This window comes from Faecalibacterium sp. An122, assembly GCF_002160895.1.
Classification (GTDB): Bacteria; Bacillota; Clostridia; order Oscillospirales; family Ruminococcaceae; genus Faecalibacterium.
On the sequence record NZ_NFLL01000010.1, the window covers coordinates 55905 to 96720 of the forward strand.

Genomic DNA, 40816 nt, shown 5'->3' on the forward strand with positions numbered 1-40816 from the left:
ACGTGATGGACGTACAGGCCGGACGGGGTGACAGATGGGTTACATGCCGTAGGCGGTGCGGGGGAAGGGCAGCACGTCCCGGATGTTCTGGATGCCGGTGAGGTACATCAGCATCCGCTCGAAGCCCAGGCCGAAGCCGGCGTGCTCCACGGTGCCGAAACGCCGCAGGTCCAGATACCAGTCGTAGCTGGCCTTGTCCAGGCCCAGCTCGTCCATGCGGGCGGCCAGCTTGTCGTAGTCTTCCTCACGCTGGCTGCCGCCGATCAGCTCGCCGATGCCGGGCACCAGCATATCGGCTGCGGCCACCGTCTTGCCGTCGGGGTTCTGCTTCATGTAGAAGCTCTTGATCTCCTTGGGGTAGTCGGTGACAAAGACCGGCTTCTTGAACACCACCTCGGTCAGATAGCGCTCGTGCTCGGTCTGGATGTCCACGCCCCACTCCACCGGGTACTGGAACTTCTTGTTGTTCTCCTTCAGGATCTCGATGGCCTCGGTGTAGGTGATGCGGCCGAACTCACTGCCGGCCACCAGCTCCAGGCGCTCGATGAGGCCCTTGTCGATGAACTTGTTGAAGAAGTCCATCTCATCGGGGCAGTTGTCCAGCACATAGCGGATGACGTACTTGGTCATGGCCTCGGCCACGTCCATGTAGCCGGACAGGTCGCAGAAGGCCATTTCGGGCTCGATCATCCAGAACTCGGCGGCGTGGCGGGTGGTGAAGCTCTTCTCGGCGCGGAAGGTGGGTCCGAAGGTGTACACCTTGCCGAAGGCCATGGCCATGGCCTCGGCCTCCAGCTGGCCGGAGACGGTCAGGTTCACCGGACGGCCGAAGAAGTCCTCGCTGTAGTCGGTGCGGCCGTCCTCGGTCTTGGGCAGGTTGTCCAGGTCCAGGGTGGTGACGCGGAACATCTCGCCGGCGCCCTCGCAGTCCGAACCGGTGAGGATGGGCGAATGGGAGTAGACAAAGCCGTTCTCCTGGAAGAAGCGGTGGATGGCGTAGGCGGCCACGCTGCGGACCCGGAAAGCTGCGTTGAAGGTGTTGGTGCGGGGGCGCAGGGTGGGCATGGTGCGCAGATACTCCATGCTCATCTTCTTTTTCTGCAGGGGATACTCCTCCGAGGGGCAGGCGCCCAGCAGCTGGATGGAGTCGGCGTTCAGCTCAAAGGGCTGCTTGGCGCCGGGGGTGAGGATCAGGCGGCCGGTGACCTGCATGCTGGTGTAGAGGCCGGCGTGGGCCACTTCCTCGTAGTTGGCCAGCTTGGCGGCCTCAAAGACCACCTGCAGGGTCTTGAAGCAGCCGCCGTCCGACAGGGCGATGAAGCCGATGTTTTTGCTGTCGCGGATGTTCTTGGCCCAGCCGCAGACGGTCAGGACGGTGCCGTCGGCAGGGGTCTCGCGGTAGAGGGATGCAATCTCGGTGCGTTCCATAAAGATACCTCCTGAAAAGTAAAAAGACAGCTTTCTCCCCGTACTCCAGGGCGAACAAGCTGTCTTGTAATGTCCGCGGTGCCACCTGAATTCACCGGCCGGCGGCCGGTCTCGTATGCTCGCGCCGCCCCATGCGGCGAAGCACTCCCCTGGTAACGCTGGGGTGGGCGGCGCACCTACTGCCCGCGGGGCGGGGTTCAGTTTGCAGCTCCCGGGTGTTCGTTCCCTTCCCCTGCGGGCAGGCTCTCAGCAACGCCTGCTCTCTGTGCCGTCGTGGGGGGAGGTACTTTTCCCGATCAAGGCTTTTCAGATAGTGGCACTATAGCATAACTGCGTACGTTTGTCAACCCGCGCCGCCAAAAAGGGACACCAGCGCGTTGGCCGCCAGCTGTCCGGCGTAGAGGGCCTCGTTGAGGTTGTTGCCGTGGGTTCCGATCTCGATCAGCAGGCTGCCGGTGGTCAGGTCCTGGTTGTAGAACCGGTAGCTGAACAGCACCGGCCGGGTGAACCCGGGGTACATCCCCTCCATGGCGGATTCCCAGGCGGCGGCAAACCGCAGATTCTGCCGCCAGTTGGGCAGCGAGACGGTGGAGCCGTTGTCGCAGCCGCAGATCAGCATGACCTGGGCGGCCTTGCGGCCGTTGATCTCCACCACCGGGGCCATCCGGGCCCCGGCGTCGTTTTCGATGGCGTCCCGGTGGACGTCCAGCACCACCTTGATGCTGGGGTACTGGGCCAGATACTGCTGCACCACCGCCCGGCTGTTGGAATAGCTGCCGGTGTAGCTGGGATAGTCGTTGAGGGATTCGTCGTGAAGGGTGTTGATGCCGGCGGCGTTGAGGGTGTCGGCCATCACCCGGCCCACCGCGCACATATTGTTGGCCCGGTCGGTGGTGCGGGCCCCGTCCCCGGGGGCAAACCACAGCCCCGACGCCGGCCGGTAGCACTCGGTGGCGTGGGTGTGCATGATGAGAACCTGGGGCTGGGCGCTGTTCAGCTCCACATTGAAGGGCAGCGGGTTCTGGATCTCGGCGGCCACCTCCGCCGAGGAGACGCTGGTGTTGTTCTTGATGGTGCCGGCGTCGCAGGCGATGTACTTTTCGCCGCTGCCCTGGCCGTAGGATGTCTCGATGACGGTGCCGGCGTCGGCGGGCTTCTGGTCGTCGGGGGTCAGCTCCACCAGATACTGCTCGATGGAGGTGTCGGGGACAGCTTCTGCCGCTGAGGAGGCCGCCATGCTGTCCGCCGTGCTCCCGGCGGAATCGGCCTGCCCCGCCGGGCTGAGGGCAAAGGCGGTGCGCAGGGCGGGCACCGGCCCCACCAGGGTTCCCGCCAGCGTCAGGGCAATCCCCCGCCCCCACAGGGTCAGGGCCAGCATCACCGCAGCCGCCCCCAGCGCCGCCCAGCCTGTCCCTGAACCGGCGCGGCCGCCCTGGGGGTCATGGTGGTTTTCCTGCATCCGTTTGCCTCCCTTCCCGCATGACTTACTATCTGTTCTATGCGGGCGGGGCGGCGGTTATGCCTGACTGGACAGCCAGCAGAGCTGATTGACGGTGAGACGGGGCTGCAAAGCCCGGTTGATGGCGGCCCCCAGCAGGGCGGCCCCGTGGGCAATGACGCTGTCCAGGGCCCGGGGGATGACCACCAGGTCCTTGCTCTCCTCCGCCTCCATTAAAGTGGGGATGCCCGCCGCAATCACCGGCAGGCCCAGGGCGGCGGCGTCCAGATGGCGGGGATTGTCGGGGCTGGCCGGCGCCAGCCCGGTGTCGGAAAACTGAATGGTGCGGCCCAGCCGTTCCGGCTCGGAGGAACAGAGGCTGTCCACGCAGATCAGGGCGGTGGGGCGGACCGCCCGCACCAATGCCCCCGCCAGGGCCTGAAGGCTGATGCCCGCCGCCTGGGATACCCCCGGCGCCATGGCCGCCACCGGCCGGATGCCCCGGATGGGCAGGCCGTGGCCCGCCCCCATGGTGACCAGAACGTGCTGGACGGTGCGGGGGCCCAGGGCGTCGGCGGTGACCTGGCGGTTGCCGATCCCCAGCACCAGCACCGGCCCTTCCGGGGGCAGCAGGTCGGCCAGCTCGGCCGCCGCCAGCTCGATGACGGTGTTGTCCCGCTCGTCCAGCAGGCTGACGCTGGGGGTCTCCAGGGTGACGTAGCGCCCCCGGGGCCGGGCCAGGCCGTCCCGGGCAATCTCCACCCGGGTCACCACCACCCCGCCCTGTCGCATGGTGGCCAGACGCACCCCGGCGGCGCTGCCGGCCTCCTGCCGGGCGCCGAACAGCTCGTCCGCCATGTCGGTAGATCGCATATTGTGTCCTCCTTTGGCCCTCTGGGAGGCCTTGTTCTGGCCAAAGTGTGGGCAAAAAAATTTTTTTCAAACAAAATTTCAAAAAAAGCTTGCGCAGATGCGGCGAATATGGTATCATAAGATGCGCTGTTATAGGTAGCCAAGGAGGTGGAACGAATTGCCTAACATCAAATCTCAGAAGGACCGCGTCGTGCAGGCTGCTGCAGAGCAGGCTCACAACAAGGCCATTAAGACCAACCTGAAAACAGTCGTCAAGAAGGCAAACGCTGCCATCGATGCCAAAGCCGCTGACAAGGACGCAACTGTCCTGGCTGCTGTTTCCGCGATCGACAAGGCCCGCGCCAAAGGCGTGCTGAAGAAAAACACCGCGTCCCGCAAGATCAGCCGTCTGGCCAAGCGCGCCAACAAGGCCGTCTAAAGCCGTTCACGACTGGTTCGATACGATTGACGAGCAAAGCTCTCCGCGCCATGTATTCGGCAGGAGGGCTTTTGTTGTTTGTGTGGGGTTTTCCAGCAGGCCGTCGGGCCCGGCCGGAACGGCGGTTTCGGGGCAAAACAGCCAGCCCAGAGCGTACCCCAGGCAGACCAGGCCGGCCAGCAGCAGAGCGGCAGGCCCAAAGCCCGGTTCCCCTCCCCCAAAGGCCCGGGCCAGTCCCCCGGCGGCCCAGTACAGGGAGGGCAGACAGGGCAGCGCCCCGGCGGCATAACGGCAGACCGAACGGATGTTTCTCATATGTAAAAACCCCCTTTTTCCTCCCAGCATAGCGCAGCCGGACGGAAAAAAGGGGCGCTGTATGTCGATGCTGTGATTAGTTTTGGTCGTGGCTTTTCCCGATGAGGGAAAAGACCAGTCCGCAGAGGAGGCTGGCGGCGATGCCGGCGGCCCCCGCCTGCAGGCCGCCGGTGAGGCAGCCCAGCAGGCCCTGTTCCTCCACCGCCTGGCGGACGCCCTTGGCCAGCAGATGGCCAAAGCCCAGCAGGGGGACGGTGGCGCCGCTGCCCGCCAGCTCGGCCAGAGGGCCGTACAGCCCCAGAGCCGACAAAATCACTCCGGCCACCACATAGCCGGTGAGGATGCGGGCGGGGGTCAGGCTGGTGCGGTCGATGAGGATTTGCCCGATGACGCAGAGACTGCCCCCCACCAGAAAGGCCCAGACGTATTGCATGTTCATTCCTCCTGTGCTGCGGCGGGGGCGGCCAGCTCCACCAGATGGGCGATGGCGGGGATGCTCTCCTTTTGGAGAAAGGTGGTCTGGCTCATGAGGGCCCCGGTGGCGATGAACACCACCCGTTTCAGCTCGCCCGATTCCAGCCGGGGCAGGATGTGGGCCGACAGGACGCTGGCGCAGCAGCCCGGCCCCGAGCCGCCGCTGTGGACCTGGGGGTCCGATCCGTAGAGCAGACAGCCGCAGTCCTCGTGATGGTAGGGGCCGATGCCCTCGGCTTCCAGCAGCTGGGCCAGCAGATCGCTGCCCACCCGGCCCAGGTCCCCGGTGTAGATGCAGTCCAGGGCGGCGGGCTGGGTGTGGGTGTCGGCCAGATAGTGCAGCAGGGTGGCGGCGGCAGCCGGGGCCATGGCGGCCCCCATGTTGTTGATGTCCCGCACCCGGTAGTCCTGGACCCGGCCAAAGGTGGCGGCCCGGATCAGAACCCCCGGCCCCGCCGGCCGCAGCAGGCAGCAGCCCGCGGCGGTGGCGGTCCACTGGGAGGTGGGGGTGCGGACGGCGCCGTAGCTCAGAGGGGTGCGGAACTGCCGCTCGGCGGCGCAGAAATGCCCCGACGCCATGGCCAGGATTCCCTCGGCCATCCCGCCGGCGCAGAGGGCGGCCCCCAGACCCAGGGCCTCGGCCATGGTGCTGCAGGCCCCAAACACCCCCGCAAAGGGGATGTCCAGCTCCCGCATGGTGTAGTTGGAGGCGGTGCATTGGGCCTGCAGGTCCCCCGCCAGAACCAGGTTCACCGACCGCTCGGCGGCCCCCGCCTTTTGCAGGCAGAGCCGGCCGGCCCGCAGCTGCAGGACCTTTTCGGCCGCCTCCCAGGTTTTCTGGCCCAGGCGGTTGTCCCGGCTCAGCTCGTCAAAGCCCTCGGCCAGAGGGCTGCGGCTCTCCTTTTTGCCGCCCACCGCCGCGTGTGCCGCGATGACCGGCGGCGCGGAGAAAATCAGGGTGTCGCCGTGCCGCTGCGCCATGGAATGCCCCACTCCTTTCGGATGTTTCCCAGGGCGGAGAAAATCAAATCTCTCGCCTTGTTTTTGCAATATTTTCCATCCACTGGACGTATCCTCTATATGAGGCCCGCCAGCCACAGAATGAGTCCGTACACCGCCGAGGCCGCCGTGCCGTAGACAATCACCGGCCCGGCGATGGTGAACATCTTGGCCCCGGTGCCGGTGACCCGGCCCTCGGACTGAAACTCAATGGCCGCGCTGACCACCGAGTTGGCAAAGCCGGTGATGGGCACCAGACTTCCCGCCCCGGCCCGGGCCGCCAGCTTCTGGTACCACCCCAGGGTGGTGCACAGCCCCGACAAAAGGATCAGGGTGCAGCTGGTGAGGGTGCCGGCGGTGTCGGGGTCGGCCCCCGCCGCCAGATACCGCTGGCGGAACCATTCCCCCAGCAGACAGATGCCTCCGCCCACGCAGAAGGCCCACAGGCAGTCCCGCACTATAGGGGACGGCGGCCCGGCCTGCTGAACCCGGCGGGCGTATTCCTCGCTTGACAGATGCATAAAACCGTTCGCCTCACTCGTCTGTTTGGCAGATAGTCTGCCCGAGGTGCGGCGTGATTATACCAGATTCTACATTTCAGAACAGAGAGGTCTTTTGTATGCAGCAGCAGCCTATGGCTCCTATGCCCAATGATCCGTCCCACCGCCCGCGCCGCAAACTGACCCGGGCCGAAATCCGCCGCCGTCGCCGCCGCCGTGCGGCCCGGCGCCTCACCGTCTTTTTCTGTGCCCTGGCCCTGGTGGCGGGAGGCGTCTCCTTCGCCGTCACCCGGATGCAGGCCGCCGCCTCCAGCGCCTCCACCACCACACCGGCCAGCAGCACCCAGCCCGCCGGCTCGGCGGCGTCCGGCTCGAACAACAGCCCGGCGGCGTCCTCCTCTTCCCAGGCCGCTTCTTCGGCCCCGGCAGTGCCCCAGAACGCTCTGGGCCTCACCGCCGCCGAGGCCCAGGCCATGCTGAATGATTCCCGGATGGTGCTGGTGAACCACGACTCCCCCACGCCGGAGGACTACACCTTCGACACCAAGGAGTGCGGCTCGGCCACCGCCATCAACAAGACCCTTCAGACCGAGGCCGCCGACGCCTTCCTGGAGATGCAGGCCGCGGCAGCCGCCGACGGCGTCACCATCTGGATGCAGAGCGGCTACCGGAGTGTGTCCTACCAGACCACCCTGTACAACAACAAAACCCAGCAGTACCTGAACCAGGGCTACGATGAAGCCACCGCCCGGGAGCTGGCCGCCGGCATCGTCAACCCTCCGGGATATTCCGAGCACAACTGCGGCCTGGCCGCCGACCTGAACTGCCCCGACTTCACCGACCTGGACACCGGCTTTGAGAACACCACCGCCTTTGCCTGGCTGTGCGAGCACGCCGAACAGTACGGCTTCATCCTCCGCTACCCCAAGGGAGAGGAGGCCGAGGCCGTCACCGAGATCACCTATGAGCCCTGGCACTGGCGCTATGTGGGCCCCGAAAACGCCGCCCGAATCAACGAAAGCGGGCTGATTTTTGAGCAGTATATCGCCGAGCTGCAGAAGATCGCCGCGGCGGTGTAAAGACCCTGGAAACGGGGTGTGAAAGTTTTGGCCCGGATTGCATTTTGCAGTTTGATATGATAAGATAGTCATGGTTTGCAAAAACCTGTATGCGTAGCGCTGCGCCCCGGGCGCACCAACGATACAATCGAGAGAAGGAAAAGGAAATATTATGATGAAACGTAATTTCTTGTTTTCGTTGACTGCACTGATTCTCTGCGCTGCCCTGCTGGCAGGCTGCGGCGGATCTTCCGATGATGCCAGCAGCACCGCCAGCTCGGCGGCGTCTGCCCCCGCCTCCGCCGCCGCCGGCGAGACCCGCACCGATGATGCGGGTACGGCCGCTCCGAACAATGCGGAAAACGGTTCCGACCAGCTGTCGGCCATTGCGGACCAGCTGCTGGAGGCCAACCCCATCTCCAACCAGTTTGAGATCTCGGCCATGAACATCGAGTACGACTTCGGCCTGGCGGCCGAGGACGTGGCCAGCTACAAGGGCATCAAGAGCAATGACAACGGCGACGCCGGCCTGGTGCTGGTGATTCAGCCCGCCGCCGGCAAGTCCGAGGCCATCTGCGAGCAGCTGCAGACCTACAAGGAGGACCAGGTGGCCTTCTACGGCAACTACTCCGAATTTGCCCAGGCCCAGAGCAACGTGGAAAACGCAGTGATCTCGGGCCGGGATAACCTGGTGGTCATGGTCATCGCCTCCAACGAGGCCACCGCTGACCTGGGTCAGGCCGTGGACGACGTGATGAACGAATACGCACAGTAAGATTTTGCCCCCGCGATAGGGTTCGAGCCGCCGTGACCGGCGCCCGGGCCCTGCCCGGCGGGAAATCTGCTGCAGTCCCTGAGTCAATGCCCCCGCGGCATCGGCTCTTATTTGACCCAGGCGTTCTCACGAGAATGGCCCCACACCCACCCTGCTGGTAAGGAGATACGGCCTTGATATTCAGTTCGATCATCTTCCTGTTTCATTTTCTGCCCTTTACCCTGGCGGCCTATTATATTGCCCCCGCCCGGGCCAAGAACACCGTCCTGTTTTTGTGCAGCCTGGTGTTCTACTGCTGGGGCGAAGTCCGGTTTTTCCCGGTGATGCTGGGCCTGATCCTCATCAACTACCTGTGCGGTTTGGGGATCGCCCTCTTTGACCGCCGCCCTCTGGGGCGGAAAATTCTCCTGGCGGTGGCCCTGGTGGGCAGCCTGGGGATGCTGTTCTACTTCAAATACACCAACTTTGTGCTGGAAAGCGCCAACGCCCTGCTGGGGACAAGCTTTGCCCCCATCGAGGGCATCAGCGTCCTGCCTCTGGGCATCAGCTTCTACACCTTCCAGACGTTGTCCTATACCATTGACGTCTACCGGCGGAACGTCCTGGCCGAAAAGAACATCATCGACTTCGGCGCCTATGTGGTCATGTTCCCCCAGCTGATCGCCGGCCCCATCGTCAAATACCGGGATGTGGCCGCCCAGCTCCACGTCTACAAGCACCGCTATTCCCTGGCCCAGATTGAGGAGGGCGTGACCATCTTCACCTTCGGCCTGGCCAAAAAGGTGCTGCTGGCCGACGCCATCGGCACCCTCTGGACCGACATCATCGGCATCGCCGATGACGCCTCGGTGACCTTTGTGGGCCTGGCCAACGCCTCCACCCCGCTGGTGTGGCTGGGTATCCTGGCCTACAGCTTCCAGCTGTACTTTGACTTCTCGGGTTACTCCATGATGGCCATCGGCATGGGCAAGATGATGGGCTTTGAGTTCCCCCAGAACTTCAACTATCCGTATATTTCCGCCTCCATCACCGAGTTCTGGCGGCGGTGGCATATGACCCTGTCGGGCTGGTTCCGGGAGTATGTGTATATCCCCCTGGGCGGCAACCGCAAGGGCCTGCGCCGCCAGATCCTCAACCTGTTCATCGTGGAGTTGCTCACCGGCATCTGGCACGGCGCCAACTGGAACTTCATCTGCTGGGGCCTGTACTATTTCGTCCTGCTGGCGGTGGAAAAGCTGTTCCTCCTGAAATACCTGCAAAAGGGCAAAATCTGGCCCCACATCTACACCCTGTTTTTTGTGGTGGTGGGCTGGGCCATGTTTGTGGGCAATGACGCCGGCGTCCAGTTCGGCCTGCTGTTCCAGAAGCTGTTCATCCCCTCGGGCGGCGTGTCGCCGGTGTACTTCCTCCGGAACTACGGCGTCCTGCTGGTGGTGTCGGCCATCTGCTGCACCCCCCTCATCGAGAAGGTCTGGGACCTGCTCAAACGGCGGAACTGGACAAGGGTGCTGACGGTGGCCCTGCTGCTGGTGGTCTCCACCGCCTATGTGGTGGGCAGCACCAACAGCCCCTTCCTCTACTTCAACTTCTAAGGAGGCCGCACCATGGAACAAAAGAAAAAACGCGGCGGGCTGATCCATTACCCAGTTTTGATCCTGTTCAGCGTCTTTTTTGTGGGCGTGTTTGTGCTGGACCTGCTGACCCCTGACCGTCAGGTCAGCGAGCTGGAAAACACCACCCTGACCCAGCGCCCCGCCATTACCACCCAGCTGCTGACGGCCAAGGGCCTGAACCAGTTTTTCAACAATTACACCCAGTACACCAAGGACCAGATTCCCGGCCGCGACGGCTGGATCAGCCTCCAGAGCTTTGTGGAGACGGCCCTGTTCCAAAAGACCCAGAGCGGCGGCGTTCTGCTGGGGGACGAGGGCCAGATGATCAACCGGACCTTCGGCCTGGTGTCCAGCGAGGAGCGGACCCTGCCCCGGAACATCGCCGCAGTGACCTCCCTGGCCTCCCGCTATCCCGGCAAAGTCTACACCATGGTGGTGCCCTCGGCGGCCACCATCTACCCCGAGCGGGTGCCGGTGGGCGCTCCCCTGCTGGACGAAACGGTCTACCTGAAGCAGATTCAGACGGCGGTGGAGGAGGCCGGCGGCACCTTCGTGTCGGTGGCGCAGACCCTGTCCGACCACCGGGACGAGTATATCTACTACCGCACCGACCACCACTGGACTACCCAGGGCACCTACTATGCCTACAGCCAGCTGTGCAGCCTGCTGGGCCTGACGCCCTTTGACCTGTCGGCCCACCAGGCGGTGGAAGTGCCTGACTTTTACGGCACCTTCTATTCCCGGGCCCGCACCTGGAACGCCCAGCCCGACACCCTGACCTATTACCAGCTGGACAACCCCCTGACCATCTATACCGTCACGGGGCCCGGCATGCCCGAGGCGGGCAACACCACCGGCCTGTACGATCTGTCCAAGCTGGAGGTCTACGACAAATATGCGGCCTTCCTCCACGGCAACAACGGCATGAGCCGGGTGGAGGGCGACGGCGAGGGCAGCATCCTGGTCATCAAGGACAGCTATGCCAACTCCTTTGTCCCCTTCCTGACCGCCAACTATGCCGACATCGACGTGGTGGACCTGCGGAACTACAACTACGGCCTGGATACCCTGATTGACCAGAACGACTATGACCAGATTCTGGTTTTGTACAGTTTTGACAGTTTCAAGAGCGATCCCTACCTGTACCGGGCCGGGATTGAAGGGTGAAAAAATCGAGATGGGGCGTCTTTCCACAAAGAATGCTATACAATATTATGAAAACCGCCTAAATTTCACACTTTTTTCAAGGAAACTCTTGAGCATTCTCTCACAATGTGGTAAAATGGGATTGAACCCAAAAGGTGTGGGAGAATCTGTTTTGCGGGCAGGTGAAAACCCGCCGGTATCCGATCAGCAAAGGAGATTTGACCTATGAAAGATGCGATCCGTTACCCGGAACATTTCGCCCCGGTTGCACAGGACGAGATGGTCTATCTGACTGGCGGCGGTATTGTGGACAGTGTCGGCAACGCCGTGGACAGCGTGGTGGACACCACCGCCTCTGCCATCAATGCCATGGGCACCATTGCCACCATTGTGGGCGTTGCTGTGCTGGCGACCAGCTACATTTGGGGCATTCAGCAGGCCAACCGCTGGCTGGATGACAACGCGGAGGGCAACATCTTCACCATTTTGGGCAAGGCAGTGGATGACCTGGGCGCGGATATGTCCAAGTCGCTGTCTTACTTTACCCGTGATCTGGTGGCGGCCGTTGCGGTGGTGGGCCTGTGGCCCCTGAGCATCCCGCTGCTGATCTTCACCTGATTTGGTTTGCAAACGGTTGCATTTCTGCTGGAACTCTCATCCAGTCGAAGGCTGGAATGTACCGTTCACAATAGCCTAATCTTTGCAAAGAAAAGGAGCATCATTATGGAAATGACCGTTCGTATGCCCGCTAATTACAACCTCATGACGGAAGACGAGATGACCTATACCACCGGCGGCGCTGACGCTGGTAGCGTTGCTGCTCTGATCAGCGGCGGCATCTCCCTGGCTGTTAGCGGCCTGCTTCTGTACAACTGGATCGATCAGCTGCTGGGCGCTCGCCGCTGGTATGCTGCCAACAAGACCGGCAACATCGGCACCGACCTGGAGAAGGGCGTTGACACCTGGCTGAACTACACCACCACCTCTGTCCTGAACTGCGTCCGCAGCGTTCTGGCTACTGCCGCTTCCATCGGCAGCCCCCTGGGCTGGGTTGTGTCGGCTGTCGCATTCGCCACCGTCTAACCTCTGCAATTCCACCAAAGACCTAAACAGGCGGCGGTCCTCCCTTTGGGGCGGGGCCGCCGCCCTCTTTTTATGCTTTCGATTCCCCGGTGCCGCCGCGCTGCAGCCGCCGCAAAGGGCCGGCATAGGCCTCCGGTTGTGCTGCTGGGGCCAGCCCCCTTCCCTGCGCCCTGTCCGGCGGCCTGGAGGGGCGCTTTGGTTTGGACGGGAAAAAAGTCCCGTCCCTGAACCAAGGGCCTCTCCAGAGCCTGTAAACTCCTGCAAAAAAGACCCCGAAGGGCAGCGCTGCCTTTCGGGGTCTTTGCGATTTTGGGGGATTACTTGTTGAGGATGTCTTTCAGCTTGCGGAAGAAGCCCTTCCGCTTTTCGTAGTTGTCCTCCTTCAGGGTGCCCTCGAACTTCTTCAGGGCCTCCCGCTGGGTCTTGTTCAGCTTCTTGGGGATTTCCACGTCGCACTTGACGTACATATCGCCCCGGCCGCGGCCGTTCAGGTACTGAATGCCCTTGCCCCGCAGCCGGAAGGTGGTGCCGCTCTGGGTGCCTTCGGGCAGGTTATACTCCACCTTGCCGTCGATGGTGGGGACGGTGATGTTGTCGCCCAGAACCGCCTGGCTGAAGGTGATGGGGATGGTGACCCAGACGTCGTAGCCGTCCCGCTGGAACAGATCGTCGGGCCGGACGGTGACCATCACGATGACATCGCCGGCGGGGCCGCCGTTGGTGCCGGCGTCGCCCATGCCCCGCAGTGCAATGCTCTGATCGTCGTCAATACCCATGGGGATATTGACCTCCAGAGTCTTTTTGGTGGCCACACGGCCGCTGCCATGGCAGACCTTGCAGGGGGTCTTGATGAGCTTGCCCTTGCCGCCGCAGCGGGTGCAGGGCTGCTGGCTCTGCATCACGCCGAAGGGGGTCCGCTGCTGCTGGACGGTGTAGCCGCGGCCGTTGCAGTCGGGGCACACCTCGGGGGTGGTGCCGGGGGCTGCGCCGGAACCGTTGCACTCGGTACAGGTCTGCTGCCGGGTGATGGTGATGTTCTTCTTGCAGCCGTGGACCGCCTCGTCAAAGCTCAGGGTGATCCGCACCCGGATGTCCTGGCCCTTGCGGGGGGCGTTGGGGTTGGAGCGGGCGCCGCCGCCGGCGAAACCGCCGAAGCCGCCGCCGAAAATATCCCCAAAGATGTCGCCCAGGTCCACCCCGCCGAAGCCGCCGAAACCGCCTGCGCCGCCCTGGCTGGCTGCGTAGTTGGGGTCGACGCCCGCAAAGCCGAACTGGTCATAGCGCTTGCGCTTGTCGGGGTCGGACAAGACCTCGTGGGCCTCGTTGATCTCTTTGAATTTTTCCTCGGCGGTCTTGTCGCCGGGGTTGTAGTCCGGGTGGTACTTCAGGGCCAGCTTCCGGTAGGCCTTTTTGATTTCCTCGTCCGTGGCCGTCTTGGACACACCCAGGACCTCGTAATAGTCACGTTTCTCCTGTGCCATTTCCACTCACCTCTCGCCTGCCAGCCGCGCTGGCTCTAAAACCGGCAAATGCCGCCCCGGGGAAAACCGGAGCGGCTTTGCCATGTCCAGGGGCTGCGGCCAGAGGCCGCGCCCTCCTTTCAGCCTGTGCACCCCGCCGGTTTGGCCGGGGTGTCAGTGCATTTTATTCTCAGACTTCCTTGAAGTCGGCGTCCACGACGCCGTCATCGTTGGCCTGGTTGTTGCTGTTGCTGCTGCCAGCATCGGGGCCGGGGTTGGCGCCGGCGGCCTGCTGGGCGGCTGCGGCGGACTGATACATCCGCTCGAACACCTGGCTCAGAGCCTCCTGCTTGGCCTTGATGTCGTCGATGCTGCCGGACTGCAGGGTGTTCTTCAGGTCGGCCAGCTTGCTCTCGGCCTCGCTCTTGACGTCGGCGGGCAGCTTGTCGCCGTTCTCCTTCAGCATCTTCTCAGTCTGGAAGACCATCTGGTCGGCGCCGTTGCGGATGTCCACTTCCTCGCGCTTCTTTTTGTCCTCAGCGGCATACTGCTCGGCTTCCTTGACAGCCTTGTCGATGTCGTCCTTGGACATGTTGGTGGAAGCGGTGATGGTGATGTTCTGCTCCTTGCCGGTGCCCAGGTCCTTGGCGCTGACCTTCACGATGCCGTTGGCGTCGATATCGAAGGTGACCTCAATCTGAGGCACACCGCGGGGAGCCGGTGCAATGCCGTCCAGGTGGAACACACCCAGGCTCTTGTTGTCGCGGGCAAACTCACGCTCGCCCTGCAGGACGTTGACCTCAACCGAGGGCTGGTTGTCAGCGGCGGTGGAGAAGACCTGGCTCTTGTGGGTGGGGATGGTGGTGTTGCGCTCGATGATCTTGGTGCAGACGCCGCCCAGGGTCTCAATGCCCAGGCTCAGCGGGGTGACATCCAGCAGCAGCAGGCCCTTGACGTCGCCCTGCAGAACGCCGCCCTGGATGGCAGCGCCCACGGCCACGCACTCGTCGGGGTTGATGCCCTTGAAGGGCTCACAGTTCAGTTCCTTCTTGACGGCATCGTAGACGGCGGGGATACGGGTGGAACCGCCCACCATCAGGACCTTCTTCAGGTCGGAAGCGCGCAGGCCGGCGTCAGCCAGAGCCTTGCGGACGGGGGTCATGGTGCGGTCAACCAGATCTGCGGTCAGTTCGTTGAACTTGGCGCGGGTCAGGGTCATATCCAGGTGCTTGGGGCCGGTGGCGTCGGCGGTGATGAAGGGCAGGTTGATCTGGCTGGTCATGGCGCTGGACAGCTCGATCTTGGCCTTCTCAGCGGCCTCCTTCAGGCGCTGGGCAGCCATCTTGTCCTTGCGCAGGTCGATGCCGTTCTCAGTCTGGAAAGCGTCTGCCATCCAGTCGATGACGCGCTGGTCGAAGTCGTCGCCGCCCAGGTGGGTGTCGCCGTTGGTGGACAGAACCTCGGTGACGCCGTCGCCCATCTCAATGATGGAGACGTCGAAGGTGCCGCCGCCCAGGTCGTAGACCATGATCTTCTGGTCCTCTTCTTTGTCGATGCCGTAGGCCAGAGATGCGGCGGTGGGCTCGTTGATGATGCGGCGGACGTTCAGGCCGGCGATGGTGCCTGCGTCCTTGGTGGCCTGACGCTGGCTGTCGTTGAAGTATGCGGGAACGGTGATGACGGCCTCGGTGACGGTCTCGCCCAGGTAAGCCTCGGCGTCAGCCTTCAGCTTCTGCAGGATCATAGCGCTGACCTGCTGGGGAGTGTACTCCTTGCCGTCCAGGGTGACCTTCTCGTTGGTGCCCATCTTACGCTTGATGGACGAGACGGTGTTGTCGGGGTTGGTGATGGCCTGGCGCTTTGCCACCTGGCCCACCAGGCGGTCGCCGGTCTTGGTGAAGCCCACCACAGACGGGGTGGTGCGTGCACCTTCCGCATTGGGGATGACGACGGGCTCGCCGCCTTCCATCACGGCAACGCAGCTATTCGTAGTACCAAGGTCGATACCAATAATCTTGCTCATAAAAATGGCTCCTCTCTCAAAGCTCAGCTTGAAATGTTTTTTTGTTGTTTGTTTATCAGTGATCGCAATGTGTTACGGGATTGATTCTATCGGGACTCCCGCCGGGGCGGGAGCTGCGGCAGACTATTCGGCCACCACCACGGTGGCGTGACGGACGATCTTGTCGCCCAGCTTGTAGCCCTTCTGGTAGACGGTGACCACCGTGCCGCTCTCCTGGCCCTCCTGGGCGGGAACCTGCTGCACTGCGTTCATGAAGTTGGGATCGAAGGGCTTGCCCAGCACCTCGATTTCCTCCACCCGCAGGGTCTGGAAGGCTTTGGCGGCCTTATCCAGGGTCATGATAACGCCCTTCTTGTAGTTCTCATCGGTACAGGGGGCGTTGGCGGCCATGTCCAGGGTGTCCAGAATCGGGATGATCTGGTTGACGGCGTAGGAGATGCCGTCGTTGAACTTCTGGTCGGCCTCCCGGGTGGAACGCTTGCGGTAGTTGTCGTACTCGGCAGCCACCCGCAGCAGCTGATCCTTGGCCTGGGCGGCTGCCTTCTCGGCGGCGTCCAGCTTGGCCTTGAGGGCCTCGGTGTCCCGGTTCTTTTTGCCGAACCAGCCGTCTTTCTTTTTGGGCTCCTCTTTGGAGCTGTCGGTTTCGGCCGCAGGGGCGGTATCCTCTGCGCCGGGAGCGGCGGCTTCCTGGGCCGCTGCCTCCTCGCCCACCGGCTGCTGATCGGTCTGCTGGGATGCAGAAGTCTCAGCCTCGGGGGCCTTCTTGGTTTCTTCGCTCATCTGCGCGCCTCCTTATGCTTTACGGCCTGCCCGGGGTACGGCGGCCTGGGGTGTATCTTTTCGTTTGCCGGCCATGCCTTCGCCCAGTTCGTCGGCAAAGGCTTCCAGCAGCGGGATGACTTTACTAAAGGGCATCCGGGTGGGGCCGATGAGGGCCACCGAGCCGTACAGGCCGCCGCCCACCAGATACCGGCAGCTGACCACCGACAGACCCGGGATGCGGGGCTCCATGTCCTCGCCCAGCAGGACGCTGGTGCTCTTGGCGGGGGCCGCAATGATGCGGGCCGCCGCGGCCTCGTCGTTCAGGAGGGACAGGACCGTCTGGACCTTGCCCTCCAGCTGGGGCCAGTTGAGCAGGAAAGGCTCGCCGCCCAGGTAAACCCGGGGGGTGGCGGATTCCTGCAGGATGGCCGCCGCGGCGCTGATGACCGGCACCAGGGACGGGCTGATCTGGCTGCAAAGTTCCGCCAGCGCCCGGCGGGACAGGTCCACCGCCGCCACAAAGGTCAGATTGTGATTCAGCAGAGCGGCCAGCTCGGCGGCCTTCTCACGGGTGAGGCCGTCCCGGACCCGGGCCACCCGGGTTCGGACGTAGCCGGCGGAAGTGACTGCCAGCACCGCCGCAGCGCTGCGGCCCACCTGCACCACCTCGAAGTGTGCCACGCACAAATCCTCGGCGCAGGGGGTGCTGATGGCGGCGGTGTAGCCGCTCATCTGGGCCAGGGCCTTGACGGCGCCCTGGGCCAGCCGGTCGGGCTCGTGGTCCAGGCTGGCAAAGACGCTGTCCACTCTGGAGCGGGTGACCCGGTCCAGGGGCTGGGTGTCGTCCAGCAGATGGTCCAGATAGTACCGGTAGCCCTTGGCACTGGGTACCCGGCCTGCGCTGGTGTGGGGCTGCTCCAGCAGTCCCAGCCGCGTCAGGGCCGCCATCTCATTGCGCAGTGTCGCGCTGGACACCGCCATATCGAAGTAGTTGGCAAGGACGCTGCTGCCGACTGGCTCGCCTTCTACGCTGTAGAGGGATACGATGGCCTGCAGCACACGCTGCTTGCGCTCATCCATTGCCATGCTGTCCTGCCTCCTTGCTTTTGCTGGTTTGTTTAGCACTCTTTTGTTCTGAGTGCTAAGTTTATTATATGCAAATCCGCGGCGGTGTCAAGGGGGTGGGAAAAAAGTTTTCAATTCTGTCATAAACTCCAGCAAAAAAGGCTGTGCACCCGGCGGACGGGCACACAGCCTGGGGAGGATGGGCGCGCAGCTCACTCCTCCATCTGCTTGGCAAGGAAGGCGGCAGCCACCGAGACGGCCTTCTGGTGGGCGGCGTCGGGTTTTTCGGTGCGGTCGTCGGTGAGAAGGCCCACCGAGCCGGTGACGTCGCCGGCGGCCACAATGGGCCAAGCGCAGAGGATGGCCCGGTCCGAGCCCTCACAGGGGAGGACGGCCTGTTCGGGCACGCCCTCGCTGAGGTAGGGCTTGCGGCTTTCCATCAGCTTTTCCAGAGGCTGGCTGATGCTGCGGTCGGCGATTTCACGCTTGCCGGCGCCGCTGACGGCGATGATGTGGTCCCGGTCCGAGACAAAAGCGGTCAGGGCGAAACTTTTGTTCAGCACGTCGGTGTACTGGCTGGCGGTGCTGTGGAGCTCGCCGATGGGCGAATACTTTTTAAAGATGACCTCGCCGTCGCCGGTGGTGAAGATTTCCAGAGGATCGCCGCGGCGGATGCGCTGGGTGCGGCGGATCTCCTTGGGGATGACCACGCGGCCCAGCTCATCAATACGGCGCACAATGCCGGTTGCTTTCATGATCTTTTCCTCGCTTTCCTGTTGGTTGGGTTCTGCTGGATAGTATTTGTCATTGGGTGGGAATTATACAGGCCGGGGCAAACACAGGCAGGATACCCGGCGGATGAAAGAGGACCCGCTGCCCGGGAGGGGCTGCGTCTCCTCTCTGGCTCTGTTCCGGAAAAGAAAAGGCTCGGGCAGGTGGAAACGCCGCTTTCGCGGTGGTACAATGAAATCAGAAGGAAAACGACCGATCGGGGTTTGCATTTTGTGCTTTTTCGCCTGTGAAAGGCCGCGCAACGGCCGGTTGACACATTGCCACGCCGGCGTGGTGGCGATGCAACCGCATATTCTGCTAAAATGATTCCAGAAAAAGAAAGGAGAGACGACCATGAACCTGGCGGACAGAATCCAATCCTTAAGGAAAGCAAAAGGGATATCCCAGGAAGAGCTGGCGGAACACGTCGGCGTTTCCAGGCAGGCGGTTTCCAAATGGGAGAGCGGACAAAGCACGCCCGATTTGGAAAAAATCATCACTATGAGCGACTTTTTTGAAGTGACGACCGACTATCTCCTGAAAGGCATCCAACCGGCGGCCAACAACAAAGACGAAAAAACCAGAGAGCTGGCAAGCAGAATCCTCTATATTGCATCCACCGCGCTGATTGTCATTGGACTGCTGTGCGCCTTTGGCGGATGGTATGAACTACAAACCATGGAAACCGTCTGGGGCTCCATGATGATTCAGGTGGTCGGGCTGGCCGGTTATTTTATAGGAAGGCTGCTGTCGGCGGCAAAAGCGCCGTTTTATGTGCATTGGCTCAACCTGATGGGTATTGCCTTTATGCCGGTTTCGATGATTACGGGAGCCCTTTCCATCCTTGTTTTCCGGCAAGGATGGGTTGCCCCCTATCCCAGCGGGATCTTTCACGATTTCCTTTTTGGGGTGGTGTTTTTGGGGCTGGCCGCGGGAAGCTGTGTCCTCCTGAAAAAGAGGGAGCGGGATTCCCGGTGACAAAGGGGGATGAAAAGGAATAGCAAAGCCCGACGGGCCAGTCAACGGTCAAGATGAACGGCGCATACGCGCCGCCGTTGACAGGCCCGTCTGCCTTTGCTGGCTGACCAATAAGGGGCGACAGCAAAGAATGCTGTCGCCCCGCATGATGATGAAAGGGTACATGAGGCACGAACGGACTCCGTTTCCTCTGCTGGGGATGGGGGCTGCGGACTATATAAGGTATAATAAAAAATCCCCGCCCCAGAGGAGGCGAGGATTTTGTTTTTATAGCAGGTTTGTGCAGGCGAAAGACCTGACCGGGGAATGGGATGATGTGTGCGTACGGTCTCCCCTGTTCAGGCCAATCAATTCATAGAATAAATTATGGAACCCGGGTTTGGTAAAGCGTTGCATCGTACCCGGGCACAGCCCGAACGTAACGAGCGAGCCGGGGCGAAACGGCCCCGCGGAACCGCCGGAGACCCGGAAAGTGTATGGTACACATTGAAAAGCTGTTTGCCTACTTTTTCTCGAAAAAGTAGGAGGGGTCGATGCCGTGGATGCCGAGGCCGGGATCGTCCGAGACGGTGATGAGGCGCTCGTCGAAGCGTGCGCCGCCCTGGATGGGATCTACGCTGCACAGGACCGGGCCGTCCAGATCTACCCGGGTGATGATGCTCCGGGCACAGGCCAGCTCTACGGCGGCGTTGACGGCGATTTTCGCCTCCAGCATGCAGCCGATCATGCACTCGACTCCGTAGACTTCCGCCGCTGCGGCAATCCGCAGGGCGTTGGTGATGCCGCCGCATTTCATCAGCTTGATGTTGATGTAATCCGCTGCGCGGTTCTGGAAAATCTTCATGGCATCTGCCGGGGAGAATACGCTCTCGTCCGCCATCACCGGCACCCAGCTGTTCCGGGTAACGTAGGCCAGACCTTCCAGGTCGGCCGCCGGCACCGGCTGCTCCACCAGCTCCAGGGCCAGGCCCTTGTCCTGCATCTCGTTCAGGATGCGCACCGCCTGCCGCGGCGTCCAGGCCTGGTTTGCGTCGATGCGGATGCAGACGTCGTCCCCTACTGCCTTCCGGACGGCTGCCAGCCGGGCAGTGTCCAGGGCCGGGTCGGCCCCGACTTTTACTTTCAGACAGTCGTAGCCCCGGGCTACCGCGTCCAGGGCGTCCCGGGCCATCTCCTCGGGCGGGTTGACGCTGATGGTGATGTCGGTCACCAGGGTGCGGCGCGCGCCGCCCAGCAGCTTGTGCACCGGAATGTGATGCAGCTGGCCGTACAGGTCCCACAGGGCCATGTCCACCGCCGCTTTGGCGCTGGTGTTGTGGACGCCGGCCTTCTGGACCCGGGCGGTCAGGGCCTCGAAATCGTCCACTTCCTGGTTCAGGATCACCGGGGCGATCAGTTCCCGGATGGCGCCCACGATTCCCCCGGCGGTGTCGCCGGTGATGGGGCCGGTGGGGGGCGCTTCACCATAGCCGATGGCTCCGGTGTCGGTGTGGAGCTCCACCACAATGTCCTCGACGCTGTTCACCGTCCGCAGCGCGGTCTTGAAGGGCACCCGCAGGGGCACCGACAGCCGGCCCAGACGTACCTGTGTGATCTTCATAAGGATTCCCCCTCTTTTCACCAAAAAGGGGACGGCAGCCCGCCGTCCCCCGTGTACAAATCCTTTGGTTTGACCCGCTCACTCCCGCAGGGACTGGCGGATGCCCAGTTTCTGGTAGGCAATGCGGGGCGACCCGTCCGCCACATGGATGATGCCGCAGCGGGAGAACCCGTTGGTCTCCAGCACGTGCTGCATGATCTTGTTGTCGGCGTGGGTGTCGGCCCGCAGACTCTCGCAGTGCTCCAGACACCAGTCGATGACCAGACGGGCGATGCCGCTGCGGTGGCCGGCGGATGCCAGCCGGTGCAGGGTACCGTAGGGCCCGTTGCTGAGCCACTCTCCGTCCTCGATCACTTTATAAGTAGGGTCTTCGCCCAGAACAAAGGCAAAGACTGCTTCCAGCTCTCCGTTGATGACACAGACGAACAATCGGTTGGACAAGATGTCCTCCTCGATCAGTTCACGGGAGGGGTAGTGATCCCCCCACTGGGTCGGGTTCCCGTTTTCGGCCATGAACGCCTGGGCCCGGGCGTAAACCTCCATAATCTGATCCAGCTCAAACCGATTTGCTCCACGAAACATGAATCCTCCACCTTCTCTGTCAAACTTGGGGTTGCGTAAGTCAATTCCCTCTCCTGCCGTGCCGGGGGCCAAACGGATGCCGTGCCCGCCGGCGATAGATTTAGTATACTACATTTTTACTGAAAATTCTATATTTTTATGTCGAAAGTTGGACAGAAGCGAAGGAAAGGCCCAGCATCGCCGTTTTTGGGGCGGCGGTCCCCGCAGAGAAAGTTTCCGGCCCGGACCTTACTTCAGGAAGCCCTGGATGATCTGCTCCTCGGCTTCCTCCTCGGTGAGGCCGAGGGTCAGCAGCTTGGTGATCTGGTCGCCGGCGATCTTGCCGATGGCGGCCTCGTGGATCAGGGCAGCGTCCAGGTCGTTGGCGTCCAGCTGGGGCACGGCCAGGACCCGGGCGTGGTCCATGATGATGGCGTCGCACTCGGAATGGCCCGAGCAGGGTGCGTTGCCGGTGATGAGGGCGTCGAACTTCTGATAGGAACGGTCCCGGGCCACCGAACGGGACACCACGTCGGCGCTGGAACCAGCGCCGTTCAGGGTCACCTCGTAGCCGCTGACCGCCACCTGGCGGCCGTGGGTCATCAGGCGCTCACGGACCACCAGACGGGCGCCGGCGGCCAGATCGGCCACCGTCTTGCGGTTGGTGGAGTCCACGCCCTTGATCTGGACCATCTCCATCTCCATGGAGCCGCCCTCGTCCAGGTGCACCTCGGTGACGGGGTTGAGAATCCGCATGCCCAGGCCGTCGCCCTGGCCGTAGTGCTTCTCCACATAGCGGATGTGAGCGTTCTTGCCCACAAAGAACCGGTGGATGCCGTCGTGCTCCGAATCCTGGTTGCCGCAGTTGTCAATGCCGCAGCCTGCCACGATCAGCACGTCGCAGTCGTCCCCGATGAAAAAGTCGTTGTAGACCGTCTCCTTCAGGCCGCTCTCGCTGAGCACCACCGGAATGTGGACGCTCTCGTGCTTGGTGCCCGGCTTGATGTGAATGTCAATGCCGGTGCCGTCGTCCTTGGGGGTGATGTCGATGTTGGCCGTGCAGTTGCGGGCCACGGCCTGGCCGTTGGCGCGGATGTTGTAGGCGCCTTCGGGTATGGTGTGCAGATCGGCCACCTCGGCCAGAATCTGCTTCTGAATGTTGTCCAGCATTATGCGTCTCTGCCTCCCTGTTCCAGTGCGCTGCAGGCGGTGACGGCGGAGGTGGTGCCCAGCAGGCCGGGCAGAATCTCTGCCCGGGGGCCGTGCTGGGTGACCTTGCCGGCCGCCAGCACCACGATTTCATCGGCGATGTTCAGGATGCGTTCCTGGTGCGAGATGACCACAATGGAGCCGTCGGTATTCTTCTGCTGCATCCGCTCAAAGACCTGGATCAGGTTCTGGAAGCTCCACAGATCGATGCCGGCCTCCGGCTCGTCAAACACCGACAGCTTCTGGCCCCGGGCCAGGACGGTGGCGATCTCGATCCGCTTCAGCTCGCCGCCCGACAGGCTGGCGTTGACCTCGCGGTTGACATAATCCTTGGCGCACAGGCCCACCTCGGACAGGTAGGCGCAGGCGTCGGCAATGCTCAAGGGCCGGTCCTTGCCTGCGGCAATCCGCAGCAGGTCCAGCACCTGGATGCCCTTGAACCGGACCGGCTGCTGGAAGGCATAGCTGATGCCACGGGCGGCGCGGTCGGTGATGCTCATATGGGTGATGTCCTCTCCGTCAAAGAGGATACGGCCGGACGTGGGCTGCTCGATGCCGGCGATCAGCTTGGCCAGGGTGGACTTGCCGCCGCCGTTGGGGCCGGTGATGGCCACAAATGCCCCGTCGGGAATGGTGAGAGAGATATCCCGGATGATCTCTTTTTGACCTGTTTCGCCCGGGACATCAAAAGATATATGCTCGAGTTCCAGCATGGAATGACACCTCGTTGAAGCTGCGCCTTCTGGGTGCAGAAGGCTCGTGTTGAATTTGGTTTGCTTGGAGGGAGTATGGCCCGCTGGACGGGCCTTTCAACCTCGCAAGGGAATTATACCTGAAAAGGCAGATGGTGTCAATCCTATAATTTAACTAGGAAATAAAAAGTCTGTGTTAAAAAAGGGAAAAGTTTTCCACGGCCTCCCAAAGATTCCTGTTCAGGGGCCCATGTTGAAAAGTGTGATTTTTCCTATTCCGAATCGGAAAACCTGGGAAGAAGATAGGATTTGGCGGATTTTAAATGAAATAGAATTTGACGGTCAAACTTACAAAATTTCAGCAAAAGAAGGGTGAATGATGGGCGCAAAGGGGTGAAAAAGGGGGCTGTGGTTTACCTCATGTATAAACGGATGGAAAGTGGAGTTGTTGAAAACTCCGTTGAAAGAGTGGAAAAGAGGCGGAAAATTCCTCCCGCTGCCAGTAAAAACGGTGGAAAACCCGGTGGAAAGAGTGAAAAACTCCCCGCCCGGTTGAATGGCCCGCCCAAACATGATACAATAAAAGCCAATCGTGGCCCCGGGTCCAAAAGGACGCAGGGCCGCATATCCTACAGGTCAATGGGAGGCGTACTATGAACTGGTTGACCAAGCTTGAGCGGAAATTTGGCCGCTACTGCATTCCGAATCTGATTGCGTTTCTGGTGGGCGGTCAGATTGTCGTCTATGCGGTGGAATTGTTTGTGAACCGCTATATCACCTATTATCTGATGCTGAACCGGTCGGCCCTGTTTGCGGGGGAGATCTGGCGGCTGGTGACCTTTTTGTTTGTGCCCTTCTCCTCGGGCAGCATTTTGAACTTTGTGATTGCGGCCTACTTTTTGTGGTTTGTGGGGTCGGCGCTGGAAGCGGCCTGGGGGGATTTCCGGTTCAATCTGTATATATTGGCGGGGATGCTGGGAGCGATCCTGGCCTGCCTGGTCACCGGCAGCGCCGACACCTACTGTCTGGAGCTGTCGCTGCTGCTGGCCTTTGCCATCCTCTACCCCGACATGCAGGTGCTGCTGTTCTTCTTTATTCCTTTGAAGGTAAAGTACCTGGGCATTTTTGCGGGAGCCATCTGGGTGCTCAGCTTTTTGTCGGTGGGCTGGATGGGCAAGCTCAACTATCTGTTGTCCATGGCGGGCTTTGCGCTGTTCTTTGCGCCGGTGGTGTGGTCCAATATCCGGGCCTGGTATCGCCGGGAGCAGTGGCGGAGAATGAACCGGCGGTAAGCTTTTCACAGGAAGTCAACCAAAACGGAACACAACAAGGAGGCTGTGGAACGGATGCTGGAGCGTCTTGCGGGCAATGAGGCCCTGAAACAGGAAGTGGGCCGGATGCTGGAGAACCGGCGTCTGAGCCACAGCCTGCTGCTGATCGGCGAGGAAGGGCTGGGCACCGGGTTTGCGGCCCGGTGCATCGCCGCGGATTATCTCTACCCGGCGGGAGGCCCCGCCGCCGAGGCCCTGCTGCGGGGCGAGTGCTGTAAGGCGGTGGCCAAGGCCGGCGACCGCTCCAGCGGCCATGTGGAGACCGGCGTGGTCCGGGAAGCCATCTCGGTGGAAGGGATGGGCAGCGGCGGCCGGTACCTGGTGGGTCAGGTCACCGCCATGCGGAGCGAGATTTTCAACACCAGCCTGTCGGCCGAGGGCCGGGCGGTGCTGCTGTACCACACCGAGCGGATGAACGGCGAGTCGGCCAATGCTCTGCTGAAGGTGATGGAGGAGCCCCCCGAGGGGGTGCTGTTCATTTTGACGGCCCAGTCCCTGGCGGGGGTGCTGCCCACCATCCGCAGCCGGTGCGTCAGTTTTGCCCTGGCGCCGGTGCCGGTGAAGGAATGCGCCGCCTTCTGCGCCCAGCGCGGGGTGGACAAAAAAACCGCCGCCCGGCTGTCCGACCTCTTTGAGGGGCGGATCGGCGCGGTGCTGGCGGCGGCACAGGACCCGGCCCGGCGCAAACAGCTGGAGGCCGCCGAGGCCCTGGCCAAAGCGGCAGCCGCCTCGGACAACTACGCCGCCTCGGTGCTGCTGGCGGGCTATGAAAAGGATAAGGCGGGGGCAGCGGCCCTCCTGCGGGATTTCTGCGCCTATGGGGCGGCGGGCCTGCGGAGCAGCAGCCTGACCCCCCTGACAGGACAAAAGGCGGCCCGGGCCATCCAGATGGCGGATGAGGCCATCGGACAGCTGGAACGCCAGGTAAATGTGAAAATTGTGCTGCAGGTCCTGGGGGCGGGGTTCTGACCCGCCCGGCCCGGCAGCTTTTCCCTGAAATGCACAGAACCCCCGAACAGGCGCTTGCGGTACACCTGGACGAGGGTTCTGTGTGGGGTATTACTTTGGGTGTGAGGAGGAATCATGTGCAAGTCAGCGGTTGCGGCCCCGCTGGCTTGTGATTGTAGTATACCCAGTCTTTGCGTGAAAATGGTTACAAAGCTGTGAAGAAACTGTAAAAAGGTTCGAGCCCCTTTTGTGAGGCGCAAAAACCCGCATCATTCCTCATTTTTCGCGTTTTGTAAAAGGATGGCTGCGGCGTGCTGGGCCCCCAGCCGGGCATAGGCTTCGGCGTTGGCCCGGGAGGCGGCCAGCTGCTGGGGGCTGATCTCTTTCACCACCCGGGCGGGCACCCCCACCGCCACCGAGTAGTCGGGGATTTCCTTGCCTTCCGGCACCAGGGCCCCGGCTCCGATGATGCAGCCCTTGCCCACCTTGCAGCCGTTCAACAGGGTGGCGTGCATCCCGATGAGGGAGCCCTCCCCCACCTCAGCCCCGTGGACAATGGCCCCGTGGCCCACCGTCACATCCCGGTGGAGGTAAATCCGGGTGCCGGAGTCGCAGTGCAGGACGGCGTTGTCCTGCACGTTGGCGTTTTCGCCCACATAGATGGAACCCTCGTCCCCCCGCAGTACGGCGCCGTACCAGACGGTGGAGCCGGGGGCTAGGGTCACATCCCCCACCACCGCGGCGCTGTCGGCCACAAAGGCCGCGCCCTCATCCCGGGGCGTTTTTCCACAGACAGAAGCGAACATTGTCAAAAACCACCTTTCTCTTTTGCTGGTTTTGTGGTATCTTTGTAAGGAAAACAAAAATGGCGCGTTTGTCCCGCTCCAAAGGAGGCCTGTTCATGAATAAACTTCTCCGCCCGGTGCTGCGCCGGGCTGCCGCCCTGACGGCGGTGCTGGTGCTGGCCGTCTGGCTGGCTCTGCCCGGCATGGCGGCCTACCCCATGCCCATCCAGACCACCTACCCCGATGAGTCGGTGTATCTGTTTGATCTGGACACCGGCAAGACCATCCTGGAGCAGAACGCCGACCAGTCCCGCTATGTGGCCAGCCTCACCAAAATGATGACGGCCCTGCTGTATCTGGAGAGCGGCCTGGACCTGCAGGCGGAAATCACCATTCCCACCTCCCTGACCCAGGAGTTCACCGACATCCAGAACGCCAACGGCACCACCATCGGCCTGCGCACCGGCGAGACGGTGCGGCGGATTGACCTGCTGTACGGGCTGCTGGTGGCCAGCGCCAACGACGCGGCCAGCGTCATCGCCAGCGACGTCTGCAACGGGGACCTAACCGCCTTTGTGGCCAAGATGAACGCCCGGGCGGCGGAGCTGGGCTGCACCAACACCAATTTCACCTGCGTACATGGCCTGTACGACTACGGCAACGTCTCCACGGCCCAGGACCTGGCCAAGATTGCGGCCGCCTGCTACGCCAATGAGACCTACATGGAAATCGCCCAGACGGTGACCTATACCCTCCCTGCCACCAACCTCCACGCCAACGAGCGGGAGATCACCACCACCAACCTGATGCTGGACCCGGAATACGCCTATTACCGGGACTACATCCGGGGCATGAAAACCGGCTTCACCACCCTGGCCGGGCGGTGCTATGTGACCTTTGCCCAGAAGGACGGCCACACCTACGGTCTGGTGGTGCTGGGATCGGATATGGACAATATTTATCGGGAATGCGCCGAAATCCTGGACTGGACCTTTGCCACCTTCCGGGACCGTCAGCTCACCGACACCCAGACCATGCTCACCACCGTTCCCCTGACCCAGTGCCGGACCCAGCCCGAGGTGGAGCTGTACGCCGCCAACGCGGTGAACGGCTACGGCCATCCCGACGATGAGGTCACCTATACCTTCGACCTGCCCGAGAGCATCCGGGCCACCGTGAAAAACGGTCAGGTGGTGGGCACCGCCACCGTCTGGCTGGACGGCTATGAGGTGGGCACGGTGGATCTGGTGACCCATCAGGAATACGTCTCGGATTTCCGCACCGACGGCATCGCCACCCTCAAGCTGCTGCCGGCCCTGCTGGTGATCCTGCTGGTGCTGGCTCTGCTGAGCGTTCTCACCGGCGGCGGGCCCGGCCTGTTCCGCCGCAGAGGACGCCGGAGACGCCGCCGCTGATCCTGCCCCTGCGTCAAATATCTGCAAATATCTCCGGCCTGGAAGTGCAATGCACGCCGGGCCGGTTGTTTTTTGCTCTTTGGTTTACAAATGGGATAAAATACAGCCCTTATACATGGCCATAGATGCCGCTCACCGAGACTTCCCCGGTGAAAATGTGTTCCTGGCCGGCGTCGGTGCGGACGATCAGACGGCCGTCGTCGTCGATGGCCACAGCGGTTCCCTCGCCGGCGCCGCCCGGCTGGTCAAAGGTGACCCGGCGGCCCAGATTGACGCAGGCGGCGGCGTATTCCTCCCGGTAGGGGGCAAAGCCGTCGGGACCGAAGGTGTACAGCTCCCGGTCAAAGCCGAAATCGGTGAGGCCTTCGGCCAGCCAGGAGGGATCGTTTTCCAGGTCTACCTTGGCCCCCTGCAGCAGCAGAGAGGTGCCATAGGGCAGCCCGGCGGCGTCAAAATAGCTCTGGGGCTGGGCCAGGTTGATACCGATGCCGCACAGATAGGCCCGGCCCTCCTGGTTGGTGCCGTAGGGCACCGACTCGCAGAGGATGCCCACCAGTTTTTTGCCGCCCAGCAGCAGGTCGTTGGGCCACTTGATGGCGCAGTCCACGCCATAGCGGAGGGACAGCTGCTTGCGGACGGCCAGGCTGGACAGCAGGGGCAGGGTCTCGGGCTGAACCACCGGCACCTTGATGATGACGGTATAGTAGAGGGCCAGGCCGGCGGCATTGACCCAGGTATGGCCCCGGCGGCCCCGGCCGGCGGTCTGGCTGGTGGAATACACCGCCGCCACCGGGCCGAATTCCTCGATGTGTTCCTTGGCGTAGCTGTTGGTGCTGTCGCACTCAGGGACAAAGCGGACCTCGTTGATGCTCACCGCTTGGGCACCTCCTTGTGTTCGGCCCGGACCACCTGGCCGTCGGCCAGGGTCATGACGCCGTAGGTGTCGGGACCCACATAACACCGCCCGCAGGACCCCGGGTTGAACAGCAGGACGGTGCCCCGCTGCTCGGACAGAGGAATGTGGGTGTGGCCAAAAAGGGCCACCTCGGCGCCGCGGGCTGCGGCGGCCTCGGCCAGAGTGTCCAGGTCGTACTTGACGCCGTACATATGCCCGTGGGTATAGAACAGCACCACGCTGTCAAAGGCGGCCAGGCCGTCCAGGGGCTCCAGCGCGCCGAAATCGCAGTTGCCTGCCACCGAGTACACCCGCATCTTGGGAACGGCGGTCAGGGCCTTTTCCAGGTCGTGGAGGCCGTCCCCCAGAAAGATGACGGCGTCGGCATCGCTTTCCGCGGTGAGAATGCGGCGGACGGCTTCGGGGCTGCCGTGGCTGTCGCTCAGGATCAAAAGCTTTGTCATGAAGATGATGCTCCTTTATTCTGCGCCGCCGTCCTGCTCCTGCAGGGTCAACAGCAGCTTGTAGATCTCGCTTTTCCCATAGGGGGTGTCCTGGGCGGCGGCTTTGGCCGCGGCCGAGGGGGACAAGCCCTCCTCCCGCATCAGGGCCAGGGCATGGGCGGCGGCCTCCTCGGGGGTGGGGACGTCGGCAGAACTGGCCTCGGGGGCGCCCGCCATCACCAGGACGTATTCGCCACGGGGCTCGGCCTGGGCGTAATGGGCGGCGGCCTCCGCCAGGGTGGTTTTCCAGATTTCCTCGTGGAGCTTGGTCAGCTCCCGGCAGAGGGTGATGCTGCGGTCCCCGCCAAAGGCGGCGGACAGCTCGTCCAGCGTGCCCCGCAGCCGGTGGGGCGCCTCATAAAAGATGATGGTGCGCATTTCCCCGTCCAGAGCGGCCAGGCGCTTGCGGCGCAGACGGCGCTCGGCGGGCAGAAAGCCCTCGAATACCCACCGGGAGGTGTCCTGGCCCGAGACCGCCAGGGCGGTGACGCAGGCCGACGCCCCCGGCACAGGGGTGACAGTGATGCCCCGGGCCAGCGCGTCCCGGACAATGACCTCGCCCGGGTCCGAGATGCAGGGCATGCCGGCGTCGGAGCAGAGGGCACAGGTCTCCCCCGCCTCGATCCGGCGGAGAATCCCCTCGCCCCGGTTCAGGGCGTGCTCGTGATAGCTGACCATGGGCTTTTTCAGGCCCAGATGGTTGAGCAGCCGCATGGTGACGCGGGTGTCCTCGGCGGCCACAAAGTCGGCGGCGCCGAAAGCCGCGGCGGCCCGCGGGGTCATGTCGTCCAGGTTGCCGATGGGGGTGGCAACGATATAGAGTGTTCCGGCCATAGGGTCCTCCCACAAAAGAAAAGGTGAAAACCACAGGTTTCCCGCGGTCGGGGGAATGGTTTTGGCCTGCAGTCTGGTGGTTCTCAGGTGCAAAACCAGTGGTTTTCAAAACGTGATAACACTGTAACTGTAACTGAAGCTGAAGCTGTATTCTGCTGCCTCAGCCCGGGTGGCCGCTGCCGTAGAGGGCGGCCCCGGCGCTGATGAGGACGTCGGGTTCTAGGCGCAGCCCGGTGCGGCGGTTTTTCTGGCCTTCCACCAGGAACAGCCAGGGCTCCGCCCCGGGACGGCTGCGGACAAAGGCCAGACGCTTGGGCTCCAGCCGGTGTTCCCGCAGGGTGGCCAATACCTCGGCCAGACGTTCCGGCCGGTGGCAAAGGGTCAGCTTGCCCCCGTCCCGCAGCAGCCGAAAGGCGCAGTCGCAGACATCCGCCAGGGTGCAGCTGCCTTCGTGGCGGGCGGCGGCCCGGGCGGGGTCGGGGCTGGCGGGCCCGGCGGTGAAATAGGGCGGGTTGCAGGCGGCCAGATCGTACCGGCCGGCCTCCTCGGGGCCCGGCTGCCAGAGCCGCAGATCGGCGCAGACCGGGCGGATGTGGTCCAGGCCCTGGTCGGCGGCCGCCTGGGCCAGCAGGGCGCTGGCCTCGGGCTGGATCTCCAGGGCCAGACAGGGGCCCCGGTGGCCCTTGTCGTGCCATTCCAGCGCCACCACCCCGCAGCCCGAACACAGATCGGCGGCCCGCTGGTTCCGCCCCGGCAGGGCGAAACGGGCCAGCAGCAGCGCGTCGGTGCCGAACCGGTGGACCGGAGTGCAGTAGATGCTGGTCTTATTATACAAAATTTCCGTTGAATGTTCCATAGTCTGGCGTTGTTTCCTTTGGGGCAAAGCGGCGGCGGGACGGTCAAAAGGGCGCCGGGACGGCCCGGCGGATCAAAACGGAAAAACGGCGGACCCTCTCGGGCCCGCCGCTTTGGTCTGCTTTGTGGCGAAACCGCTTATTCAGCGGTGATAGCGCCGGTGGGGCAAGCGCCCTCGCAAGCGCCGCAGTCGATGCAAGCGCCAGCGTCGACGACAGCCACGCCGTCCTCAACCTTCACAGCGCCAACGGGGCAAGCGCCCTCGCAAGCGCCGCAGCCGATGCATGCGTCAGAAACCTTATGTGCCATAATAGAACTCTCCTTTCGACCCGTGCCTCAAGAACTTATGTGGCGGGGAACCACCCCCAGAGGTTTGCTCCTGCACGGCCGCAGCCAGCCTCTCTCAGGAAACGCCGTCAATCAGGGCGTCTATTCCTGTGCCGATTGTAGCAAAGACAAACCGAAAAGGCAAGACTAACCGTGCGCGTGCAGAACACAAAGATGTGTTTTTGTCTGAATGCACAAAAGCATCCGCTAACTTTCGGGGAGTTTACATCGGGTTTTTCGGTAAAAATCACGATGGTTGGTTAATGATAACTAACCGCCTTTTCCCCAAAACCCTCATTCTTCCGCGTCAAAATCCGCGGGGTCGTCGGCGCTGGCCACCACCGGCGCGGGGTCCCGCATGCCGGAGTAGTCGTCGTCGGGATCGGGGCGGCGGGGAGCCCGCTTGCCGCCCGAAATATACTGGCACTGGCTGGCCTTGTAGTACTTGGGGGCCAGGGCTTCCGACACCAGACGCACCCGCAGATAGCCCGAGATGGGGTTGGTCTCCACCACGGTGCCGGTGCCGTCGGGGGTGCGGACGGTGCTGCCCACCATGGGCAGGATGCTGTTCAGGTACTCATAGGCCGACTGCTCGTACCCCAGACAGCACATCAGACGGCCGCAGCAGCCGCTGATTTTGGTGGGGTTGAGGGACAGGCCCTGTTCCTTGGCCATCCGGATGGACACCGGCTGGAAATCCCGCAGAAAACGGCTGCAGCAGAAGGTCTGGCCGCACAGGCCGATGCCTCCCATCATCTTGCTCTCGTCCCGGACGCCGATCTGGCGCAGTTCGATCCGCATATGGAAGGTGCTGGCCAGGTCTTTCACCAGCTCGCGGAAATCCACCCGCCCGTCGGCGGTGAAGTAGAAGGTTACCTTGGAGTGGTCGGGGGCATACTCCACCTTGACCAGCTTCATTTCCAGGCCGTGGCGGTCGATGCATTCCCGGCAGATCCGCCAGGCCTTTTTGTCCTCGTTCTGGCGCTGGTGCATCCGGCGGATGTCCACGCTGTCCGCCATCCGCAGCAAAGGCCGCAGAGGGTTGGGCAGCAGATAGTCGGGGGTGGGCTGGGGGTCCCGGGCCACCTGGCCGCAGGCCGGGCCGTGCTCGGTGTCGGCCATCACATAATCCCCTGCGTGGGCGTCCAGCCCGGCAGGGTCAAAATAGGTCTCTTTTCCGTTTTCTTCAAAACGGACGGCAATAGCCTGTTTCATCGTATATAAACCTCACTGTGTTGCGCAATGGATCGACAGCCCCAACAGGCTGTCATCTTAACAGTATATCATATTTTTTGGGGGTTTTCCATCGGAAAATAAGGACCCAATGGAAAAAGTGGTAAAGCATCCTCAAAAAAATCACATTTTGGCTCTTGCAAGCTCGGTAGTTTCGTGTATAATTAGGGCAGATATCGACAGCCAAAATAACGACGGGAGACAGTGTAAAATAATGGTTTTGGCGCCGTCCGCGGGGCGGCCGCAGGCCGGTTTTGCACTGGCTCCCGGTTTTCTGGCTCTGCGCCATCTTTCGGGTCGATTCCCGGCGCGGACGGGTCCCTCCGGGAACCCGCATTGCAACGCCGGAAATTTTTTGTTCGAGGCAGAATCAGGTCTGTTTTTGCAGATTGTAAAATATGACTGCAATAAGCCGGGCCGCCTGTCCGTTTTTAAATATGCATGGGGCACAGATGCCCCCTCCGGCAGGGCGTTTGGCCGTCCGCGCCGGCATTCCAGCTACAATCGGCCCGCGCTGCCGCGGTATTGCGGCGCTGGGCGCAAGTCAAAAAGGGAAGATTCATGGAAAAGTACAGTGTTAAAAAACCATTCACCGTTCTGGTCGCGGTCCTGATCGTGTTCCTGATGGGTTTTGTGTCGGTGACCAACCTGCGCACCGACCTGCTGCCCGATATCAGCACGCCCTACCTGATGGTGGTGACGGTTTATCCCGGCGCCAGCCCCGAAAAGGTCGAGACGGAGGTCTCGGAAGTGCTGGAAAGCGCCCTCGGCACCGTGGCGGGCGTGTCCAGCATCACGTCGACCTCGGCCGAGAACTACAGCATCGTGCAGCTGAGCTTTGCGGCGGACACCGATATGAACAGCGCCATGGTCAAGGTGTCCAACACCCTGGACCAGAACGCCGACAGCCTGCCCGACATCTGCCTGACCCCCTCCATTCTGGAGCTGAGCATGGACATGAGCTCCCTGATGACGGTGGCGGTGGGCCGGGAAGGCAGCGATATCTATGATCTGAGCGACTTTCTGGAAGAAAGCGTCATCCCTGAGCTGGAGCGCCAGGAGGGCGTGTCCAGCATTTCGACCACCGGCCTGATCAGCCAGTATATCCAGGTGCAGCTGAACGAGGACAAGATCGACGCGCTGAACGTCCTGCTGCTGGAACAGGTGGACACCCAGCTGGCTCTGGCCAAGGAACAGCTGGACGCCGCCGCCGCCCAGCTGGCGGACGGCAAGGCCCAGCTGCAGGAGGCCATTGATACCTTCGGCAACGTCTTTGCCTCGGGCGTGGTGGACCGGGTGGCCGGCATGGTGTCGGACGCCACTGTGGAAATCCGCAACAAGGTCCAGACCCTGATGAACGCCATCGACAACCTGATCGCCTTCGTCAACGAGCCTGAGATCAAGGCGGCTCTGGTCAGCGTCCGGGAGGGCCTGGCCGAAATCATGGACGAAATTTCCACCACCGGCCTGCGGGATATCGACGACCTGATCGATGTGGTGTCCAAAATCCGCGACCTGACCGATGAGCTGACCATCGCCCTCCAGCAGCTGCAGCAGCGGCTGGACCAGGAGACCGGCGGGGACGGCTCCACCGCCGGCGACCTGATGGATACCCTGCAGATTCAGCAGAGCCTGGACGTGGTGTACAGCACCATGCAGGACGTGCTGGATTCTCTGAACCGTGTGCCCGAGCTGATGGATCAGTTCGAGACGGTGTATGCAGAAATGAGCCAGACCCAGCTGGAGGCCTACCTCCAGATCACCGAGGGCCAGCGCCAGGTGGAAGAGGGCCAGAAGCTCTACGACCAGTACAAGGAAGAGTATGAGGCCGCCAAGGCCAGCGCCTTTGCCAACGCCGACGTCAACAATATGCTGACCATCGACTTGCTGTCCCAGCTGATCTACGCCCAGAACTTCTCGATGCCGGCGGGTTATATCGACGACAAGGACGATAACTCCTGGCTGCTGAAGGTGGGCGAGGAGTACGACAGCATCGACGACCTGGAGGGCGCTTTGCTGCTCCACATCGACGGCGTCGCCGACATTTATCTGCGGGACGTGGCCGACGTGGCGGTGGTGGACAACGCCTCCTCCTCCTTCACCCGGCTGAACGGCGAGCAGGCTGTGGTCCTGAACATCTACAAGAGCACCTCCGCGTCGGCCAACGCCGTCTCGGACGCCTGCCTGGCCGCCTTCGACCGGCTGGAAGAGCGGTATGAGGGCCTCAACTTCAGCGTGCTGTCCAACCAGGGCAACTACATCACCGTCCTGATCTCCAGCATCCTGTCCAGCATGGCGCAGGGCGCGGTGCTGGCCATCCTGATCCTGGCCCTCTTCCTCAAGGACGCCAAGCCCACCATCGTGGTCGGCGTCAGCATCCCGCTGTCGGTCCTCTTTGCCGTGGTCATGATGTATTTCACCGGCCTCGACCTCAACATCATGAGCCTGGGCGGCCTGTCCCTCGGCATCGGTATGCTGGTGGACAACTCCATCGTCGTCATCGAAAATATCTACCGTCTGCGCGCCCGCGGCGTCCCCGCCCCGCGCGCGGCGGTGCAGGGCACGCGGCAGGTCTTCGGCTCCATCGTGTCGTCGACTCTGACTTCGGTCTGCGTCTTTTTCCCGGTGGTCTTTACCGAGCAGATCACCCGGGAGCTGATGCTGCCCATGTGCCTGACCATCGGCTACTGTCTGATGGCTTCCCTGATCGTGGCCATCACGGTGGTGCCGGCTTCGGCCTCCACCGTCCTGAAAAACGCCGAGGTGAAAAAGTGGCCCTGGTTCGACAGGATCCAGGAAAAGTACGGCCGCTCCCTCGTCTGGTGCCTTGACCACAAGGGCGCGCCGCTGGGCGCGACGGTGGTCCTGCTGGCCTTCTGCGTCTGGCGGGTGGCCTCGATGGGCATGGTCATGCTGCCCGACGTCACCAGCACCGAGATCAGCATGAGCGTTTCCACCCCCAGCGACATGACCCGCGAGGAGTCCTACGCCATGGCCGGGGATATCCTGGAAATGGCGATGGGCCTGGAGATGGTGGAGGAGGTGGGCGTCACCACCGACACCACCATCTACGGCGTCGACGTGGGGATGCTGGGCAGCACCATCTCCAACCTGCTGTCCACCACTTCCACCGGCTACGGCACCTATGCCTATAACATCAAGCTGGAAGCCGGCGCCGGCGCGTCCGACGCCGCCCGGGTGGGGCAGGCGCTGGAAGAGGCCATGGCCGCCTACGACTGCACCAGCACCGTCACCATCGACGGCATCTCGGAGATCACCAGCCTGCTGGGCAGCGGCCTGTCGGTGACCATCTACGGCAACGACTTCGACACCCTGGACAGCCTGAGCGAACAGGTGATCGAGATGATCGACGGCACCGAGGGCTTTGCCAACGCCACCACCGGCCTCGGCGCAGGCGACCAGACCATCGAGCTGCACATCGACAAGGACAAGGCCCGCGCCGCCGGTCTGACGGTGGCCCAGGCCTACCAGGCCATTGCAGCCCGCCTCACCACCTCCACCGATTCCACCACCATCAGCATCAACGGCGAGAGCATGACCGTCCGGGTCGTGAACGATACCGACCCCCTGACCGTCGAGAACCTGATGGATATGACCTTCAACACCACCAACTACGCCGCCGACGGCAGCGAGGTGGCCGAGGTGCACACCCTGGGCGAGTTTGCCGAGATCACCTACGGCACCACCCCCGACTCCATCACCCGCGAGGACCAGACCCGCTGCATCACCGTCACCGCCGAGACCCTGGAAGGCTACAACACCACCGTTCAGGCCCGGCAGCTGCAGGATAAGCTGGACGAGTGGAGCGCCTCCGGCGCCCTGCCCGAGGGCTACAGCGTCTCCCTCAGCGGCGAGACCAGCACCGTCAACGACATCATGAGCCAGATGTTCCAGTGGCTGGCCCTGGCGCTGCCCTTCGTCTACCTGGTGATGGTGGCCCAGTTCCAGAGCCTGCTGTCCCCCTTCATCGTCCTGTTCACCATCCCGCTGGCCTTCACCGGCGGCATGATCGGCCTGCTGGGCATCGGCGAGCAGCTGAGCATGATGAGCCTGATGGGCTTCATCGTCCTGATGGGCACCGTTGTCAACAACGGCATCCTCTTTGTGGACTACACCAACCAGCTGCGTCTGGGCGGCATGGAGCGCCGCGACGCCCTCATCGCCACCGGCAAGACCCGTATGCGCCCCATCCTGATGACCGCCCTGACCACCATTCTGGGCATGATGATGGTGCTGTTCAGCAACGATATGGCCAGCCAGCTGATGAGCAGCATGTCCATCGTCATCATCGGCGGCCTGACCTACGCCACCTTTATGACCCTGTACATCGTGCCCATGATGTACGATATCCTCTTCAAGCGGATGCCCCGCGTGGTTGATGTGGGCGGCGACGACCTGGACGACGTGCCCGATGACGCCGCCGAGTTCCTGGCCCTCCAGAATGCGGCCAAGGCTCTGCCCGGCGCAGCCCCCAAGGCCCTGCCTGCTGACGGCCCCGCTCCCGACGGCAACGAATAATCCGCCGTTTTGGGTGCCCTGAGCACCCCGCAAAAGCACCCCAAAGCCCCCGCCTTCCCTCACCGGAAGGACGGGGGCTTTTTGGTTGAAAAATAAAGGGCGAAAAGATACCGGACGGTTTGAGAAAAACGGCGGTTTTCTTGCTTTGCTTTTGTAAAATAAAAAGAAGTCTTGGTAAAGATTTACAAAAAATAGCGTCGCTTTTCTGCATAAAAACCAATTGAAAAGCTGGGTTGTAGGCCGTATACTTAGGGCAGTTCGACTTTTTTAAAAAGTCATTGGTCTGTTTCTCCAGGAAGTGAGGAAATTATGAAAGAATATAAGATTTCCCGGCGTACCTTCATGCGCGCAGCGGGCGTCACCGCCACCGCTGCAACGATCACCGGCCTTGCGCCGTCGGCGTCCGCCTGCTTCTGGCCCTTCAATATGGATCTGCAGATCCTGGCCTCCAGCGACACCCACGGCAAATTCGATCCCTGGGACTATGCAGCCAACAAAGCGGAATCCAGCGGCAGCGTGGCCCAGCAGGCCACGGCCATCAAGCAGCTGCGCACCGCGGACACCCTGGTGATCGATGCGGGCGACACCATTCAGGGCAACTCGGCCCAGCTGTTCCTGAACGATGACGTTCACCCCATGATTGCCGCCCAGAACGCCATCGGCTACGACGTATGGGTGCCGGGCAACCACGAGTACAACTACGGCATGGACACCCTCAAAAAGGTCATGAGCCAGCAGAAAGCCAAGGTTCTGACCGGCAACGTGTATGGTCCCGACGGCGCAGCCCTGGCCGACGGCTATACCATCATCCAGAAGAAGGATGTCAAAATCGGCCTGATCGGCATGGTCACCCCCAACATCACCCGCTGGGATGCAGTGAACCTGTCGGGCTGGACCGTCACCAATCCGGTGGACGAGTGCCGCAAGATCGTGGACCAGATCAAGGACAAGGTGGACGTGCTGATCGGCGTCATGCACATGGACACCGAGAACGAGTACGGCGTAGCCGGCTCGGGCGTCACCGACCTGGCCAACGCCTGCCCCGAGTTTGATGTCATCATCGCGGCCCACGGCCACAAGGAAATCCCCGGCCAGGAGATCAACGGCGTCCTGGTGATCGAGAACAAGAGCGCCGGCGCCACCCTGTCGGACATTCACCTGAAGCTGCAGCGCCAGTGGGACGGCAGCTGGAAGGTAGTGGGCCGCAGTTCCGAGAGCCTGCAGATCAAGAATTATGAGGCAGACCCCGAGCTGGTGGCCCTGCTGGCCCCCTACGATGAGCGGGCCAAGGCAGACGCAGTCATCCCCATCGGCGAGCTGCGGGGCGGCAATATGGCTCCCGACAACGAGATCGAGAACATCCCCTCTCCCATGGTGATGGATACCGCCCTGCTGGACTTCATCAACGAGGTGCAGATGTACTATACCGGCGCCCAGGTTTCGGCCACGGCCCTCACCTCCATGACCAGCCAGATGAAGGAAGGCACCATCCGCAAGTGCGACCTGACCAGCATTTACACCTACGAGAACACCCTGTACAAGCTGCAGATGAACGGCGCCCAGCTGCGGGATTACATGGAGTGGTCGGCTGCCTTCTTCAAGACCTGGCAGCCGGGCGATGTGACCATCGCCTTTGATCCCTCCACCCGGTATTATCTGTACGATACCTTTGAGGGTGTCAACTATGAGATCGACATTTCCCAGGAGCCTGGCAACCGGATCAAGAATCTGACCTGGCCCGATGGACGTCCGGTGCAGGACAGCGACAGCTTTGTGATTGCGGTGAACAACTACCGCGCCACTACCCAGCTGCTGATGGCGGCGGACATCTTCGCTCCCGGCGACGCCATGCCGCAGCTGCTGGAGATGGACGTCCGCGGCGACGTGGGCGGCATCCGCGAGCTGCTGGGCGAGTACATCCAGACCGTCAAGGGCGGCGTCATTGAGCCTCATGTGAACAACAACTGGAAGATCCTGGGCAACAACTGGAACGCAGCCAGCCACGACAAGGCGGTCACCCTCCTGCGGGAAGGCAAGCTGACCCTCTCGGAGAACCAGGACACCCGCACCCTGCCCGCCACCGCCATCACCGAAACGGACATCGCCCCCTTCTAACCTACTTTTTCGAGAAAAAGTAGGCAAAAAGCTTTTCACTGTGTACCATACACTTTCCGGGTCTCCGACACTTCCACGGGACAGTTATGCTCCGGCTCATTCCTGACGTTTGTGCCTGCGGCACGATACGATGCAAGGCACGGCGATAACCGTGTCCAGTGGACGAAGCAGGGAGCTGTAGTTGGCTGCGTAGCCGAGGCGGAGCAGGGGCAGCGGTCTGTCTTTTGCAAGGGCGCGACGACGCCTGAAGCAAAAGCAGGGCACCGCAAACCGGAGCCGCACTCCGATTTTTGCAAGCGCCCGCCGTGGCGCGCCGCAAAAACCGGCTAAGCGCAAGAGGCACGAACGGCGACCGCATCCAGTGGATGAAACAGGGAGCCGTGAGTGGCGCAGCGGTCTGCATTTTCAAGCATCATCCTTGATGCACTGAAAATGCAGGGCACCGCAAGAGGAAAGTGTTTCAGCCGCTTTAGAAGGTTCCCGGGCTGCGCCCCGGTGAGTCCGGCGTTCTGCCAGGTCCTACAGATGAAAACGCACAGAAGGACCCAATAAAACCAGAATCCCCGTTCCTGTTCATCACAGGGGCGGGGATTTTTTGTTTTTAAAGTTCGGTTTTGGCCGTCTTTCTGCCGTTCAGGATCATATTGCTCTTTGCAAATTTGCCGCCGCGAATTTTTAAATCATAGGGCAGAACCGGGGAAATTTCCTCCGCCTCTCCCGTCCTCAAAACGGCTTGTATCCAAGACGAGCCTTTCCAAACTATACAAAATAAAGCGAAAATGGAAAATCTTGAAATCGGGTCTTGACACCGGGGGTTATGGTATTATAGGCACACAAAGGAAAGGACCTTCCTTTGAAACCTGTTTTGGGTCTCTATCTTTTTACACCATTAAGGAGGAAAAATTCATTATGAAACTCAAGAAGATTGCTTCTCTGATGCTCGCTGGCGTCATGGCCATCAGCATGCTGACCGCTTGTGGCGACAACGGCACTAATGACGAAGGCAAGGGCGAGGGCGAGACTGTTGTTGCTGGTTACTCTACTACCTTTGCTGACAAGCTGGGCAAGGCTGTGACCGATCTGGACCATGTCTCTTTCAAGGACAATACTGCTGATGCTGCAGCTCTGCAGAAGTCTCTGAACTACATTAGCGAGCAGAGCCTGAGCGTTCTGTCCATGGAGCGGACTGTTGATTCGCTTGAAGATAAGAATCAGGCTGACGTCAAAGCTATGGTTGCTGACTTTATTGATGCAGCAAAAATTTCTGATAAGAAGATCGATGCAGTTGATCTGAAGATGGACTGGTATGCAAGCAATATGATTAACAATACCACCGTTAAGGATGGCGCTATTTATGTGGTCAACGGTGCTGTCGGCGCTGATGAGGCTGTGAAGCAGGTTGCTGCTGAACTGAAGGATAATCTGAAGGCTCTGCCCGAGCACAATACCAACGCAGGTACTGTTCAGAAGTATGATTACAGCTACGTTGTTTCTGTCAGCGTTGCAACCAAGGCTCTGGATAGCACCTATGTTGGCGCTTCCAACTCCGCTACTTTTGTTGCTGTGACTGTCACTCGTACTGCAGTTCAGGGCTAAACAAATTGAATCACTTATAACACCCCCGGCAGCACCATAGCCGGGAGTGATGTAAGGAATCTCGGGCAAGAGACCGCCTGAGGTTCGGGTAAATAACCCATCCGATGTGGCGACAAAGGGGAATAATTAACCACTATTCCTTCTGTTGTTGATCGCACCAAAACAAAAGAACTTTTGCGTCACGAAAGATAGGGTCCCT

At 61.9% G+C, this 40816-nt stretch carries 37 protein-coding genes; 14 read left to right on the plus strand and 23 right to left on the minus strand.

Annotated features, from left to right (window positions below; all coding sequences use genetic code 11):
• Positions 1–39: 39 nt before the first annotated feature.
• The 3 genes from asnS to gpr form a co-directional block, all read right to left on the minus strand.
• On the minus strand, positions 40–1428 hold the full coding sequence (asnS, locus tag B5E67_RS08230) for an asparagine--tRNA ligase (protein WP_087384608.1): 1389 nt from the start codon (positions 1426–1428) through the stop codon (positions 40–42).
• 343 nt (positions 1429–1771) lie between these two features.
• Positions 1772–2887, minus strand: coding sequence for a stage II sporulation protein P (locus B5E67_RS08235; protein WP_087246113.1), 1116 nt, complete (start codon positions 2885–2887; stop codon positions 1772–1774).
• 57 nt (positions 2888–2944) lie between these two features.
• Complete coding sequence (gene gpr, locus B5E67_RS08240) at positions 2945–3739, minus strand: GPR endopeptidase (protein WP_087384609.1); 795 nt, start codon at positions 3737–3739, stop codon at positions 2945–2947.
• A gap of 157 nt (positions 3740–3896) precedes the next feature.
• On the opposite strand from gpr, the gene rpsT reads away from it, so the two are divergent.
• Positions 3897–4157 carry a 30S ribosomal protein S20 gene (gene rpsT, locus B5E67_RS08245; RefSeq protein WP_087246109.1) on the plus strand — a complete coding sequence of 87 codons (261 nt, stop codon included), beginning with the start codon at positions 3897–3899 and terminating at the stop codon, positions 4155–4157.
• Between the two features lie 6 nt (positions 4158–4163).
• Here the strand turns inward: rpsT and B5E67_RS08250 are convergent, their stop codons facing one another.
• The 4 genes from B5E67_RS08250 to B5E67_RS08265 all read right to left on the minus strand — a co-directional run bounded on the left by B5E67_RS08250 (position 4164) and on the right by B5E67_RS08265 (position 6466).
• Entirely contained in the window at positions 4164–4472 is a 309-nt protein-coding gene (locus B5E67_RS08250) for a hypothetical protein (RefSeq protein ID WP_087384611.1), read from the minus strand.
• A 76-nt stretch (positions 4473–4548) separates the two neighbouring features.
• On the minus strand, positions 4549–4905 hold the full coding sequence (gene spoVAE / locus B5E67_RS08255) for a stage V sporulation protein AE (protein ID WP_087384613.1): 357 nt from the start codon (positions 4903–4905) through the stop codon (positions 4549–4551).
• A 2-nt stretch (positions 4906–4907) separates the two neighbouring features.
• A complete protein-coding gene (locus B5E67_RS08260) occupies positions 4908–5927 on the minus strand; it encodes a stage V sporulation protein AD (protein ID WP_087384615.1) in 1020 nt (339 codons plus the stop codon).
• A 95-nt stretch (positions 5928–6022) separates the two neighbouring features.
• Positions 6023–6466 (minus strand): SpoVA/SpoVAEb family sporulation membrane protein, encoded by a 444-nt coding sequence (locus tag B5E67_RS08265; RefSeq protein WP_087246101.1) that lies wholly within the window; start codon positions 6464–6466, stop codon positions 6023–6025.
• A gap of 98 nt (positions 6467–6564) precedes the next feature.
• Here B5E67_RS08265 and B5E67_RS08270 point away from each other — a divergent pair, with 98 nt between their 5' ends.
• The 6 genes from B5E67_RS08270 (at position 6565) to B5E67_RS08295 (ending at position 12120) form a co-directional block, all read left to right on the plus strand.
• Complete coding sequence (locus B5E67_RS08270; RefSeq protein WP_242956885.1) at positions 6565–7524, plus strand: M15 family metallopeptidase; 960 nt, start codon at positions 6565–6567, stop codon at positions 7522–7524.
• A gap of 151 nt (positions 7525–7675) precedes the next feature.
• A complete protein-coding gene (locus B5E67_RS08275) occupies positions 7676–8278 on the plus strand; it encodes a DUF4358 domain-containing protein (RefSeq protein ID WP_087384617.1) in 603 nt (200 codons plus the stop codon).
• Positions 8279–8451: 173 nt separating this feature from the next.
• The gene (locus tag B5E67_RS08280) at positions 8452–9870 is read left to right on the plus strand and encodes an MBOAT family O-acyltransferase (RefSeq protein ID WP_087384619.1); all 1419 of its coding nucleotides are present in this window, start codon (positions 8452–8454) and stop codon (positions 9868–9870) included.
• Positions 9871–9882: 12 nt separating this feature from the next.
• The gene (locus B5E67_RS08285; protein WP_087384621.1) at positions 9883–11058 is read left to right on the plus strand and encodes a DHHW family protein; all 1176 of its coding nucleotides are present in this window, start codon (positions 9883–9885) and stop codon (positions 11056–11058) included.
• Positions 11059–11262: 204 nt separating this feature from the next.
• On the plus strand, positions 11263–11655 hold the full coding sequence (locus B5E67_RS08290; RefSeq protein ID WP_087384623.1) for a hypothetical protein: 393 nt from the start codon (positions 11263–11265) through the stop codon (positions 11653–11655).
• A gap of 105 nt (positions 11656–11760) precedes the next feature.
• Complete coding sequence (locus tag B5E67_RS08295; RefSeq protein WP_087365159.1) at positions 11761–12120, plus strand: hypothetical protein; 360 nt, start codon at positions 11761–11763, stop codon at positions 12118–12120.
• A 317-nt stretch (positions 12121–12437) separates the two neighbouring features.
• Here the strand turns inward: B5E67_RS08295 and dnaJ are convergent, their stop codons facing one another.
• From dnaJ to B5E67_RS08320, 5 genes are all read right to left on the minus strand, one after another.
• Positions 12438–13601 (minus strand): molecular chaperone DnaJ, encoded by a 1164-nt coding sequence (dnaJ, locus tag B5E67_RS08300; RefSeq protein WP_087246089.1) that lies wholly within the window; start codon positions 13599–13601, stop codon positions 12438–12440.
• Positions 13602–13770: 169 nt separating this feature from the next.
• Positions 13771–15603 (minus strand): molecular chaperone DnaK, encoded by a 1833-nt coding sequence (dnaK, locus tag B5E67_RS08305; RefSeq protein WP_087384625.1) that lies wholly within the window; start codon positions 15601–15603, stop codon positions 13771–13773.
• A 123-nt stretch (positions 15604–15726) separates the two neighbouring features.
• Positions 15727–16383 (minus strand): nucleotide exchange factor GrpE, encoded by a 657-nt coding sequence (locus B5E67_RS08310; RefSeq protein WP_087246085.1) that lies wholly within the window; start codon positions 16381–16383, stop codon positions 15727–15729.
• 12 nt (positions 16384–16395) lie between these two features.
• Entirely contained in the window at positions 16396–17451 is a 1056-nt protein-coding gene (gene hrcA, locus B5E67_RS08315) for a heat-inducible transcriptional repressor HrcA (RefSeq protein WP_087384627.1), read from the minus strand.
• A 191-nt stretch (positions 17452–17642) separates the two neighbouring features.
• A complete protein-coding gene (locus B5E67_RS08320; protein WP_087246081.1) occupies positions 17643–18185 on the minus strand; it encodes a stage V sporulation T C-terminal domain-containing protein in 543 nt (180 codons plus the stop codon).
• Between the two features lie 370 nt (positions 18186–18555).
• Here B5E67_RS08320 and B5E67_RS08325 point away from each other — a divergent pair, with 370 nt between their 5' ends.
• A complete protein-coding gene (locus B5E67_RS08325) occupies positions 18556–19179 on the plus strand; it encodes a helix-turn-helix transcriptional regulator (protein ID WP_087384629.1) in 624 nt (207 codons plus the stop codon).
• Positions 19180–19681: 502 nt separating this feature from the next.
• On the opposite strand, the gene B5E67_RS08330 is transcribed toward B5E67_RS08325, so the two are convergent.
• From B5E67_RS08330 to B5E67_RS08345, 4 genes are all read right to left on the minus strand, one after another.
• Positions 19682–20779, minus strand: coding sequence for a dipeptide epimerase (locus tag B5E67_RS08330; RefSeq protein WP_087365169.1), 1098 nt, complete (start codon positions 20777–20779; stop codon positions 19682–19684).
• 78 nt (positions 20780–20857) lie between these two features.
• Complete coding sequence (locus B5E67_RS08335) at positions 20858–21361, minus strand: GNAT family protein (protein WP_087246075.1); 504 nt, start codon at positions 21359–21361, stop codon at positions 20858–20860.
• A 228-nt stretch (positions 21362–21589) separates the two neighbouring features.
• Positions 21590–22510 carry a SufD family Fe-S cluster assembly protein gene (locus tag B5E67_RS08340; RefSeq protein ID WP_087246074.1) on the minus strand — a complete coding sequence of 307 codons (921 nt, stop codon included), beginning with the start codon at positions 22508–22510 and terminating at the stop codon, positions 21590–21592.
• Positions 22510–23262 carry an ATP-binding cassette domain-containing protein gene (locus B5E67_RS08345; protein WP_087384632.1) on the minus strand — a complete coding sequence of 251 codons (753 nt, stop codon included), beginning with the start codon at positions 23260–23262 and terminating at the stop codon, positions 22510–22512. Before B5E67_RS08345 ends, B5E67_RS08340 begins: the two co-directional genes overlap by 1 nt.
• A gap of 632 nt (positions 23263–23894) precedes the next feature.
• Between B5E67_RS08345 and B5E67_RS08350 the strand changes: the two genes are divergently transcribed.
• Together B5E67_RS08350 and B5E67_RS08355 are read left to right on the plus strand one after the other, a co-directional pair.
• Positions 23895–24533 carry a rhomboid family intramembrane serine protease gene (locus tag B5E67_RS08350; protein ID WP_087246070.1) on the plus strand — a complete coding sequence of 213 codons (639 nt, stop codon included), beginning with the start codon at positions 23895–23897 and terminating at the stop codon, positions 24531–24533.
• Positions 24534–24587: 54 nt separating this feature from the next.
• Positions 24588–25541: a hypothetical protein gene (locus B5E67_RS08355; protein ID WP_087384634.1), complete on the plus strand. Its 954-nt coding sequence runs from the start codon at positions 24588–24590 to the stop codon at positions 25539–25541.
• Between the two features lie 248 nt (positions 25542–25789).
• Here the strand turns inward: B5E67_RS08355 and B5E67_RS08360 are convergent, their stop codons facing one another.
• Positions 25790–26326, minus strand: coding sequence for a gamma carbonic anhydrase family protein (locus B5E67_RS08360; RefSeq protein ID WP_087246066.1), 537 nt, complete (start codon positions 26324–26326; stop codon positions 25790–25792).
• A 95-nt stretch (positions 26327–26421) separates the two neighbouring features.
• Here B5E67_RS08360 and B5E67_RS08365 point away from each other — a divergent pair, with 95 nt between their 5' ends.
• Complete coding sequence (locus B5E67_RS08365; protein WP_087384636.1) at positions 26422–27720, plus strand: D-alanyl-D-alanine carboxypeptidase family protein; 1299 nt, start codon at positions 26422–26424, stop codon at positions 27718–27720.
• A gap of 109 nt (positions 27721–27829) precedes the next feature.
• On the opposite strand, the gene B5E67_RS08370 is transcribed toward B5E67_RS08365, so the two are convergent.
• The 6 genes from B5E67_RS08370 to ricT all read right to left on the minus strand — a co-directional run bounded on the left by B5E67_RS08370 (position 27830) and on the right by ricT (position 32349).
• Entirely contained in the window at positions 27830–28594 is a 765-nt protein-coding gene (locus B5E67_RS08370; protein ID WP_087246062.1) for a biotin--[acetyl-CoA-carboxylase] ligase, read from the minus strand.
• Positions 28591–29079, minus strand: a complete 489-nt coding sequence (locus tag B5E67_RS08375) for a YfcE family phosphodiesterase (RefSeq protein WP_087246060.1) — start codon at positions 29077–29079, stop codon at positions 28591–28593. Before B5E67_RS08375 ends, B5E67_RS08370 begins: the two co-directional genes overlap by 4 nt.
• A gap of 15 nt (positions 29080–29094) precedes the next feature.
• Positions 29095–29952 (minus strand): 16S rRNA (cytidine(1402)-2'-O)-methyltransferase, encoded by an 858-nt coding sequence (gene rsmI, locus B5E67_RS08380; RefSeq protein WP_087384638.1) that lies wholly within the window; start codon positions 29950–29952, stop codon positions 29095–29097.
• A 160-nt stretch (positions 29953–30112) separates the two neighbouring features.
• Positions 30113–30808: a methyltransferase gene (locus B5E67_RS16045; protein WP_087365181.1), complete on the minus strand. Its 696-nt coding sequence runs from the start codon at positions 30806–30808 to the stop codon at positions 30113–30115.
• 137 nt (positions 30809–30945) lie between these two features.
• Positions 30946–31116 (minus strand): 4Fe-4S binding protein, encoded by a 171-nt coding sequence (locus tag B5E67_RS08390; protein ID WP_087246054.1) that lies wholly within the window; start codon positions 31114–31116, stop codon positions 30946–30948.
• Positions 31117–31428: 312 nt separating this feature from the next.
• Positions 31429–32349: a regulatory iron-sulfur-containing complex subunit RicT gene (gene ricT, locus B5E67_RS08395; protein WP_087246052.1), complete on the minus strand. Its 921-nt coding sequence runs from the start codon at positions 32347–32349 to the stop codon at positions 31429–31431.
• A gap of 579 nt (positions 32350–32928) precedes the next feature.
• Between ricT and B5E67_RS08400 the strand changes: the two genes are divergently transcribed.
• The 3 genes from B5E67_RS08400 (at position 32929) to B5E67_RS08410 (ending at position 40617) form a co-directional block, all read left to right on the plus strand.
• Positions 32929–36906 (plus strand): efflux RND transporter permease subunit, encoded by a 3978-nt coding sequence (locus tag B5E67_RS08400; RefSeq protein WP_087384640.1) that lies wholly within the window; start codon positions 32929–32931, stop codon positions 36904–36906.
• 309 nt (positions 36907–37215) lie between these two features.
• Positions 37216–39021 carry a 5'-nucleotidase C-terminal domain-containing protein gene (locus B5E67_RS08405; RefSeq protein WP_242956886.1) on the plus strand — a complete coding sequence of 602 codons (1806 nt, stop codon included), beginning with the start codon at positions 37216–37218 and terminating at the stop codon, positions 39019–39021.
• Positions 39022–39930: 909 nt separating this feature from the next.
• Positions 39931–40617 (plus strand): hypothetical protein, encoded by a 687-nt coding sequence (locus B5E67_RS08410; protein ID WP_087384642.1) that lies wholly within the window; start codon positions 39931–39933, stop codon positions 40615–40617.
• Positions 40618–40816 lie beyond the last annotated feature (199 nt).

Excerpts from the sequence above, each read along its gene's own strand:
- B5E67_RS08365 (WP_087384636.1), top strand. The coding sequence starts at position 26,422 with ATGAATAAACTTCTCCGCCCGGTGCTGCGCCGGGCTGCCGCCCTGACG.
- B5E67_RS08355 (WP_087384634.1), top strand. The coding sequence starts at position 24,588 with ATGCTGGAGCGTCTTGCGGGCAATGAGGCCCTGAAACAGGAAGTGGGC.
- B5E67_RS08235 (WP_087246113.1), bottom strand. The coding sequence starts at position 2,887 with ATGCAGGAAAACCACCATGACCCCCAGGGCGGCCGCGCCGGTTCAGGG.
- B5E67_RS08345 (WP_087384632.1), bottom strand. The coding sequence starts at position 23,262 with ATGCTGGAACTCGAGCATATATCTTTTGATGTCCCGGGCGAAACAGGT.
- B5E67_RS08290 (WP_087384623.1), top strand. The coding sequence starts at position 11,263 with ATGAAAGATGCGATCCGTTACCCGGAACATTTCGCCCCGGTTGCACAG.
- B5E67_RS08265 (WP_087246101.1), bottom strand. The coding sequence starts at position 6,466 with ATGCATCTGTCAAGCGAGGAATACGCCCGCCGGGTTCAGCAGGCCGGG.
- B5E67_RS08275 (WP_087384617.1), top strand. The coding sequence starts at position 7,676 with ATGATGAAACGTAATTTCTTGTTTTCGTTGACTGCACTGATTCTCTGC.
- gpr (WP_087384609.1), bottom strand. The coding sequence starts at position 3,739 with ATGCGATCTACCGACATGGCGGACGAGCTGTTCGGCGCCCGGCAGGAG.
- B5E67_RS08295 (WP_087365159.1), top strand. The coding sequence starts at position 11,761 with ATGGAAATGACCGTTCGTATGCCCGCTAATTACAACCTCATGACGGAA.
- B5E67_RS08310 (WP_087246085.1), bottom strand. The coding sequence starts at position 16,383 with ATGAGCGAAGAAACCAAGAAGGCCCCCGAGGCTGAGACTTCTGCATCC.
- B5E67_RS08320 (WP_087246081.1), bottom strand. The coding sequence starts at position 18,185 with ATGAAAGCAACCGGCATTGTGCGCCGTATTGATGAGCTGGGCCGCGTG.
- B5E67_RS08375 (WP_087246060.1), bottom strand. The coding sequence starts at position 29,079 with ATGACAAAGCTTTTGATCCTGAGCGACAGCCACGGCAGCCCCGAAGCC.
- B5E67_RS08335 (WP_087246075.1), bottom strand. The coding sequence starts at position 21,361 with ATGTTTCGTGGAGCAAATCGGTTTGAGCTGGATCAGATTATGGAGGTT.
- dnaK (WP_087384625.1), bottom strand. The coding sequence starts at position 15,603 with ATGAGCAAGATTATTGGTATCGACCTTGGTACTACGAATAGCTGCGTT.
- B5E67_RS08260 (WP_087384615.1), bottom strand. The coding sequence starts at position 5,927 with ATGGCGCAGCGGCACGGCGACACCCTGATTTTCTCCGCGCCGCCGGTC.
- B5E67_RS08340 (WP_087246074.1), bottom strand. The coding sequence starts at position 22,510 with ATGCTGGACAACATTCAGAAGCAGATTCTGGCCGAGGTGGCCGATCTG.
- B5E67_RS08400 (WP_087384640.1), top strand. The coding sequence starts at position 32,929 with ATGGAAAAGTACAGTGTTAAAAAACCATTCACCGTTCTGGTCGCGGTC.
- rsmI (WP_087384638.1), bottom strand. The coding sequence starts at position 29,952 with ATGGCCGGAACACTCTATATCGTTGCCACCCCCATCGGCAACCTGGAC.
- B5E67_RS08405 (WP_242956886.1), top strand. The coding sequence starts at position 37,216 with ATGAAAGAATATAAGATTTCCCGGCGTACCTTCATGCGCGCAGCGGGC.
- dnaJ (WP_087246089.1), bottom strand. The coding sequence starts at position 13,601 with ATGGCACAGGAGAAACGTGACTATTACGAGGTCCTGGGTGTGTCCAAG.
- spoVAE (WP_087384613.1), bottom strand. The coding sequence starts at position 4,905 with ATGCAATACGTCTGGGCCTTTCTGGTGGGGGGCAGTCTCTGCGTCATC.
- B5E67_RS08360 (WP_087246066.1), bottom strand. The coding sequence starts at position 26,326 with ATGTTCGCTTCTGTCTGTGGAAAAACGCCCCGGGATGAGGGCGCGGCC.
- asnS (WP_087384608.1), bottom strand. The coding sequence starts at position 1,428 with ATGGAACGCACCGAGATTGCATCCCTCTACCGCGAGACCCCTGCCGAC.
- B5E67_RS08390 (WP_087246054.1), bottom strand. The coding sequence starts at position 31,116 with ATGGCACATAAGGTTTCTGACGCATGCATCGGCTGCGGCGCTTGCGAG.
- B5E67_RS08285 (WP_087384621.1), top strand. The coding sequence starts at position 9,883 with ATGGAACAAAAGAAAAAACGCGGCGGGCTGATCCATTACCCAGTTTTG.
- B5E67_RS08410 (WP_087384642.1), top strand. The coding sequence starts at position 39,931 with ATGAAACTCAAGAAGATTGCTTCTCTGATGCTCGCTGGCGTCATGGCC.
- B5E67_RS08270 (WP_242956885.1), top strand. The coding sequence starts at position 6,565 with ATGCAGCAGCAGCCTATGGCTCCTATGCCCAATGATCCGTCCCACCGC.
- B5E67_RS08325 (WP_087384629.1), top strand. The coding sequence starts at position 18,556 with ATGAACCTGGCGGACAGAATCCAATCCTTAAGGAAAGCAAAAGGGATA.
- ricT (WP_087246052.1), bottom strand. The coding sequence starts at position 32,349 with ATGAAACAGGCTATTGCCGTCCGTTTTGAAGAAAACGGAAAAGAGACC.
- B5E67_RS08330 (WP_087365169.1), bottom strand. The coding sequence starts at position 20,779 with ATGAAGATCACACAGGTACGTCTGGGCCGGCTGTCGGTGCCCCTGCGG.
- B5E67_RS16045 (WP_087365181.1), bottom strand. The coding sequence starts at position 30,808 with ATGGAACATTCAACGGAAATTTTGTATAATAAGACCAGCATCTACTGC.
- B5E67_RS08350 (WP_087246070.1), top strand. The coding sequence starts at position 23,895 with ATGAACTGGTTGACCAAGCTTGAGCGGAAATTTGGCCGCTACTGCATT.
- B5E67_RS08250 (WP_087384611.1), bottom strand. The coding sequence starts at position 4,472 with ATGAGAAACATCCGTTCGGTCTGCCGTTATGCCGCCGGGGCGCTGCCC.
- hrcA (WP_087384627.1), bottom strand. The coding sequence starts at position 17,451 with ATGGCAATGGATGAGCGCAAGCAGCGTGTGCTGCAGGCCATCGTATCC.